49 protein-coding genes, 2 tRNA genes, 1 other RNA gene and 1 riboswitch are annotated in these 57671 nt (G+C 67.9%); of the genes, 36 read left to right on the top strand and 16 right to left on the bottom strand.

Going from position 1 to position 57671, the window contains the following annotated elements:
• Positions 1–210: 210 nt before the first annotated feature.
• Positions 211–2316: a murein biosynthesis integral membrane protein MurJ gene (locus HCH03_RS15095; protein ID WP_221690146.1), complete on the bottom strand. Its 2106-nt coding sequence runs from the start codon at positions 2314–2316 to the stop codon at positions 211–213.
• 66 nt (positions 2317–2382) lie between these two features.
• On the opposite strand from HCH03_RS15095, the gene HCH03_RS15090 reads away from it, so the two are divergent.
• From HCH03_RS15090 to HCH03_RS15075, 4 genes are all read left to right on the top strand, one after another.
• Positions 2383–3387 (top strand): NAD(+)/NADH kinase, encoded by a 1005-nt coding sequence (locus HCH03_RS15090; protein WP_221690145.1) that lies wholly within the window; start codon positions 2383–2385, stop codon positions 3385–3387.
• A gap of 391 nt (positions 3388–3778) precedes the next feature.
• Entirely contained in the window at positions 3779–4306 is a 528-nt protein-coding gene (locus tag HCH03_RS15085; protein WP_246600071.1) for a flagellar protein FliS, read from the top strand.
• Positions 4307–4375: 69 nt separating this feature from the next.
• The gene (locus HCH03_RS15080) at positions 4376–4966 is read left to right on the top strand and encodes a hypothetical protein (protein ID WP_221690143.1); all 591 of its coding nucleotides are present in this window, start codon (positions 4376–4378) and stop codon (positions 4964–4966) included.
• Positions 4967–5232: 266 nt separating this feature from the next.
• Positions 5233–6423 (top strand): hypothetical protein, encoded by a 1191-nt coding sequence (locus HCH03_RS15075; protein ID WP_368042462.1) that lies wholly within the window; start codon positions 5233–5235, stop codon positions 6421–6423.
• A 699-nt stretch (positions 6424–7122) separates the two neighbouring features.
• On the opposite strand, the gene HCH03_RS15070 is transcribed toward HCH03_RS15075, so the two are convergent.
• Positions 7123–8604 carry a DUF1846 domain-containing protein gene (locus HCH03_RS15070; RefSeq protein WP_080145062.1) on the bottom strand — a complete coding sequence of 494 codons (1482 nt, stop codon included), beginning with the start codon at positions 8602–8604 and terminating at the stop codon, positions 7123–7125.
• A 173-nt stretch (positions 8605–8777) separates the two neighbouring features.
• On the opposite strand from HCH03_RS15070, the gene HCH03_RS15065 reads away from it, so the two are divergent.
• From HCH03_RS15065 to HCH03_RS14995, 15 genes are all read left to right on the top strand, one after another.
• Positions 8778–10379 carry a CTP synthase gene (locus HCH03_RS15065; protein ID WP_080145063.1) on the top strand — a complete coding sequence of 534 codons (1602 nt, stop codon included), beginning with the start codon at positions 8778–8780 and terminating at the stop codon, positions 10377–10379.
• Between the two features lie 16 nt (positions 10380–10395).
• Complete coding sequence (xerD, locus tag HCH03_RS15060) at positions 10396–11295, top strand: site-specific tyrosine recombinase XerD (RefSeq protein ID WP_221690141.1); 900 nt, start codon at positions 10396–10398, stop codon at positions 11293–11295.
• Positions 11296–12047: 752 nt separating this feature from the next.
• Positions 12048–12524: a division/cell wall cluster transcriptional repressor MraZ gene (locus tag HCH03_RS15055; protein ID WP_080145064.1), complete on the top strand. Its 477-nt coding sequence runs from the start codon at positions 12048–12050 to the stop codon at positions 12522–12524.
• 18 nt (positions 12525–12542) lie between these two features.
• Positions 12543–13499 carry a 16S rRNA (cytosine(1402)-N(4))-methyltransferase RsmH gene (gene rsmH / locus HCH03_RS15050; RefSeq protein WP_185904978.1) on the top strand — a complete coding sequence of 319 codons (957 nt, stop codon included), beginning with the start codon at positions 12543–12545 and terminating at the stop codon, positions 13497–13499.
• A 94-nt stretch (positions 13500–13593) separates the two neighbouring features.
• Positions 13594–14058 carry a cell division protein FtsL gene (locus HCH03_RS15045; RefSeq protein WP_221690140.1) on the top strand — a complete coding sequence of 155 codons (465 nt, stop codon included), beginning with the start codon at positions 13594–13596 and terminating at the stop codon, positions 14056–14058.
• 4 nt (positions 14059–14062) lie between these two features.
• Positions 14063–15823, top strand: coding sequence for a peptidoglycan D,D-transpeptidase FtsI family protein (locus tag HCH03_RS15040; protein WP_368042461.1), 1761 nt, complete (start codon positions 14063–14065; stop codon positions 15821–15823).
• Between the two features lie 9 nt (positions 15824–15832).
• Positions 15833–17380, top strand: coding sequence for a UDP-N-acetylmuramoyl-L-alanyl-D-glutamate--2,6-diaminopimelate ligase (locus HCH03_RS15035; RefSeq protein WP_221690139.1), 1548 nt, complete (start codon positions 15833–15835; stop codon positions 17378–17380).
• Positions 17381–18877 carry a UDP-N-acetylmuramoyl-tripeptide--D-alanyl-D-alanine ligase gene (locus HCH03_RS15030; RefSeq protein ID WP_185904728.1) on the top strand — a complete coding sequence of 499 codons (1497 nt, stop codon included), beginning with the start codon at positions 17381–17383 and terminating at the stop codon, positions 18875–18877.
• A 1-nt stretch (position 18878) separates the two neighbouring features.
• Positions 18879–19925, top strand: a complete 1047-nt coding sequence (gene mraY, locus HCH03_RS15025; RefSeq protein WP_080145070.1) for a phospho-N-acetylmuramoyl-pentapeptide-transferase — start codon at positions 18879–18881, stop codon at positions 19923–19925.
• Positions 19926–19944: 19 nt separating this feature from the next.
• A complete protein-coding gene (gene murD / locus HCH03_RS15020) occupies positions 19945–21489 on the top strand; it encodes a UDP-N-acetylmuramoyl-L-alanine--D-glutamate ligase (RefSeq protein ID WP_246600070.1) in 1545 nt (514 codons plus the stop codon).
• Between the two features lie 8 nt (positions 21490–21497).
• Positions 21498–22898: an FtsW/RodA/SpoVE family cell cycle protein gene (locus tag HCH03_RS15015; RefSeq protein ID WP_368041324.1), complete on the top strand. Its 1401-nt coding sequence runs from the start codon at positions 21498–21500 to the stop codon at positions 22896–22898.
• Positions 22899–22902: 4 nt separating this feature from the next.
• Entirely contained in the window at positions 22903–24003 is a 1101-nt protein-coding gene (murG, locus tag HCH03_RS15010) for an undecaprenyldiphospho-muramoylpentapeptide beta-N-acetylglucosaminyltransferase (protein ID WP_221690137.1), read from the top strand.
• Between the two features lie 54 nt (positions 24004–24057).
• Entirely contained in the window at positions 24058–25506 is a 1449-nt protein-coding gene (gene murC / locus HCH03_RS15005) for a UDP-N-acetylmuramate--L-alanine ligase (RefSeq protein WP_221690136.1), read from the top strand.
• An 8-nt stretch (positions 25507–25514) separates the two neighbouring features.
• The gene (gene murB / locus HCH03_RS15000) at positions 25515–26441 is read left to right on the top strand and encodes a UDP-N-acetylmuramate dehydrogenase (RefSeq protein ID WP_080145351.1); all 927 of its coding nucleotides are present in this window, start codon (positions 25515–25517) and stop codon (positions 26439–26441) included.
• Entirely contained in the window at positions 26395–27450 is a 1056-nt protein-coding gene (locus tag HCH03_RS14995) for a cell division protein FtsQ/DivIB (protein WP_221690135.1), read from the top strand. The genes murB and HCH03_RS14995 overlap by 47 nt, the downstream gene beginning before the upstream one ends.
• Positions 27451–27759: 309 nt before the next feature.
• On the opposite strand, the gene HCH03_RS14990 is transcribed toward HCH03_RS14995, so the two are convergent.
• Genes HCH03_RS14990 through HCH03_RS14970 form a run of 5 tightly spaced genes read right to left on the bottom strand, consistent with a single transcriptional unit; the run spans position 27760 to position 33288 of the window.
• Positions 27760–29067, bottom strand: a complete 1308-nt coding sequence (locus tag HCH03_RS14990; RefSeq protein ID WP_368042460.1) for an aminotransferase class V-fold PLP-dependent enzyme — start codon at positions 29065–29067, stop codon at positions 27760–27762.
• Positions 29061–29579 (bottom strand): hypothetical protein, encoded by a 519-nt coding sequence (locus tag HCH03_RS14985; protein ID WP_246600073.1) that lies wholly within the window; start codon positions 29577–29579, stop codon positions 29061–29063. Before HCH03_RS14985 ends, HCH03_RS14990 begins: the two co-directional genes overlap by 7 nt.
• A 5-nt stretch (positions 29580–29584) precedes the next feature.
• Positions 29585–31630 carry an aldehyde ferredoxin oxidoreductase N-terminal domain-containing protein gene (locus tag HCH03_RS14980; protein WP_221690133.1) on the bottom strand — a complete coding sequence of 682 codons (2046 nt, stop codon included), beginning with the start codon at positions 31628–31630 and terminating at the stop codon, positions 29585–29587.
• Between the two features lie 9 nt (positions 31631–31639).
• On the bottom strand, positions 31640–32425 hold the full coding sequence (locus tag HCH03_RS14975) for a 4Fe-4S dicluster domain-containing protein (RefSeq protein ID WP_221690132.1): 786 nt from the start codon (positions 32423–32425) through the stop codon (positions 31640–31642).
• Positions 32426–32430: 5 nt separating this feature from the next.
• Positions 32431–33288, bottom strand: coding sequence for a cytochrome b/b6 domain-containing protein (locus HCH03_RS14970; protein ID WP_221690131.1), 858 nt, complete (start codon positions 33286–33288; stop codon positions 32431–32433).
• 553 nt (positions 33289–33841) lie between these two features.
• Here HCH03_RS14970 and ftsZ point away from each other — a divergent pair.
• The 12 genes from ftsZ (at position 33842) to HCH03_RS14910 (ending at position 44926) form a co-directional block, all read left to right on the top strand.
• A complete protein-coding gene (gene ftsZ, locus HCH03_RS14965; RefSeq protein WP_080145078.1) occupies positions 33842–34978 on the top strand; it encodes a cell division protein FtsZ in 1137 nt (378 codons plus the stop codon).
• A gap of 13 nt (positions 34979–34991) precedes the next feature.
• Positions 34992–35849 (top strand): polyphenol oxidase family protein, encoded by an 858-nt coding sequence (locus tag HCH03_RS14960; protein WP_221690130.1) that lies wholly within the window; start codon positions 34992–34994, stop codon positions 35847–35849.
• 6 nt (positions 35850–35855) lie between these two features.
• Complete coding sequence (locus tag HCH03_RS14955) at positions 35856–36575, top strand: YggS family pyridoxal phosphate-dependent enzyme (RefSeq protein ID WP_185906289.1); 720 nt, start codon at positions 35856–35858, stop codon at positions 36573–36575.
• 112 nt (positions 36576–36687) lie between these two features.
• The gene (locus HCH03_RS14950; protein ID WP_221690129.1) at positions 36688–37659 is read left to right on the top strand and encodes a cell division protein SepF; all 972 of its coding nucleotides are present in this window, start codon (positions 36688–36690) and stop codon (positions 37657–37659) included.
• Between the two features lie 48 nt (positions 37660–37707).
• A complete protein-coding gene (locus HCH03_RS14945) occupies positions 37708–37968 on the top strand; it encodes a YggT family protein (RefSeq protein ID WP_080145081.1) in 261 nt (86 codons plus the stop codon).
• A 45-nt stretch (positions 37969–38013) separates the two neighbouring features.
• Positions 38014–38826: a DivIVA domain-containing protein gene (locus HCH03_RS14940; RefSeq protein WP_185906287.1), complete on the top strand. Its 813-nt coding sequence runs from the start codon at positions 38014–38016 to the stop codon at positions 38824–38826.
• A gap of 297 nt (positions 38827–39123) precedes the next feature.
• Positions 39124–39420, top strand: coding sequence for a DUF167 domain-containing protein (locus HCH03_RS14935; protein WP_221690128.1), 297 nt, complete (start codon positions 39124–39126; stop codon positions 39418–39420).
• A gap of 277 nt (positions 39421–39697) precedes the next feature.
• Positions 39698–40465, top strand: a complete 768-nt coding sequence (locus HCH03_RS14930; RefSeq protein ID WP_221690127.1) for a MerR family transcriptional regulator — start codon at positions 39698–39700, stop codon at positions 40463–40465.
• A 150-nt stretch (positions 40466–40615) separates the two neighbouring features.
• Positions 40616–41620 (top strand): putative heme d1 biosynthesis radical SAM protein NirJ2, encoded by a 1005-nt coding sequence (gene nirJ2 / locus HCH03_RS14925; protein WP_221690126.1) that lies wholly within the window; start codon positions 40616–40618, stop codon positions 41618–41620.
• A gap of 242 nt (positions 41621–41862) precedes the next feature.
• The gene (locus HCH03_RS14920; RefSeq protein ID WP_221690125.1) at positions 41863–42870 is read left to right on the top strand and encodes an ABC transporter substrate-binding protein; all 1008 of its coding nucleotides are present in this window, start codon (positions 41863–41865) and stop codon (positions 42868–42870) included.
• Between the two features lie 15 nt (positions 42871–42885).
• On the top strand, positions 42886–43917 hold the full coding sequence (locus HCH03_RS14915) for a FecCD family ABC transporter permease (protein ID WP_368042459.1): 1032 nt from the start codon (positions 42886–42888) through the stop codon (positions 43915–43917).
• The gene (locus HCH03_RS14910) at positions 43910–44926 is read left to right on the top strand and encodes an ABC transporter ATP-binding protein (protein WP_246600069.1); all 1017 of its coding nucleotides are present in this window, start codon (positions 43910–43912) and stop codon (positions 44924–44926) included. Before HCH03_RS14915 ends, HCH03_RS14910 begins: the two co-directional genes overlap by 8 nt.
• Positions 44927–44987: 61 nt before the next feature.
• Here the strand turns inward: HCH03_RS14910 and HCH03_RS14905 are convergent, their stop codons facing one another.
• Together HCH03_RS14905 and rnpB are read right to left on the bottom strand one after the other, a co-directional pair.
• On the bottom strand, positions 44988–45683 hold the full coding sequence (locus HCH03_RS14905; protein WP_221690124.1) for an aspartate/glutamate racemase family protein: 696 nt from the start codon (positions 45681–45683) through the stop codon (positions 44988–44990).
• Between the two features lie 30 nt (positions 45684–45713).
• An RNA gene (gene rnpB / locus HCH03_RS14900) (RNase P RNA component class A) lies at positions 45714–46054 on the bottom strand.
• A 169-nt stretch (positions 46055–46223) separates the two neighbouring features.
• Between rnpB and HCH03_RS14895 the strand changes: the two genes are divergently transcribed.
• Both HCH03_RS14895 and HCH03_RS14890 read left to right on the top strand, forming a co-directional pair.
• Positions 46224–46778 carry a GNAT family N-acetyltransferase gene (locus HCH03_RS14895; RefSeq protein ID WP_080145088.1) on the top strand — a complete coding sequence of 185 codons (555 nt, stop codon included), beginning with the start codon at positions 46224–46226 and terminating at the stop codon, positions 46776–46778.
• The gene (locus HCH03_RS14890; protein ID WP_221690123.1) at positions 46779–47411 is read left to right on the top strand and encodes a thiamine diphosphokinase; all 633 of its coding nucleotides are present in this window, start codon (positions 46779–46781) and stop codon (positions 47409–47411) included.
• A gap of 380 nt (positions 47412–47791) precedes the next feature.
• Here the strand turns inward: HCH03_RS14890 and HCH03_RS14885 are convergent, their stop codons facing one another.
• Positions 47792–48136 carry a GIY-YIG nuclease family protein gene (locus HCH03_RS14885; protein ID WP_221690122.1) on the bottom strand — a complete coding sequence of 115 codons (345 nt, stop codon included), beginning with the start codon at positions 48134–48136 and terminating at the stop codon, positions 47792–47794.
• Positions 48137–48306: 170 nt separating this feature from the next.
• Positions 48307–48432, top strand: a riboswitch (TPP riboswitch).
• Between HCH03_RS14885 and thiC the strand changes: the two genes are divergently transcribed.
• From thiC to thiD, 3 genes are all read left to right on the top strand, one after another.
• The gene (thiC, locus tag HCH03_RS14880; RefSeq protein ID WP_221690121.1) at positions 48421–49761 is read left to right on the top strand and encodes a phosphomethylpyrimidine synthase ThiC; all 1341 of its coding nucleotides are present in this window, start codon (positions 48421–48423) and stop codon (positions 49759–49761) included. (Overlaps the previous riboswitch by 12 nt.)
• Before the next feature lie 329 nt (positions 49762–50090).
• Entirely contained in the window at positions 50091–50693 is a 603-nt protein-coding gene (locus HCH03_RS14875) for a cysteine hydrolase family protein (RefSeq protein ID WP_221690120.1), read from the top strand.
• Positions 50694–50695: 2 nt separating this feature from the next.
• Entirely contained in the window at positions 50696–51481 is a 786-nt protein-coding gene (gene thiD, locus HCH03_RS14870; RefSeq protein ID WP_221690119.1) for a bifunctional hydroxymethylpyrimidine kinase/phosphomethylpyrimidine kinase, read from the top strand.
• 302 nt (positions 51482–51783) lie between these two features.
• Here the strand turns inward: thiD and HCH03_RS14865 are convergent, their stop codons facing one another.
• From HCH03_RS14865 to HCH03_RS14840, 6 genes are all read right to left on the bottom strand, one after another.
• Positions 51784–53427 carry an amidohydrolase gene (locus HCH03_RS14865; RefSeq protein WP_221690118.1) on the bottom strand — a complete coding sequence of 548 codons (1644 nt, stop codon included), beginning with the start codon at positions 53425–53427 and terminating at the stop codon, positions 51784–51786.
• A 101-nt stretch (positions 53428–53528) separates the two neighbouring features.
• A complete protein-coding gene (locus tag HCH03_RS14860) occupies positions 53529–54662 on the bottom strand; it encodes an MBL fold metallo-hydrolase (RefSeq protein WP_246600068.1) in 1134 nt (377 codons plus the stop codon).
• 67 nt (positions 54663–54729) lie between these two features.
• Positions 54730–54806 (bottom strand) — tRNA-Glu (locus tag HCH03_RS14855).
• 31 nt (positions 54807–54837) lie between these two features.
• A tRNA-Gln gene (locus HCH03_RS14850) sits at positions 54838–54911 on the bottom strand.
• A gap of 246 nt (positions 54912–55157) precedes the next feature.
• On the bottom strand, positions 55158–55925 hold the full coding sequence (locus tag HCH03_RS14845; protein ID WP_221690117.1) for a CDGSH iron-sulfur domain-containing protein: 768 nt from the start codon (positions 55923–55925) through the stop codon (positions 55158–55160).
• A gap of 117 nt (positions 55926–56042) precedes the next feature.
• On the bottom strand, positions 56043–57452 hold the full coding sequence (locus tag HCH03_RS14840; RefSeq protein ID WP_246600067.1) for a CCA tRNA nucleotidyltransferase: 1410 nt from the start codon (positions 57450–57452) through the stop codon (positions 56043–56045).
• Positions 57453–57671: the final 219 nt, after the last annotated feature.

The following is a 57671-nucleotide window of genomic DNA, read 5'->3' as shown; positions in this document are numbered from 1 at the left end:
GGTACAGCTTGGCGAACGCATTGCGATCGCCCAATCCCTTTAATGCGCCGCTTTTAACCTCGATAGCGGTGCGCGTGGTGCCATAGGCTTTCTATCGAAAATGCTCAACGACTGAACAAAAATGTTCAGTCGTTGAGCGTAATGCCGTCAAGCATATGGTGAATGTGCTGTGCAGGCGTCCCTTCCGCCCCGCGTTCCTTCCGCCCCGCGTTACGCCCGCCCACGTCCCAGCTTCCCGGCGACCTTGCCGGCGATGGAGCTCACGAACGCGGCCTCGGGCACGTGCAGCTTCATGGCCAGGCCGAACGTCGCGACGAGCGACACCACGCCACCGGCCGCCACGTAGGCCAGCGCCTGCGGGATGGAGCCCGACAGGGGCGCCACGAACGTGGTCAGGGCGTACAGCACGCCGCCGCCCAGCGCCGCGCCCAACCCGCCCAGCAAAAGCGCCACAACGAACGCCTTCGCCGTCGAGCGCAGCCCGAACGGCCCCAGGCGGCGGCGCAGGTACGCGAACAGGCACACGTCGGCCACCACGTAGAACAGCACCTCGCCCACGGCGATGATCTCGATGGGGAAACTCTCCGCGTGCGACGCGCCGAACATCGTGAGAGCGATCTGCGCCGCGCCGGCCACAAAGTTGAACGCCGCGAACACGCCCATCTTCCGCAGGCTCGAGAATATCTTCTGCAGGTACGTGTTCACGCCGTACACCGGCAGCGCGAACGCCAGCACGCTCATGTACGAGGCGATGGACGCCACGTTCTCCGCAGTGAACGCGCCGGCGCGGAACACCGTGATGAGCGGCAGCGAGAACACCATGAGGTACAGCGCGAAGGGGATCATAAAGAACAGTATCTGGTTCGTGCCGCTCACGATGCCGCGCTTCACGCCCTCGGCGTTGCCCTCGGCCTGCATGTCGGCCAGCTCGGTGAACATGGCCGTGGTGATGGGCACGGCCAAAAACGAGTAGGGCAGCGTGAACCACTGGCGCGCGTACAGCAGGATGGACGGCCCGTTGTCGGCGAAGCTGTACGCCGCCGCGTTCTGCACCGACACCACCACGAACGAGCACACCATGACGAACAGGGCCGGCACGCCCAGCGAGAGCGTCTCGCGCAGCGCCGGGTCGCGGAAGTTGATGCGCGGCCGCAGCCGGATGCCGTTGCGCTTGAGCGCGGGCAGCTGGATGGCCAGCGCCACGAACACGCCCAGCGGGTTTCCGATGGCTATGACGTAGAGCGCCGCATCGGGGTTCTGCGGCGCCATGAACGCGTACAGCAAAAACGACGCGATGACCACGACGCTTTGGGCCGCGGGCGCAATGGAGGACCACAGGTAGTCGCGGTTCGCGTTGAGCAGGCCCGATATGATGGCGGTGGCGCCCGAGAACACGATCTGGATGGCGAAGAACTGGAAGAAGAACACCGATTGCGCCATCTCGCGCTGGTCGGAGTAGAAGCTTTGCGTGTAGATGAAGAACGCCGGGAACGCGATGCAGAGCGCGGCCACCACGCCCAGCAGCACCACGACGATGGTGAGCAGGCTGGAGGCGTACTCGTTGCCCGCCCGCTGGCCCAGCTTCTTCTTCACCGACAGGTACACCGGCAGAAACGCCGTCACCAGGATGCCGCCTATCACCAGCTCGTAGAGCTGGGAGGGCAGGTTGTTGGCCACCTGGTAGGAGCTGGAGAGCAGCGTGGAGCCCAGCGCGAAGGCCATCGTCCACGTGCGCACGAAGCCCAGCACGCGCGACACCATGGTGCACACGCTGATGAGCGCGGCGGACGAGCCCACGGCGGCGGCATCGCCTTGCTCGGCGTCGGCCGTGCGCGCGAGCGCCGTCTTGTCCACGCCGGCGTGCTTGCTGACGATGGGAAGCTCGGAGGTCGAGCCGGGGAAGGCCGCCCGCTCAGCGCGACGGCTCGCCACGGCAGAGGCTTCGCGCGCGGTGCGCGGGTCGGGCGTCTGCGGCTCGAAGGGGTCGCGCGGGGGAGTGGTGCGGTCGACGCCGGCGTGGCTTCCGCCTATGCGGATCTCGGACGTCTCGCCCGGAGCGGCGGCTCGCAGGCGGGCCTTCGCGCTGGCAGGGTCGAGCCGGGGCTCGGGGCGCGGCACCACCTGCTGCGCCACGGCGGCCGCGATGACCGTGCGGTCCAAGCCCGCGTGCCGCCCGCCCACGCGGATCTCCGACGTGGAGCCGGGATCGGCCGCGCGCGCATGCGAGGGCGCGAGGCGCTTCTCGGAAGATGGCGTGTGGGCTGGTGTCGGCTCGGCAACGCGCGTATGTTGAGCTCGTGCGAGCTTGTCGGACATGGACGGACGCTTTCCGGTGCATCGGATATAATGGCCCATCATAGCAAACCGGGAAAGAAGACCTTCATGCACATCCTCATCGTACGCAATAATTCCAACTCGAAGGCCGTGGACGCGTCGCTGCTGCTGGCCACGTACCTGGCCACGCAGGGTGCGGACTACACGCTGGTCAACTCGTCGGAGCTGTCGTGCCAGGGCGGTCATGAGGAGCTGAACGCGGCGCTGGCCTCCGAGGTGGAGATGGCCGTGGTGCTGGGCGGCGACGGCACCATCCTGCGCACCGCGCAGCAGATAGGCACGTCGGGCGTGCCTATCTTGGGGATGAACTTCGGCCGCTTGGGCTTTCTGGCGAACACGAGCGAGGAGGGCGTGGTGTCGGCGGTGGCCGCGGCCCTCGCCGGCGACGTAGTGGCCGAGCAGCGCACGAACCTGCAGATCGACGTAGTATGCGAAGGCGAACCCGACCCCTGGGGCGACGATGGCGACTGTCATCCTGAGCGCGGTGCAGACCCCTCCTGTCATCCCGCGCATGACGACCCCCTCTGTCATCCTGAGCGGAGCGCGCAGCGCGGAGTCGAAGGATCCCCCGCGGCGCCAGCCGACCCCGCCCCGGCCACCCCGCTCCGCACGTTCTTCGCCCTCAACGAGCTGGCCGTCACCCGCGGCGCGCATGGGCGCATCATCGACTTCGGCCTGGGCGTGTCGGGCGCGCACATCGCCGACATGCGCGGCGACGGCCTGGTGGTGGCCACGGCCACGGGCTCGACGGCCTACGCGCTCTCGGCCGGCGGACCGCTCGTCTCGCCGGGCTTCACGGGCCTCGTGGTGGTGCCGCTCGCGCCGCATACGCTGCATTCGCGCGCCATCGTCACGGCGTCCAACGACGTGGTGGAGATGGACCTGTCCCGCAACGCCGAGACGCGCGAGGCCACGCTGTTCGTCGACGGCGAGCTCCTGGTTTTCGACCGCACCGTGCGACGCGTCTACATCCGGCGGGGAGACGCCCCCACGGTGCTGCTGCGCTATCAGCGAGAAGGCTTCTACGAGCACGCCGCGCGCGTGTTCTTCTAAAGTGCATAAAATCGCTAAATACGCGCGTTTTACTGGGAATTTGTTACCGCATCTATGCCAAAAATAGAATAATCTGTATAGCTGATTTCGGTTGACTTTCCCCACCCCCATGGCGTATCTTAGCTTACTAAGTTCTCCCGTTTCGGCTGGTGAGCTTAGATTCTAGGAGTTATTACGTATGAGCGAGCAAGACAGTCAGAGCATGCAGAGCCTTCCAGTAGACGACACCGAACCGAATGTTTCTTCGCATCAAGCGGACGGCGAAAACGCCGTCGATGATGCCACGCGGAACCAGGGTTCGAGTGCTTCTTCTGATTCGGCATCTGTCGAACAGACCTCCGCAACCGGAGCTTCTGATACTCATTCAGCCAATGCGAATACCGCGGCCGAGGTGGCCAAGAAAACCGGCAAGATACTCGGCATGTCCAAGCACGCCTTCGCCGCCCTCGTGGCCGTGGTGGCCGTGGCCGGAGCTGTGGTTGCCGGCGTCGTTTTGACGCAGCAGCCCGCTGTGGAGGACTGGTTCGACTCGAACGCCGCGCAAGGCCAGTTCGAGGGCAAGTCCAAAGAGGAGATCCAGGCCGCCCTGAACGAGGAAGTGGCGAAGGGCATGATGAACATCTCCATCGCCGCCGTTATCGTGTTCCCCGACGGCGCGTCCGAGGGCGAGGCCCGCATCGAGAACATCGCCGCGAACCCGATGGACCAGAAGGTCACCATCGCGCTGAAGGACACCGAAGAAACGGTTTACGAGTCCGGCGCCATCGCACCCGACCAGCACATCCAAAACATCAAGCTGACGAAGGACCTCGCCCCTGGCGACTACGCCGCCGTGGCGACCTTCACCGGCTACGATAGGGAAACCCACAAGCAGACCGGCCAGGCGGCCGCAGAAATCACGTTGCGTATCGAAGGCTAAGGGGCCTTCGACGAGAGATACGAGAGCATGTCAGACAACGTAATGGCACATCATGAAAGGAAAAGGATCATGGAGAAGACGAGTCGGTTCAATTGCATCAAAAAGGGAATCGTAGGCGTGTGCGCAGCAACGATGCTGACGGGACTTTGCGCGGGTGCGGCGTTTGCGGATGCCACGGCAACCGAACCGAGCCAATGGGATGCTGTAGGCACAAACAATCAGGGCGTAACCAAGGTCAATGCTAACGTTGATGCTCAGGTTCAAGCGACGGTTCCGACCTCCTTCACGGCGGCGGTGAAGGCGAACGGAGATTTCCTGCTGCCGAACAACATTGAGTTGAGGAATACAAGCACCTTAGCAAAAGCTCATGTTTCCGCCATCAGCGTAACGCAGGGTGACGGCAAGCTCGTTGGCAGCGTGACCGATGCTGCCGATCCGAACAGCGTGGAGATGACCGTCAATGGTTTTGACCTGTCAACGGCGGCTTCGTTTGCCGCGACAACAGCCGGTTGGGAAATGCCGATTGCGACTGATGCGAGCACTCCCGGAGTACTTTCGCTGAACTTTGCTGGAAAGATCGCCAATCCGTCCGCCACGGGCGCGATTCATCTGTTCGATATCACGTGGACGGTTGGCTTCGGCGGTACGCCGACGGCCTAAGGCGCTTGCATGGTCAGATGGCTGGTTGGGTCAAATACCACACGTTTACCCATAAGGCCGCGCTGAACTTTAGTGCGGCCTTGGCCCTTTGCTTGCTACTGGTCTTCGGCGTGCTGTGCCGCGTTCCATATTCTTTTGCTGCTTCGGAAGCGGTTTCCAGCGAAACTCATCCTTCGGCAGAAATCACTCCTGAAGCTACGTCCGGTACGACGAAGCTCGCCGAGCATTCTGTCACTACGACCCCTTCTGTCAATGACTCGGCCAATGTGATCGTCGCAACCCCCACGATTGAGCCTGTGGCACCAACCGCCCCGGTCGAGCCCCCCACGACTCCTTCCGTTCCCGAGTACGGGAACGCTTGGCCCATCGGGCTCAACGAGGCTGCGGCGGTCGTTGCCGAGTTGTGGGACGATGGGACGTTCGTCGTGGACGGTGCGGGGGATGCCCTCGCGTTTGAGAGCGCCGACGAGGTGCCGTGGCTTGCGGACGGCGTGGCTAACGATATCAAACGCGTCGTGTTCGCCGATGCGGTGGAGCCGACAAGCTTGGCCCATTGGTTCGAGGGCTGCGCGAACCTCGAAGAGGTCGCGAACGTGCCTGCCGGGGCCAAGGATCTCACGCGCCTGTTTTTCGACTGTCCGAAGCTCATGGAGCTTCCGGACGATTTTGCCATTGCGGACGATACTAAGGTCGATGAGCTGTTCGGCTTCAAGGAGGCTCCTGCCGAGCCGATCGAAACCGTCTATCGCGGAACCGACGAGAACGTGCTCGCCTACAATTGGGATGCCGACGCCCGTATCCTCGTGAACCCCGATGCTCCGGCGTCCGACCCTGAGGACGACCCCTCTGCGGTCGACCCCGACGCCGATACGATCGAACCCGACCCTGCAGACGACGAGCAAGCTCCCGCCAGCGACGAAACCGAGGACGTTGCGGGCAGTCTCGATGGCGATGATTCCACGCTTGGAGCCGATCCCGATGCCGAGTCCGCCAAAGATGCTTCCACCGAGCCCGACGATGCAGCGAATTCGGTCGACGAACAGGCCGACGCGCAGGTCAACATCACCATTCCTTCGTCGGTGTCCATGATGCTGGGGCAGGACGACCCCAACAGCGCTACCATCCCCGTCATGGTGGCCAACCGCTCCGAGCGCGCCGTGGCCGTAACCGGCGCACGGCTCAAGCGCGCCGACATGGACTTGCCGGGAGGCTCGTGGTCGCTCACCACCGAGGGCGGCGCCACCACGTTCGTGAGCGACGCCCGTTTCACGCCGCTGGGCTTGGAGGTGGCGTTCGACCGTCCAGTCATCTTGGCCGCCGGCGACACGGGCACCCAGCTCACCTGGCACGGCACCTTCACCGACTACGGCATGAAGACCCTGCTGAACGCTGTCCTCGCCGCCGGCGACGCCGGCTTCACCTACGGCTCCATGATCTGGATAGTGTCTGCAGCTTAACCCCGCAAAAGGCCCCCTGCTGTCATCCTGAGCGGAGCGCCGCAGGCGCGAGTCGAAGGATCTTCGGCTAAGGGAGTCTTCCGTTCTTGAAGATCCTTCGACTCCGGCCTTCGGCCTCTGCCCAGGATGACAGCAAGGGAAGCTGACAATGGGGTCGACGGCGATGCAAACAGCGAGTTCATGCCTCTTGCTTTTCGCAACGCGCGCTCGCTATAATACGAATCACCGGCGGTGCCCAGGACGGCGAGTTTAAGGGACTTTACCATCCAGCTCGGGCGGCGCAGGTATTCGGGAGGCCGGGATTATTTCCCGGCCTTTGCTTATCTCAGCTTCTCCTTGGACCCCTCCCTGCTTCGTCCGCGTCTCTTATGTTCCGTCCACAGATCGCGGAGAAAGCTCGCTATCGTGGCCACCGCTGCGTAGGCGTAAAGGATTTCCAGAACTACGTTCATAGGCATCGCCCCTTCGAAAGAAGCGCCACCCGAGTGCGGACACCGCCGGCACTGGTATTCTACGCCGAATACCAGTGCTTGAGAAGATACTGTTATCCCAGATCATATGCATAAAACTGCAAGAACCGCGCAAGGTTCCAGCAAGATCCGTGCAAGCTTTCTGCAAGGTTCAACCGGCTTCCGCACAACGGTTTCCGCATCAAAAAAGGCCCCTCGTTGAGGGGCCTTTCCGCACGCGTCGCGCGCCTTACTTGTGGTAGTACCGATGCTGCTCGTACTTGGGCTCGCAGCACACGTTGATGCCCAGCGTGCGGTAGAGCTTCTCGTCGGTGGACGAGATGATGACCGAGAAGAACGCGTCGCAGCCGCGCAGATCGTCGATGTGGTCCACGAGCTTGGCGGCCAAGGGGTCGGTGGCCGAGCTGATGGACAGCGCGATAAGCGTCTCGTCTGAGTGCAGGCGCGGGTTGCGGCTGTGCAGCTGGTCGGTCTTCAGGCGACAGATGGGCTCGATGACCTCGTCGCTGATGACGTCGATCTCGTCGTCGACGCCCGCCACGCCCTTCAGCGCGTTCATCAGCAGCGACGATGCCGCTCCCAAAAGCGACGAGGTCTTGCCCGTCACCACGGTGCCGTCCGGCAGCGTCATGGCGCCCACGGGGCCGCCGGTGGTCTCCTCCTTCAGCAGCGCCGCCGAGCGCGCCGGCGAGAAGCTCGCGTTGATGCCGGCCTGGTTCATCAGCAGCTCCAGCTTCTCCACGTGCTCCTGGCCCACGCCGGTGCGGCGCGTTTCCACAGCAGCTTGGAAGTAGCGGCGCACGATCTCCATCTTCGCGGCCTCGCGCACGGCCTCGTCGTCCACGATGGCGTTGCCGGCCATGTTCACGCCCATGTCGGTGGGCGACTGGTACGGGCTCGTCTCGGAGATGCGCTCCATCATGGCCTTCAGCACGGGGAATATCTCCACGTCGCGGTTGTAGTTCACCGTGGTCTCGCCGTAGGCTTCCAAGTGGAAGGGGTCGATGGTGTTCGCGTCGTCCAAGTCCACGGTGGCGGCCTCGTAGGCTATGTTCACCGGGTGCTTCAGCGGCAGGTTCCAAATGGGGAACGTCTCGTACTTCGCGTAGCCGGCCGCCACGCCGCGCTGGTGCTCGTGGTAGAGCTGCGAAAGGCACGTGGCCATCTTGCCGCTGCCGGGGCCGGGGGCCGTCACCACCACCAGGGGGCGCGTGGTCTCCACGTACTCGTTCTTGCCGTAGCCCTCGTCGCTCACGATGCGGTCGATGTCGTAGGGGTAGCCGGCGATGGGGTAGTGCAGGTAGCTGCGGATGCCCAGGCTCTCCAGGCGCTTGCGGAACGCCTCGGCCGAGGGCTGGTTCGTGTAGTGGGTGATGACCACGCCCGTGGTGGCGAAGCCCATGCCGCGGAAGATGTCCATGAGGCGCAGCACGTCCTCGTCGTAGGTGATGCCCAAGTCGCCGCGCACCTTGCTCTTCTCGATGTCGTTCGCGTTGATGGCGATGATGATCTCCGCGTCGTCCACCAGGCTCTTCAGCATGCGTATCTTGGAGTCGGGCTCGAAACCGGGCAGCACGCGGGCGGCATGGTAGTCGTCGAAGAGCTTGCCGCCGAACTCCAGGTAGAGCTTGCCGCCGAACTGGTCGATGCGGTTGCGGATGTGCTCTGCCTGCAGTGCGATGTACTGGTCGTTGTCGAATCCGATGCGCATGGGCTTTCGGGCTCCTTCCGTGCACGGTGTTTCCGGTGTGTTAATTAGCGTGCCGCATGAGCGCAGCGCCAAAAGTCTATTGTAGAATAGACAAGCGTTTGGGAAGCGACAAAGTTCGGCTCCTCGAGCGCTTTTTTATTGCACCGGTTCGAACAAGACGGTAAGGGGCGGGCATGGCGAAGCATATTTTCGTGACCGGAGGCGTGGTTTCGTCGCTGGGCAAGGGCATCACCGCCGCGTCGCTCGGCCACCTGCTGAAGGCGCGCGGGTACAAGGTGACCATGCAGAAGATGGACCCGTACCTGAACGTGGACCCCGGCACCATGAGCCCGTTCCAGCACGGCGAGGTGTTCGTGACCGACGACGGCCACGAGGGCGACCTCGACCTGGGGCACTACGAGCGCTTCATCGACGAGAACCTGTCGCGCGAGTCCAACTTCACGCAGGGCTCCATCTACCAGACCCTCATCGCGCGCGAGCGCCGCGGCGACTTTCTGGGCGGCACCGTGCAGGTCATCCCGCACGTCACCGAGGCCATCAAGGAGCGTTTGCGCCGCATAGCCGAGCAATCGAGCGCCGACATCGTCATCTCCGAGATAGGCGGCACCATCGGCGACATCGAGTCGCTGCCGTTCATCGAGGCCGCGCGCCAGTTCAAGAAGGAGAAGCCCCTGGGCGACGTGCTGTTCGTGCACGTGACCCTGGTGCCCTACATCGCCGCCGCCCACGAGGTGAAGACGAAGCCCACGCAGCACTCGGTGAAGGAGCTGCGCTCCATCGGCGTGCAGCCCGACTTCATCGTGTGCCGCAGCGACCACGAGATAACCGACAAGGTGCGCGAGAAGATAGCGCTGTTCTGCGACGTGCGCACCGAAGAGGTGCTGGCCTGCACCGACGCGCCTTCCATCTACGAGGTGCCCATCGGGCTGTACGACCAGGGCTTCGACGTGAAGGTGCTCGACCGGCTGGGGCTCGCGGAGCGCGAGATCGACCTGTCGCCCATGCGCGCGTTCCTGGAGGCCACGCACCGTTGCGACGGGCAGGTGGACGTGGCCGTGGTGGGCAAGTACGTGAGCCTGCCCGACGCCTACCTGTCGGTCATCGAGGCGCTGGGGCACGCGGGCGTGCACCACGGCTGCCATGTGGAGGTCCACCTCATCGACGGCGAGGAGATCACCGACGCCAACGCGGCGGACGTGCTGGGCGGCATGGACGGCGTGCTCGTGCCGGGCGGGTTCGGGCAGCGCGCCTTCGAGGGCAAGATAGCCGCCGCCCGCTACGCGCGCGAGAACGACGTGCCCTACCTGGGCATCTGCCTGGGGCTGCAGGCCGCGGTGTGCGAGTTCGCCCGCCATGTGGCGGGCCTCGAAGGCGCGACGTCGGCCGAGTTCGACGAGGAGGCGGCCTATCCGGTGATCGACCTCATGCCCGAGCAGGAGGACGTGGAGGACAAGGGCGGCACCATGCGCCTGGGGGCCTACCCCTGCAAGGTGGCGCGCGACACCAAGGCCTTCGCCGCGTACGGAGAAGAGGTGGTCTACGAGCGGCATCGCCACCGCTACGAGGTGAACAACGCCTACCGCGACCGCCTGGTGGAGGCGGGGCTCGCGATATCCGGCATCTCGCCGAACGGCCGGCTGGTGGAGATGGTGGAGCTGCCCGACCATCCGTGGTTCGTGGCCAGCCAGGGGCACCCCGAGTTCAAGAGCCGCCCCACGCGCCCGCACCCGCTGTTCAGCGATTTCGTCGCCGCCGCCGTCCGGCGCAAGGGCTGACGGGAGGCGCGCGGGCATGGACGCCGTGCGAGCGCTCATGGGGGAGTACCTCTCGCACCTGCGCGTTGAGCGGGGGTCGTCGCCGCTCACCGTGTCGGCGTACGCCACGGACCTGCGCGACTACGCCGCGTTTCTGGAGGAGCGGGGCGTGCAAGAGGTGGAGGACATCGACCGCGCCACCGTGGTCGACTTCGAGGCCAGCCTAGTGGATCGCCAGTACGCCACGTCGAGCGTGGATCGGCGCGTGTCGGTGATCAAGGGCTTTCACCGCTTCCTCGTGCGGGAGGGCTACGCGCGCCGCAACCCCACCGACACGCTGCAGCTGCCGAAGCCCCCCGAGCGCCTGCCCGACGTGCTGTCGGCGAAGCAGGTGGACGACATGCTGTCGGCCTGCACGGGCCGCGAGCCGCTGGAGCTGCGCAACCGCGCCATACTGGAGGTGCTGTACGGCTGCGGGCTGCGCGTGAGCGAGTGCACGGGGCTCGATCTGGGCGACTGCATCCTCGACGAGGGCTACCTGCGCATCGTGGGCAAGGGGAACAAGGAGCGCATCGCCCCCATCTCGGGCGCCGCGCTCGAGGCGATAGGCGACTATCTGGAGCATGCGCGCCCCGAGCTCGTGAAACCCTACGCCAAGCCCACGGCGGCCGTGTTCCTGAACGCGCGCGGCGGACGCCTCACGCGCCAGAGCGTGCACGCCATCGTGGCCGAGGTGGGGCACCTTATCGGCATGGACAACCTCCACCCCCACATGCTGCGCCACTCGTTCGCCACCCACATGCTGGAAGGCGGCGCCGACCTGCGCGTCATCCAGGAGATACTGGGGCATTCCGACATATCGACGACGCAGATATACACCCACGTCAACCGCACCCACATCCGCGAGGAATACCTGAACGCCCACCCGCGCGCGTAAGTATTCTTATTTGGGAATAATCAAAGCCGAATAATTAAACCAGAACGAAAAAACGAATCGTGCATGGCGACGCGAACGCGCCCGTGCCGCCGCATCGCCATGCCGGCGGACGCGTTGTTGCGCGAATCGGGCACCGTGCGGCGATGGTCGTCCCCGTAGGGGCGCTCTCCAGAGCGCCCGCTCGCGCGCAGCGCGAGAACCCGGCCCGCGGTTGCTTTTCCGGCTTCGCCGGAACGGGCGCTCTGGAGAGCGCCCCTACAAGGATGCGGCGGCGTCGAGGCGGTTTCTGTTCCGCCATCCGCCTTCGATGCGGAATGTTTCACGTGAAACATTCGTTCGTTTTTGTGATCGCCGTTCGGTGCTTGCGCGGAGTCGTTCGTTGCCTTTCCGGCTTTGCCGGAACGGGCGCTCTGGAGAGCGCCCCTGCGAGGGGAGGGGGCGGCTGAACGAACGGTTGAGGGGACGGTTCCGAGGGGTCGGCGGTGGGACGGGGTGGGAGGGCGTCACAAATTCTCCCACTTCGCCCCCCGGCGTTTTCCCGAACCACATGTTGTGGGCGCATCGCCCATGTTGCCCACATATGGCACCCCCGTTTTCCCGTGTGACGGAAATCACTTAACGGGACGGTAACGGGTGGGCTTCACCACGCCGAAAAGGGGGCGGAATACCCCAAAAATGTTGCGAAGTGGGGCGAAGTGGGATAGAATGCCAAACATCGAAAGGGCCGAGTGGGCCGAATGCGAAAGGGTGGCATGGCGGACGTCGTCGACACAGCGGAGAGCACGAAGGCGGCGACGGAAGTCGTCGACCTCAACGGCGAGTTCCGTTTCAAGGTCGATGCCAAGGGCCGTATGTCCCTGCCCGCGAAGTTCCGCAAGGTGCTTTCGAACGATCTGGTGGTAACCCGCAATCCGAAGGACGAGTGCCTCTACGTCTTCGAGCCCCGTGGCTTCAACGCCTGGGTCGCGGAGGTGTTCGAGGACAAGTTCGGCAAGTACGACTCTTCCAACGACCTGCACGTGCGCCTGCGCCGCAAGCTCAAGGCACGCGCGAAGGACGTCGAGGTGGACGGCTCGGGACGCATCATGCTCCCGTCGGAGGCGCGCGAGGCGACGGACATCGACAAGGACGTCGTCGTCGTGGGCAACACGGGCTATTTCGAGATCTGGGACGCGAAGCGTTACGAGGTGCAGGACGACGACACCGACCTCGGTGTTCTGTTCGGCTGATCGTAAGACGTGAGCGAAGTGACAAGCGAATATCGGCATACACCGGTTCTGCTCGCCGAGTGCCTCGAACAATCGAACCTCAAACCACAGCAAACGTTCGTGGACGCAACACTCGGCGGTGCAGGGCATTCCCTCGAAGCGGCCAAGCTCGTAGGCCCCGGGGGCACGCTCGTCGGCATCGACCAGGACGAGGTGGCGCTCGCCGCCGCCCGCGCCCGGCTCGAAGCACTGCCCGACGACACGCGCCCCAACCTGGAGCTTCTGCGCGGCAACTTCGGGGATATGGACGACCTGCTCGTCAGCGCCGAGATACCCGGGGTCGATGCGTTCCTTTTCGACCTGGGCGTGTCCTCGGTGCAGATCGACACACCGTCTCGCGGCTTCTCCTTCAAGGAGAACGGCCCCCTTGATATGCGGATGGATCCGGGGAAAACCACCCTAACCGCAGCAGAGATCATCAACACCTACAACACAGCAGATCTCACTCGGATCATCCGTATGTACTCTGACGAGAAGTGGGCAAGCCGCATTGCGGAGTTCGTCGTGCGAGCGCGGGAGAACGGCCGGATAGAAACGAGCGAGCAGCTCGTCGACATCATCAAAGCCGCCATTCCGGCCTCGGCGCGTCGCGCCGGGGGCCATCCGGCGAAACGGACGTTCCAGGCGCTTCGGATAGAAGTCAACTCGGAGCTGGACGTGCTGCGTCGAGGACTCGACGCAGCAGTCCGCTGGCTCAATCCGGGCGGGCGCCTCGTGGTCATCAGCTACCATTCGCTCGAGGACCGCATTGTGAAGGAGACGTTCAACTCGTTCGCGAACCGGTGCACCTGTCCGCCGGACCTCCCGGTGTGCATGTGCGGAAAGAAGCCGATACTCGACCTGGTCACGCGCAAACCGCTTCTGCCCACGGCAGGGGAGATCGAGCGCAATCCCCGGGCCCGCAGCGCCAAGCTGCGCGTGGCCCAAAAGCGCTGAAACCGACATAGCCGGCCGGAGCCCTGCTCCGGCCGTCCCATAAGCAGCATCGCGACCACCTAAACACCGCAGAAACGAAGAAAGGGGGTTGGTCATGGCAGGAGCAGCTCCGGCGTTTTCCTACAACTATCCTGAACGCATGCCCGAGCGCCCCGCGCGTCCGCGCGTCCGCGTCGTGCCGGGTCAGGGCACGGGTACCCAGACCATTCCCTCCAGCGTCGTCTTCCTGGCGAAGACGGTGGCCGTCGTGCTCGTGGTGGCCGCGCTCCTGAGCTTCGCGCGCATCGCCATCGCCTCGGCGACGGTCGCCACGTCGATGCAGTCGCAGCAGCTCTCGAACCAGATAGACGACGCCCGCTCCAGCGGCAGCAACCTCGAGGTGCAGCAGAGCTCGCTTTCCAACCCCACGAGCGTGAAGACGAAGGCGACCGGCCTGAAGATGGCCGCGCCCGAGACGGTGGGCGTCATCGACCTGGGCACCGACGTCGTCGCGACCGACGACGCCGGCAACCTGTCGCTTTCCAAGAGCGTGCAGATCGCCGCCGGCGCCGCGGAGTAGCGGCGTGGCGGGACGGCCCCATACGCCGCGCGGCGGACGCTCGTCCGGCGCGGCGCCGCGGCAGCCGCGCGCGGCGGGCGGCGTGCTCCCGGTCGATTCGGGCCGCGCGTTCATACCCATCCTCCTGTTCGCCGTCGTCGCGGCGCTTTTTTTGGTAAGGCTCGTGTACCTGCAGGTCGTCATGGCCCCCACGTACTCGGCGCAGGCCGAGGAGGCGCGCACCGTGGGATTCGACATCGAGCCTCGGCGCGGCACCATCTACGACCGCAACGGCACCGTGCTCGCCGTGAGCGTGGACGCCACCACCATCTACGCGAACCCCTCCGAGGTGGAGGACATCCGCGGCACGGCGTCGGCGCTGGCCGGCGCGCTGGGCGGCGAGGCGGCCGATTACGAGAGCACGCTCGCGGCCAACAACACCACGTTCGCGTTCATCAAGCGCAAGGTCGACACCGCCGTGGCCGACCAAGTGCGCGCGCTCGAGCTCAAGGGCATCTACTTCATCGGCGAGTCGCGCCGCGAGTACCCCAACGGGCGGGTGGGCGCGCAGGTCATCGGCCTGACCGACATCGACGGCGAGGGCCTGACCGGGCTCGAGTACTACTACGACGACATCCTTTCCGGCACAGCCGGTCGCTACGAGGCCGAGCGCGGCCGCGACGGCACGCCCATCCCCGGCGGCGTGCACGAGGAGACGCCCGCCGTGGACGGCGAGGACATCATGATATCGCTGGACATAGAGCTGCAGCAGTCCGTGGAGGACCGCCTGCTGGCCGACGAGAAGGGCCTCACCTCGAACGGGGGCAGCGCCGTGGTCATGGACGGCGAGTCGGGCGAGATCTACGCCGCCGCGTCGCTGCCGCTGCTCGACCCGAACGACCGCGAGAACATCAAGGCGGGTGCGACGGAGCTCAAAACGGTCACGGACCTGTTCGAGCCGGGATCCATCTTCAAATCGGTCTCGGCCATGGCCATCTTGGAAACGGGCAGCATGGCCCCCGACACCGAGCTGTTCTGCCCGAGCGAGATCGAGGCCGACGGCTACACCATCACCGACGCCCACGACCGCGGCGACGCCACCTACACATTGCAACAGATCATGGACCAGTCGTCCAACATCGGCATATCGCTGGCCACGGAGAACATGGGCTTCGACAAGTTCTACGAGCACATATTGAAGTACAACCTGCACGAGAAGACGGGCGTGGACTACCCCGGCGAGGGCGAGGAGGGCACCGACATCCTGGGCTACATGGTGCCTTTCGGCAATCTGGGCAAGGCGACCGCCTACAACATGTCCTTCGGCCAGGGCATATCGGTGACGCCCATGCAGATGACGCGCTTCTACGGCGCCCTGACCAACGGCGGCGTGGAGTGCGTGCCGCACTTCCTCATGAGCAAGCCCCAAACCGGTGAGACGATGGAGTACGCCACCGAGAAGGTCATCGACGACCAGAAGGCCATCGACCAGATGACCGGCATGCTGAAGACCGTCGTCACCGAGGGCACGGGCAAAGACGCCGCCATCGAGGGCTACAACGTGGCGGGCAAGACGTCCACGGCGGAGATATACGACGACGTGAACGGAGGCTACCGCAAAGGCGTGTACAACATGGCGTTCACCGGCTTCATCGCCGACTCGACGGGCCCTCAATTGGTTTGTTTTGTGGGTGCCAACGAGACCGAATACGGTTCCATCGTCACGCCGGTGTTTAAGGATATAATGTCAACTGCCATAGACCGTTTCAAGATTTCACCCAAGTGAGGATGCGATATGGGGAAGACCTGCACCGACTTGTTCGCGGGAATAGACTGCACCGTTATTGGAAACGCTGACGAGGAGGTGGGCGGGATCGCCTACCGCAGCGACCGCGTGCAGCCGGGCGACGCGTTCTTCTGCATCGTGGGCCTGACGGCCGACGGCCACTCGTTCGCGCAGGACGCCATCGACCGAGGGGCCAAGGTGCTCGTGGTCGAGCGCAAAGTGTACCTGGCCGATGCCACCGACGTCACCGAGGTGGTGGTGGCCGACACGCGCAAGGCCATGGCCGCCGCATCGGCGAACTTCTACGACCATCCCTCGAAGGACTTCTCGCTCGTGGGCATAACCGGCACGAACGGCAAGACCACCACCACCTACCTGGTGGAGCACATCGCGCACGTGGCCGGCAAGCGCACGGGCGTCATCGGCACGGTGGGCGTGCGCATCGGCGGCGCGGCCGAGAAGACGGCGCACACGACGCCGGAGTCGCCCGACCTGCAGCAGCTGCTCGCACGCATGCGCGACGAGCGCTGCGACGTGGTGGCCATGGAGGTGAGCTCGCACGCGCTCGATTTGGAGCGCACGTGGGGCACGACGTTCGCCGTGACTGCGTTCTCCAACCTCACGCAGGACCACTTGGACTACCACCACACGTTCGAGGCATACTTCGAGGCCAAGGCGCGCCTGTTCTCGAAGGACTACCCGGCCAAGCGCGTCATCTGCATCGACGACAAGTGGGGCAAAGAGCTTTTGCGCCGCTGCTCCACGAACGAGGACAGCATCGTCACCACGGGCTTCGACACCTCGGCGCAGATACATCCCGTGGACGTGCAGTACGCGCCCACCCACACCACCGTGGAGCTGGACGTGCGCGGCAGCCGCTACCGCTTCGACTACCCGCTCGTGGGCCGGTTCAACGTGGAGAACGTCATGTGCGCGTTCGGCATCGGGCTGCAGCTGGGCTTTTCGCCGAGCGTGATCGTGGAGGCGCTGGAAGAGGCCCCGCAGATCCCGGGGCGCTTGGAGCGCGTGAGCGTGCCGTGCGACGGCGGCGTGAGCGTGTTCGTTGACTACGCGCACACCCCCGACGCGTTGGAGAAGGCGCTCGCATCCATCATGGCGCTCACGCGCGGCCGCACCATCTGCGTGTTCGGCTGCGGCGGCGACCGCGACGCGTCGAAGCGCTCCATCATGGGCAAGGCGGCCCTCGCGGCCGACTTCGCCGTGGTGACGAGCGACAACCCGCGCCACGAGGACCCGCTGGCCATCATCGACGACATCGTGGGCGGCATGGGAGCGGGCCAGGGCCGCTTCGCCGTGGAGCCCGACCGCCGCGCCGCCATCGCGCTGGCGCTGGCGCACGCGAAGCCGGACGACTCCGTGCTCATCGCGGGCAAGGGCCACGAGGACTACCAGCTGGTGGGCGACGAGGTTCTAAGCTTCGACGACCGTGTTGTTGCGGCCGAGGAGCTGAACCGCGCGTTCGGCGGCCTGCTGGACGATGCCGACGCTGCGGTAACCCTCGCTGACCCTTATGGACAAGCGAGCGGGGAGAACTAAATGCGCCTGAACGCGAAGCAGATTGCGGCGTACACGGGCGGCTCGTTCGCCGTGGAGCCGCTCGACCCCCGCGCGCTCATGTGCGGCGTGACCTGGGATTCCCGCGACGTGAAACCGGGTGATCTGTACGTGGCGCTGCCGGGCGAGCGCGTGGACGGGCACGACTTCGTGGCCGCGGCGCTGCGGGCGGGCGCACTGGGCGCGCTGGTCATGCAGCCGCTGGCCGAGGACGTGCGGGCGCTGGCGCGCGAGCTGGGCGCCGCCGTCATCGACGTGCCCGACACGGCGGGAGCCGTGTCCGACCTGGCCCGCGAGTGGCGCTCTCATCTGCAAGGGCGCGTGATCGCCCTCACGGGCTCCACGGGCAAGACCACCACGAAGAACCTCGTGCGCGACGTGCTGGCCGCCGCCGGAAGCGTGACGGCCACCGCCGGCAACCAGAACAACGAGCTGGGCGTTCCCAAGACGCTGCTTGCGGCCGAGCCGGAGTGCGACGCCGTGGTGGTGGAGATGGGCATGCGCGGGCCGGGGCAGATCGCCGAGCTGTGCTCCATCGTGCGCCCCGACTGGGGCCTGGTGGTGAACGTGGGCGAGAGCCACATCGAGCTTCTGGGCAGCCGCGAGAACATCGCGCGCGCCAAGGCGGAGCTTCTGCGGGAGCTGCCGGAGGGCTCGGGGCTCGCGTTCGTGAACGCCGCCGACGACTTCGCCGACTTCATGCGCGAGGACGCCCGCCTGGACGCCCGCCGCGTGCCGTGCGTGCTGTTCGACGGCACGGAGGACGCGGCCGCCCGCCGCGTGGCCGCGAGCGCGGCCGACGCCGTCCGTCCGGCCGTGTGGGCCGAGCAAGTGGAGCTGGACGAGCAGGGCCGTGCGCGCTTCGTGCTGCACGCCTGCGGGTTCGACGACGCGGCCGCCGCCGCGCCCCACGTCGAGACGGCCCCGTGCGCGCTCAACCTGCGCGGGCTGCACAACGTGTCGAACGCCTGCGCCGCCGCGGCCGTGGGCCGCGCGTCGGGCATGTCGCTCGCCGCCGTGGCCGACGCGCTCGCGCACGCCGAGCCCGAGGCCGGGCGCCAGGAAGTGCTGCGCGCCCGCGGCGGTTTCACCGTGGTGAACGACGCCTACAACGCCAACCCCGACTCCATGCGCGCCTCGCTCAACACGTTCTGCGCGCTCGAGGTTCCCGGACGTCGCGTGGCGGTGCTGGGCGACATGGCCGAGCTGGGCGACTTCGCCCGGGCCTGCCATGCGGGCATCGGCGAGCTGGCGGCGCGCCTGCCGCTCGACCGCCTGGTGTGCGTGGGCGAGCTGGCGGCCTGCATCGCCGACGCCGCCGAGAAGGCGGGCATGGACGCCGGGCGCATCGTGCGCGCGGCAACGATTTCCGACGTGCTCGGAGAACTGGATACGTGCATCGAGCCGGGCGACGCCGTGTTGGTGAAGGCGTCGCACTGCATGGGCCTCGAGCGCGTGGTCGAAGGACTGGTCAACTGATATGTTTGCGATATTCTCCCAATACCCGACGTTCCTCGTGTTCCTGGCCATCGTGGCCGCCATCGTCATCACCATGGTGCTCATGCCCATGTGGATCAAGTTCCTGAAATCGAGCCATATCGGCCAGCAGGTGCGCGCCGACGGCCCGGAGAGCCATTTGGTGAAGCAGGGCACGCCCACCATGGGCGGCGTGGTCATGCTCGTGGCCGTGATCGCCACGGCGCTTGTCATCGGCATGCCCACGCCCGAGACGTTCCTGCTGCTGGGCGCCACGGTGCTCACGGGGCTGTTGGGCCTGGTGGACGACGCCTCGAAAGTGGTGAAGGAGCGCTCGCTCGGCCTCACGCCGAAGGCCAAGCTCGTCGGCCAGTTCCTCATAGCCTCCGTGTTCACGATCGTGGCGGTGAACTGGATGAACGTGCCTCCCACGGTGGAGATACCCTTCGTGTACACGTTCGATCTGGGAATCCTCACCACGGTGGTGCCCGTGGGCGACGGCATCGCCATCCCGTGGCTCTACCTCATCTTCGCGAACATCCTTCTGGTGGGCATGTGCAACGCCGTGAACCTCACCGACGGCCTGGACGGCCTGGCGGCGGGCACGGTCATGATCGTCATGATCGTCATGGCCGCCATCGCGTACCGCTCCGACTTGCTGGAGCCGGCCATCTTCGCCGCCGCGCTCTCGGGCGCGTGCATCGGCTTTCTGTGGTTCAACTCGTTTCCGGCCGACATCTTCATGGGCGACACGGGCTCGCTCGCGCTCGGCATGGCGCTCGGCTGCTTGGCCGTGGTCACGAAGACCGAGTTCGTGTCCATCATCATCGGCGGCCTGTTCGTGGCCGAGGCCCTGTCGGTCATGATCCAGGTGCTCTACTTCAAGAAAACGCGCAAGCGCATCTTCCTCATGGCGCCCCTGCACCACCACTTCGAGAAGAAGGGGTGGAGCGAGACGAAGGTGGTCGTGCGTTTCTGGATCGTGTCGGGCGTGCTGGCGGCCTGCGGTTTCTCGCTGTACTTCGCCGAGACGCTCATGGCGGTGGCCTAAGCCTATGGGACGCGTCGCCATGATAGCGGGAAGGAAGCACGCGCCGCAGCATCTCGGGCGCGTGCTCGTTTTGGGCCTGGGCAAGAGCGGCCGGGCGGCCGTGGAGTACCTGCTGCCGCTTCTGGGCGGGCGCGTGGACGCGCTGGCCGTGGCGGCGGGCGCGCGCACGGAGGAGTCCGAGGCGTTCGCCGAGGCGGCCGTCGCACGCGGGGCGCTCGTGGCGTTCGGCGACGACGCCGTGGCCGAGCTGGCCGCGCAGGCGGGCTCGGCGGGCGATGGCGGCGGCGCGACGCGGGCCGCGGACGCGCCGGCGTTCGAGCTGGGCGTGCCGAGCCCCGGCATACCGCCGTTCTCGCCGCTCTACGTGGCGGCGGCCGCCGCGTGCGCCGAACTGGCGAGCGAGGTGGAGCTCGCCTGGCGCGAGAGCGCGGCGGACAGCCGCTGGGCGGCCGTGACGGGCACGAACGGCAAGACCACCGTGGTGTCGTGCGCCGCGCACCTGCTGCGCGAGGCCGGCCTGCGCGCCCACGCCGTGGGCAACATAGGCGACCCCTGCATCGCCGCCGTGGCGGCGGGCGCGACCGACGTCTACGTGGCCGAGGTGTCGTCCTACCAGCTGGCGTCCACGAGCGCGTTCGCGCCCGACGTGGCCGTGCTGCTGAACATCACGCCCGACCACCTGCATTGGCACGGCACGTTCGAAGCCTACCGCGACGCGAAGCTCAAGGTCCTGGCGAACCTGGCGGACGCGCCCAGGGGCGTGGCCGTGCTCGACGCGTCGAACGACGTGGTGCGCGCCGAGGTGCGCCGCCTGCGCGCGCTCGACGCCGCCGAGCGCGGCTTCGCCTACGTGCCGATGGGCACGGCCGACGGCATGGGCGGAGACATGCGCGCAAGGTGCGGCAGCGACAACGCCGCGTTCATCGCCGACGACGGCTCGCTCGTCGTGGCGCTCGACGGGCGCGAGCGCGTGCTCGCGCGCGCGGACGAGCTGGGGGTGCGGGGCGCGCACAACGCGGGCAACGCGCTCGCCGCCGCCGCCGCAGCGCTCGCGCTCGGCGCCGACGAGGCGCGCGTGGCGGGCGGGCTGCGCACGTTCCGGCCGCTCGAGCACCGCATAGAGCCGTGCGGCAGCGTGCGCGGCGCGGCCTGCTACAACGACTCGAAAGCCACGAACGTGGACGCGACGCTCACCGCGCTGGCCGCCTTCCCCGACGCGCGCCCCATCGTGCTGCTGGGCGGCGACGACAAAGGCACCGACCTGGCCCCCCTGGTGGAGGCCGCGCACGCCCATGCCCGCGCCGCCGTGTGCTTCGGCGCTGCAGGCCCCAGGTTCGCAGCGGCGTTCGAAGAGGATGCGCTCGCGGCCCCCGTCGGTTTCGCGCTCGAGCGCGCCGAGCACCTGGAGGACGCGTTCGATGCGGCGCTCTCGCTTGCGGGCGAGGGCGACGTGGTGCTGCTGTCGCCGGCGTGCGCGTCGTTCGACGAGTTCGGCTCGTACGAGGAACGCGGCCGCGCGTTCAAGGCGCTCGTGGCGGACCGCGCCGCGCGCGCGGAATCGTAAGGGTTTCCGTGGCACGCGCCGGCGTCGACAAGCGGGGGGTTCCCGCGCATATCATGGGGCCGCGGCTCATCCTGCTGCTGTCCGTGCTCGCGCTCACGCTCCTGGGCTTCGTCATGATCTACTCCACCTCGTCGGTGATCGCGCTGGCGCAGGCCGAGTCGCCCGCGGCCGTCGACCCGATGGCCGACACGCTCAACCAGATCAAGTTCGCCGTCGTGGGCATCGTGGTGGCCTTCGTCGTGTGGAAGTTCCTTCCCTGCTCCGTTTGGCGGAGCAACCTCGTATGGGTCGTGTGGGGCCTCGCGTTCGTGCTGCTGGTGGCCACCATGTTCTCGGGCGCGGGCGAGGACGAATGGGGCGCGCAGCGCTGGCTCGTCATCGGGCCCATGAACCTGCAGCCCTCGGAGTTCGCCAAGATCGCGCTCGTGCTGGTGGCCGCGCGCCTCTTCTCGGACTTCCGCGAGGGCGCCTACACCGTGCCGGTGTTCTTCGCGCTGGTGTTCCTGCTCGTTTTGGCGCCCATCCTCATCATCCTCGGCCCGCAATCCGACCTGGGCACCGCCATGATCTGCGTGGTGGGCGTGTTCGCCGTGATGTGGCTCGGCGAGGTGCCCCTGCGCACCCTGCTCGCGGTGGCCGCCGTGGTCGTGGTGCTGGGCCTGGTGGGCGTCTTCGGCGAGGACTACCGCCGCGCGCGCCTGCTGGTGTTCATGAACCCGTGGGATGACGGCGAGGGCGGCTACGGCACCGGCTACCAGATCATCCACTCGCTCTACGCGCTGTCCAGCGGCGGCCTGTTCGGAGTGGGGCTGGGGAACTCCCACGAGAAGTACCTGTACCTCACGCAGTCCGACACCGACTTCATCTTCGCCATCATCGGCGAGGAGCTGGGGCTGGTGGGGGCGCTCGGCGTGGTCGTGCTGTTCCTGCTGCTGCTGTACGCGGGCATGCGCATCGCGCGCACGGCGCCCGACAACTTCGGCGCCATGGTGGCCGGCGGCTGCACCATCATGATCGTGTTCCAGGCGTTCCTCAACATCGCCATGGTCATCGGGTGGTTCCCCGTCGTGGGCAAGCCGCTGCCGTTCATCTCGTCGGGCGGGTCGTCGCTCATCGCCACGTTCATCATGGTGGCCCTCATCCTGTCGGTGTCCCAGGACGCCGTGGACGACTCGCTCGCGCCCGCCCGGCGCCGCGCCGACCTGCGGGTCGTGCGGGCCGAGCCGGAGCCTCCGCGCTCGTCCGGGCGCGCGGGCTCGCAGACGGGCTCGTCCCGGTCGGGCGGGCGCAAGAGCGCGTCGCCGGGGTCTTCGGGCGGCATCGGATGGGACGCGGTGAGCTCGCGTTCCCGGAGCCGCGGCGACGCGGGCGGGGACCGGTCGGGGTCGTCGCGGAAAGGCAGGAGGTAGCAACATGCTGGTCGTACTCTCCGGCGGCGGAACCGCCGGCCACATAAACCCGGCGCTCGCGCTGGCCGACGAGCTTCGCGCCCGCGGCTGCGACGTGCGCTTCGCCGGCACGCCCCAGGGCGTGGAGGCGCGGCTCGTGCGCGAGGCGGGCATCCCGTTCACGCCGTTCGAGGCGGCCGGGTTCAACCGCAACCACCCGCTCACGCTGCCGAAGGGCGTGGCGAAGATACAGAAGAGCACGGGCAAGGCGAAGAAATGGCTCGCCGAGCTGGGCGCCGACGCAGTGGTGGGCTTCGGCGGCTACGTGTGCATCCCCGTGGGGCGCGCGGCCGAGAAGCTGGGCGTGCCCGTGGTGGTTCACGAGCAGAACTCGGTCATGGGCATGGCGAACAAGTACCTGGCGAAGCGGGCCGCCGCCGTGTGCCTGACCTACGACCACGCCGCCGCGGCGCTCGACGAGGCCGCGCGCTCGCGCGTCGTCGTCACGGGCAACCCCGTGCGCGCAAGCGTGTTCGCCGCCACGCGGGCCGAGGGGCGTGCGCTCTTCAGCGTGCCCGAGGACGCGCGCATGCTGCTGGTCACGGGCGGCAGCCTGGGCGCGCGGCACCTCAACCAGGCCGTCTGCGCGCTCAAGGACGAGCTTCTGGCCTACGGCGACGTGCACGTGGTGCAGGTCACGGGCCCGAAGGAGCTCGACGCCGTGACCGAGCAGCTGGCGCTCGCGCCCGACGAGGCCGCGCGGTGGCACCTGTTCGGCTACCTGGACCGCATGGGCGAGGCCATGGCCGCCGCCGACGCCATCGTGTCGCGCGCAGGCGCCACGTCGCTCGCGGAGATATCGGCGCGAGCGATCCCCGCGCTGCTCGTGCCGTTCCCGTTCGCGACCGAGGACCACCAGACCACGAACGCCCGCGCCTACGTGGAGGCGGGTTGCGCGTACATGCTGGCCGACGCCGACGTGGAAGGGCCCGAGTTCGAGCGCCTGCTGCGCTCGCTTCTGGAGGACGCGGACGTGCGGGCGCGCATGAGCGCCGCCGCCCGCGCGCAGAAAACGGCCGACGCGGCCGCCAAGTTGGCAGATGTTGTGATGGGGGCGGCGCGGTAGCCCTGCTTTGGGCTACCATGGAAGCGCAGACGAGGGAAGGGCAGTAAGGACACCATGGACACGAAGCGCATAGAATCGGTTCACTTCATAGGCGTGGGCGGCGTCGGCATGAGCGGCATCGCGCGCGTTGCGTTCGACCAGGGCATGCGCGTGAGCGGGTCGGACCTCAAGGAGAGCCGCTACACCAAGCAGCTGAAGGCCGCCGGCATCGACGTGCGCATCGGCCACGATCCGGCGAACCTGCCGGGCGGCCCCGGGCGCGACGACGCCGCGCCCGACGTGGTGGTGGTGTCCACGGCCATCCTGGACAACAACCCCGAGCTCATCGCCGCCAAGGAGCGGGGCCTTGCCATCTGGCACCGCGCGCAGATGCTCGCGCACCTGGGCCGCGACTTGGAGACGCTTGCCGTGGCGGGCACCCACGGCAAGACCACGACGTCGTCCATGCTGGCCAGCGTGCTGGACGCCATGGGCGAGGACCCCACGTTCCTCATCGGCGGCATCGTGCGCTCCTACGGCACGAACGCGCATTCCGGCAAGGGACGTCACTACGTGGTGGAGGCCGACGAGAGCGACAAGTCGTTCACGTACCTCTCGCCGCGCGCCGTGCTGGTCACGAACATCGAGGCCGATCACCTGGACCACTATCGCGACCTCGACGAGATCTACGAGAAGTTCAGTGCGTTCATCGGCTCGGTTCCCGCCGAGGACGGCGTGGTGGTGGCCTGCGGCGAGGACGAGGCGCTCGTGCGCGTGGCGCGCGAGACGGGCCGTGCGGTCGTCACGTACGGCTTCGGCGAAGGCTGCGACGCGCGCATCGAATCGTGGGAGGCCCAGGGCGTGGGCAGCGACTTCGCGCTCGTCCTGCCCGACGGACGCCGCATTTCCGCGCACGTCAAGCAGAACCCCGGCCGCCACAACGTGCTGAACGCCGCCGGCGTCATCGTGCTCGCGGACGCGCTCGGCATGGACGCCGAGGCCGTCGCGGCCGCCATGGCCGGGTTCGCCGGCGTGCGCCGCCGCTTCGACCTCGTGGGCGAGGCCGCCGGCGTCACCGTGGTCGACGACTACGCGCACCATCCCACCGAGATAGCGGCCACCATCGAGGCGGCGTCGCATCTGGGCTACCGCCACGTGCACGTGCTGTTCCAGCCGCACCGCTACTCGCGGGTGTCGCTGTTCACGGAGGTGCTGAAAGACGAGTTCGGCAGCGCGTTCGACGCGGCCGACACCGTCACGTTCATGGACGTGTATCCGGCGGGCGAGGCGCCCGTGCCCGGCGTGAGCGGCAAGACGTTCTTGAACGTGGTGCTCGACCACGCGGGCCACCCCGAGGCGGCCTACGTGCCGCGCCGCGTGGAGGTCGTGCCCTACCTGGCGGCCAAGGCGGGCGAGGGCGACCTCGTCATCACCATGGGCGCGGGCGACGTGACGGCCATCGGGCCGCAGCTCGTCGACGCGCTCTCGGCCGGCATGCCCGCAGACGCTTCCGCCCGGAGGTGAGGCGCGCCGTGTCGGCACGACATACGTCCGAGCTGGAGGCGCTGCTCGTGGACGACCGCTTCGACGGCGATGTCTACCCGTCCGAGCCCATGGCGCGCCACACCATGTACCGCATCGGCGGCCCGGCGCGCTTCTACGTGCAGGTGGCTTCCGTGGGCGCGCTCGCGCGGCTCGTGGAGGTGTGCGAGCGCACGGGCGTGCCCTGGACCGTGGTGGGGCGGGGCAGCAACCTGCTCGTGGCCGACGAGGGCTTTCCCGGCGTGGTGGTCACGCTCGGGCGCGACTTCCGCACCTGCCGCTACGACGAGGGCTCGCAGCGGTTCTGCGTGGGCGCCGGCGTGCCGCTGTCGTCGGTGGTGCAGGAGGCGTTCCGCCGCTCGCTCGCGGGGCTGGAGTTCGCCGTGGGCACGCCGGGCACCGTGGGCGGGGCCCTGCGCATGAACGCCGGCTCGCGCGACGAGTGGATCGGCGCGCGCGTGGCGTCCGTGACCACGTTCTCGCCCGGAGCGGGCCTCGCGCGCCGCTCGGGAGACGAGATCGCCTGGGGCTATCGCACGAGCTCGTTTCTGCCCGACGAGGTCATCGTCGAATGCGAACTTTCCGTAGAGCCGGCCGATCCGTTCTTCATTCGCGGTAAGATGGAGGCGTCGCTGGCCCGGCGCAAGAAGACGCAGCCGCTCACGGACCCCTCGTGCGGCAGCGTGTTCCGCAACCCGGAGGGGGAGTCGGCCGGCTCGCTCGTGGAGCGCGCGGGCCTCAAGGGGGCGCGCCTCGGCGGGGCCCAGGTGTCGGAGCTGCACGCGAACTTCATCGTGAACACGGGCGACGCCACGGCGCGCGACGTGAAGGACCTCATCGAACTCGTACAGGCGAAGGTAAGCGAAACGTATGGCATCGAATTACAACCGGAAGTCCGCTTCCTCGGGTTCGCGTAAGGCGCGCGGGGCGGCTCCGTCCGGCCGCGTCCGTTCGTCGGCTCCCGCGTCCCGCGCCTCCGGCCGCGGCTCGGGCCGCACGCCGGCAAGATCCTCGTCTCGATCGTCCCAACCGGGAACCTACCGCGCCATGCCCGGCGGGCGCTATCCCGCCGCGAGCGCCCGCCCGCAGCAGCGGCTCACCTCGGTGCGCGTGGGCGACCTCGACCGCGCCGAGCGCAGCGCCCGCGCGCAGGGCACCTACCGCCGCCACGTCGTGCGCATCGTGGTGGTGCTGGTTCTGGTGGCCGCGCTCGCCATCGGCGCCGCCGTGGCCTACAACTCCAACCTGTTCGCCGTGGAGAACGTCACCGTGAGCGGCGTCGAGCACCTCACGACCGACGACATGACGGCCATGGCGAACGTGCCTGCGAACACCACCCTTTTGCGCGTGGATGCCGCCGGCATCCGCGAGCGCCTGCTCAAGAACGCCTGGGTGGCCGATGCCGAGGTGAAGCGCATCTTCCCGAACACGCTCGAGCTCGCCGTGACCGAGCGCACCATCGCGGCCGTGGTGGCGGTGCCCACCGAGGACGCCAAGTCGGTAAAGCGGTGGGCCATCGCGTCGGACCACATGTGGCTCATGCCCATTCCCGACCAGGACTCCGAGGCGGGGAAGAGGACGAGCCCCAAGGTCTACGAGGACGCCGCCGCCGTGCTGTCCATCACCGACGTGCCCTACGGCACCTCGGCCGAGATCGGCGCCTACTGCACCGACAGCAACGTGAACAACGCGCTCGACATCGTGTCGAGCATGACCACCGACCTGTCCGGCCGCGTGACGAAGGTGTCGGCCACCGACGCCGAGGGCACCACGCTCACGCTGGACAACAACGTGGAGATCGCGTTCGGCAAGGCGGAGAACATCCGCGACAAGGAACGCGTGGTGCTGAAGATCATGGAGGACAACCCCACGGTCGTCTACATCAACGTACGCGTGGTCGACCGGCCCACCTGGAGGGCTCTCTAGCAACCTGCGGGCCGGGCGCGAGGAGGGGTCGGGGCGGGCCGCCGCTCGAGCAGATGCAGGTTTGGAGGGGCTTGTCCGCGACGCCGCCGGCGGGGGCACGGCGCTCGGACAGTCCTGAGCTCGCACGAAACGCCCGCTGGGCGTTTCGGCTCGTGCGGAATCTCGCGGCGCGCCCCCGCCGACGCCGCCGCTGCGTTTCTTCAACCTACGGGGCCTCGCGGCGGCCCGCCCCGACCCTCGCGCCCTAGACGAGGTTGCGCTCGCTTGAGGGGTTCTACCTGCGAGAGAGATGTTGTCGAGAGTGCTTTCCTATAGCATGGTCGACGTCATGAGGGCCACGGCTTCTCGTTGGGCGTTTTCCACGGCTTCGAGGAAGCGGTCGATGTCGCCTTCGTCGTTGTAGACGCCGATGCTCGCGCGGCACACGGCGTCCGTGCCCAGGTGGCGCAGCAGGGGCTGGGCGCAGTGCGTGCCCGCGCGCACGGCCACGCCGCGGCGGTCGAGCACCTGCGCCGCGACGGCGGCGTCCACGCCGCGCACGTTGAACGCCGCGATGCCGTGGCGCTCGTCCCGGTCGTCGGGGCCGGGACCGTAGAGCTTCACCGAGGGCAGGGAGGCAAGGCCCTCCACCATGCGGCGCGTGAGCGCGCGCTCGTGGGCGCGCACGGCGTCGAACCCGATGCGGGACAGGAAGCGCGCGGCCTCGGCCATCCCCACGGCGCCCGCCACGTTCTGCGTACCCGCTTCCAGCCCGCCCGGCGCCTCGTCGAACGTGGCGGTGCGTTCGAACACCCGGTCCACCATGCCGCCGCCGCGCAGAAGGGGCGCGGTGCGCTCCAGCAGCTCGCGGTGCCCGTACAGCACGCCCGTGCCCATGGGCCCGTACATCTTGTGGCCGGAGAACGCGGCGAAGTCCACGTCCAGGGCGCGCACGTCGAGCGGCTCGTGGGCCACGCTCTGGGCGCAGTCCAGCACGACGACGGCCCCGCAGGCGTGCGCGGCGCTCGCGATGCGCACCACGGGAGGCGCGCAGCCCAGCACGTTCGACGTGCCCGTCACGGCCACGATGCGCGTGCGCGGGCCGATCGCCCGGTCCACCTCGGCGTCGGAGACGCGCCCGGCGCGGTCGGGCACGAGGGGCACGAGCTTCGCCCCCGTGCGCCTGGCCGCCTCCTGCCACGGCACCAGGTTGCTGTGATGCTCCAAAAGCGATACGACGACCTCGTCGCCCGGCTTCAGCACGGCGGCGCCGTAACCGAGCGCCGCCAGGTTGAGGGCGTGCGTGGCCCCGCTCGTCAGCACGATCTCGTCCGCGTCGGCCCCCGCGAAGCGCGCCAGCTCGGCGCGGGCCGATTCGAAAGCCTCGGTCGCCGAGCGCGCCAGACGGTGGTTCGAGCGGTGGGGGTTGGCGCAGCCGGTGCGGTAGAACGCGTCCACGGCGTCCAGCACGCAGGCGGGCTTCTGCGTCGTGGCGGCGTTGTCGAGGTAGGCAAGCCCCTCGCCGCGCGCATCGCATGCCGCCAGCAGCGGAAACGCCGCCCGCAGCGGAGTGCCGGGCGCGAACGACCCCGCCGCGCCCGGCACTCCGGCATCCTCTTGCCGCGAGGGCGTCACCACAACCCTCCGTACTGCACCATGCGCAGGTCGATCAGGCGCTGGACGGCCTGCAGCCGGTCGTGGTAGGGGTCGTCGGGCGGGCAGTCCTCGTCCATGGCGTCGGCCAAGGGTCCGTCGCCCACCACGTCGCGCACCCAGCTCACGAACCCGTCCACGTCGATGAGCTTGATCTCCTGGTCGGACCCTTTGCCGATGTGCGCGCGGTCGCCGTCCAGAAGGAAGAGCGCCGCGCTGCGCAGGCTGTACAGGTACAGGTCCGTGCCGCCCTTGGACGGGAACATCCGGCTGGCCACGAACTGCTCGCCCCAGGAAAGCTCGCGCAGGGCATGGGCGGCCTCCTCCTCGGTGGGCATCGGGAACCGCCGGCACGCCTCGGCCATGCCGGGGACCTCGTCCTCCGCCCCGGCATCGTCCACGGGGACGTTCTCGGCAGGCGCCGCCCCTTCGGATGCGTCGCCTTCGGCCTCCTCGCGCAGGGGAAGCCCTTCCGCTCGCTCCTCTTCGGCGATCATCGCGCTCACGCCCCCAGCTTGCCGGCGGCCTCGAGCGCGTCGGCGGCGAAGCCCAGGCCCAAGGTTTCCAAACAGCCGCGCGTCGGACGGCCCGTGGACTCCTCGAAGCCCTCGTGCACGTAGAAGCGCGATTTGAAGTCCTCGAACTTGTCGCGGTCGAGCGTGCGGCCCTGGCACAGCGAGTAGCTCCACTTCCCGTCCTCGTGCACCACGAGGGGGAAGGGCTTGGTGGTCTTCACGTCGTACACGTAGTTCGTGAACACCTCCTGCTCGCGGTGGCGGCCCTCAAGCGCCCAGATGGCGCGGTCGAGCACCCAGAACTTGTGGCCCAGCTGTATGCTCTCCTCGTAGGACAGGTCGCGCCCGGTCACCGCTTTGAAGAACTTCACCTCGTATTCGGGCGTGGCGCCGTAGGTGCTGCCCGTTTCCAGCGTGTGCTTGCGGCTGACGAAGTTCGGCCACACCCAGTCGCACATGCCGAGCGACTGCAGCCAGAAGCGCCCGTAGGCGCGGTTCCAGTGGATCTCGCGCACGCGCGCGTCGGAGTAGATGCCCTCCTCGCTCCAGTTGAAGCACTCGGGATCGTCCAAGCCCGACTGGTCGGCCAGCTGCTTGGCCATGTCCTCGGCCGCCACCGGCGGCTCGGCGCCGGTGAGCACCGCCATGATGGAGGTGTTGTACACCGCGTTGTGCACGCCGTGCTCGTTGATGTCGCGCTCGCTGAAGATGCTGCCGTAGCTCCACTCGACCTCGGCGCGGGGCTCGTTGTGCTCGCAATAGCCCCAGTTCGGGCGGGCGAGCAGGCCGGAGGAGGTGTCCTCGTCCCAGCGGCCCCACTTCTGCGCGGCGCGCGCGATGCCCTCGGCCAGATCGTCGCCGATCTCCTCGCGGTAGGCGATGCGGTGCAGAAGGTCCTCCATGAACTCGACGGTGTTGAACTTCTCGAAGGGCAGGTCGGTGTCGATCTCCTTGCCCTTGCCCATGACGCCCATCTTGTACAGGTTGTTCAGGTACACCGGCATGTCCACCTCGTAGCCGTTCAAACCGTACTTCGACAGCAGGCTGTACACCTCCAGCGTGTCGTCGATCTTGCCGCTGCCGGTGAAGTAGGTGCCCGCCGAGCAGGTGAGCTCGTTGCCCACGCCGCCGGGGAAGAGGTTGCGGCAGTTCTTGAAGCAGCCGCGGCATCCTTCGGCGCGCGCGACGGTCGGGCTCGTGTCGAGCACCGTCGAAGCCGCGCCGGGGCTTCCGGGCGCGCCGGGCACCTTGCCCTCGTCGATGTTGTAGCCGAACTTCTCCTGCACCTCCATGCGCAGACGCACGAGCGCCGCCGGGTCGGCTATGGGGATGCTCTTCGACCCGATGAAGCTCATGGCTTTGAGGTTCTTGGAGCCGAACACCGCGCCGAAGCCGCTCTGGCCCGTCACGTGGCCCGCATCGTGCACGACGCACGACACGCGCGCCAGGTTCTCGCCGGCGGGCCCGATGCACATGACCGACGGGCGTTGCGTCGTGCGCCCCCCGTCGCGGCTGCCCGACAGCTCGTACCACGATCCCTCCGGCGTGCCGTGCGTGACCTCGTTCCAGATGCGCTCCTGGGTTTCGAAGGTGTCGAGACCCCATAGATCCGTCGCGTCGTTGAACTCCACCCGGTCGTTCACCACGTTGATCCACACCGGCGAGGCGGCCTTGCCCCTGATGACGACGGCGTCGTAGCCGGCTTCCTTCATCATGCCGGCCAGGCGCCCGCCCATGCTGGAGCGGTTGTACCACTCGGGCACCGAGAAGGGCCCGATGCCCGTGAACTCGCAGCGCGCCGACGCGGCGGGCACGATGGCGCCGGAGAAGGGCGTGGTGGCGCACACGATGACGTTTTTGGGATCGGTCGACTCGACGGTCTTGTCCTCGCAGTAATCCCAGAACAGCTTCGAGGCCATGCCGTGCCCGCCAACCCATTCGATGTAAGGATCGGTGTCTATGGTCTCGGTTTTCTGCGCGGTCAGGTCCACGATGAGTATCTTGCCGGCGTAGCCGTATTTCGGTTCGGACATGGATTCCCCCTAGCCTTTGTTCTCGTTTGATGCCGCCTGCGCCGCGGTGCCGCCGGCGCTGTAGCCGCGCTCCTTGGGCGAGATCCGCGCCTCGTCGTCGCTCGGCAGGCCTATCTCCAAATAATGGTTGTTGCGCAGGTTCGCCGTGTAGCCCTCGTCGGTCTGCACGGGCAGCTCGTTGGTGAACGTGATGGCCTTCATGGGGCACACCTCCACGCAGAGCTGCTTTCCGAAGGCGCCGCCCTCCTCGTCCCAGTAGGGCGTGTTCTGGCACAGGTCGCACTTCTGCGCGTGCTTGTCCTCGAAGTTCCACTGCACGCGCGACGGCGTGAACGGGCATGCCTCCACGCAGCGCTCGCAGCCGATGCACTTGCCCTCGTCCACCAGGCGCACGCCCGTGGTCGGGTCGGCGTGCATGGCGCCCACGGGGCAGGCCTCCACGCAGGAGGGGTAGGGGCACTGGCGGCACTGGTTCTGCGTGACGTCGTCGGTGGGGAAGCTGCCCAGCGGGTTCTTCATCACCTGGATGCGGGAAAGCGACGTGTTGATGCGTCCCAGATGCGCGAGCGAGCACGAGATGACGCACGTCTCGCAGCCGGCGCACTTCTTGGTGTCGACGAGCAGGTAGCCCTGGCTCGCCTCGAGGGCGTACACGTCGTCGGGCAGAAGCAGCGCCGTTATGCCGCCGCCCAGCACCACGCCGATGCCCAACCCGCCTATGCCGGCGATGAATTGGCGCCGCGACAGGCCGCCCTTCTCCTGCGCGCCGGCCGCGCTCTTGTTCGTCTCAGTCATCTCGCTCATCTCCCTTGCGCGCCGGGCGCTCCGCCTGCGGGCGCCACGGTCCTCGTCGGTTCGTCTGCGGCCGTCTTCGCGGCCCCCTCAAGCGCGCGCTCGTCCTCGCCGCGCTCGTCGTGCTCGGCCTGCAGCCGCTCGAGCCACCCCCGGTGCTCCTTCTCGGCCTCGCCGAGCGGCATCCAACCGGTGAACATGGACGGGAACGTCTTCCACGAGAACGGCGCGATGACGGCGAAGAACACGTGCGCCACCAGGAACACCAGCATGAGCGCGGCGGCTATGTCGTGAATCCAGAACATGACGTTCATCAGCCCGTCCGGCAGGGCGAGGAACACATGCGCCGCCGCCTTGAACAGGCCCGAAACCACCAGCAGCACGGCGGTGACCACGGCCATGACGTAGGCTGCCTTCTCGCTTTCGAAGTACTTGTCCTCGGGGGGCATGGTGAACTTCTTGATGCCGATGAGCAGGCTGTAGTGCCGGATGGTGTAGGACACCACGTTTTTCGTGGGCAGGTGCTCGCGCAGCCGCCAGTGCGACACGATCGTGTTGCCCAGGTAGTAGAACGTCCCGAACAGGAACACGACGGCGGCCACGAAGTGCGCGTTCTGCCAGAGCACGGCCGCGGGGCCGTCGTCGACGAACGCGGGCGTGAACCGTAGGCCCAGGATGATGCCGGACACGAGGCAAACGGTCGTGCCCACCGCATGGGCCCAGTGGGATATTCGTGCGGGGGCGTCGTGGCGGTACACCCGGTCGCCGGCCAGGAAGGGGTCTTTCCGCTTCGTGAACGCGGAGAGGAACAGACCCAAGAACGGTGCCAGAGCGACGAGCCACGGCGCTTGGTCGAACCAAGGCATAAGGCTTCCTTTCGACGTGCTTCGCCGAACCCTCGAGGGGCGCGGGCGAAGCTCGATGCTGTTCGAAGATAAGGGTGCGCGTTCAGAAGGCGCGCGAGGCGTCTATACCTTGAAAGAGGTGAGCACGAGCGGAGCCATAGGAGGGACTCCCTTCTGATCGCGGGCTATACGTTGCCAGCTGGCGATGCACGATACCGTGGCTTCACGATACCGTTGAAACCCCGTCGCTTGCGAGGGGGTCGGCGACGAACGGCAGAGCGTGAACTTGCGAGCGGGAGGGGCCCGGCAGCCAGCGGCTGCGGCCGGGCGGTGAGCGGAGGGCAGCAAGGGCATGACCTGCGCCCATTGCGCGCGCCGAAGCGCCGCGGCCTTCCCGCGGGCGCGTCGACGGGAGGGTCGCGGCGCCTCTTCCGCTATATCTGTGAACGCGTATGTAACAATGTCAAGGTGTAATTTGCAAAAGGTTGAGCTTCGTGTACAATAACCCCACGTGAACTGTACCCACGTTGGGGCAAACGCAGCATAAAGAAACGCAGCAGGTGTGGAGGACACAATGCCAAACAAAATTGGTTCCGAGCATTTGGCGGTTATCAAGGTCGTCGGTGTCGGCGGCGGCGGTACGAATGCCGTGAACCGTATGGTCGAGGCGGGGGTGAAGGGCGTCGAGTTCATCGCCGTCAACACCGATCGCCAGGCACTGCTCATGTCGGACGCGGACAAGACGATCCACATCGGCGAGGAGCTCACGCGGGGCCTCGGTGCCGGCGCGAACCCCGAGGTGGGATGCCAGGCGGCCGAAGAGAGCCGCGCGGAGATCCGCGAAGCGCTCGCCGAGGCCGACATGGTGTTCGTCACCGCCGGCGAAGGCGGCGGCACGGGCACGGGGGCGGCGCCCATCATCGCCGAGATCGCCCGCGAGGAGATCGGCGCGCTGACGGTCGGCGTGGTCACCAAGCCGTTCTCGTTCGAGGGGCGCACACGCCGCAACCAGGCCGACCAAGGCGTCGACCTGCTGTCCCAGAAAGTCGACACGCTCATCGTCATCCCGAACGACCGCTTGCTGGAGATCGTGGACAAGAAGACCAGCATGCTCGACGCGTTCCGCATCGCCGACGACACCCTGCGCCAGGGCATCCAAGGCGTCACGGACCTCATCACCATCCCCGGCCTCATCAACCTCGACTTCGCCGACATCCGCACCGTCATGAAGGACGCGGGCACGGCCATGATGGGCATCGGCATCGCTTCCGGCGAGAACCGCGCCCTCGACGCCGCCCAGCAGGCCACGAACTCGAACCTGCTCGAAACGTCCATCGCGGGCGCCTCGCGCGTGCTGTTCTCCATCGCCGGCGGCCCCGACCTCACGCTCACCGAGGTCGACGCGGCGGCCCGCACGGTGGAGGCCTGCGCCGACGACAACGCCAACATCATCTACGGCCAGATCGTGGACGAGGGCATGGGCGACCAGGTGCGCATCACCGTCATCGCCACCGGCTTCAAGGCGGGCAGCCAGCAGCAGTCCTCCATGGACTTCTCGCGCAAGGACCTGTTCGCGTCCACCGCGCCCGAGCCGAGCGTGCCGTCCATTCCGCAGCAGTCCGCGCCTCCGGTGTCGTTCTCCACGTCGTCGAACAACGGCCGCTTCGCGGACGAGGACTACATCCCCGATTTCCTGAAACGTCAGCGCTAAAGGAGCCGCTTGCATGGCATCGGCCGTGGAACTTCCAGAACCGCATCTCGACGCGCGCCTCTTCGGCGCGCGTCGCATATCGGCGCTCACCGACGAGGCCCTGTTCGAGCGCACGGGCGTGCGCGTCGCGTTCACCGGTCGCGCAGGAGGCGAAAGCATGGGCCCCTTCGCCGAGCTCAACCTGGGCGCGCACGTGGGCGACGACCCCGCGATCGTCGCGTACAACCGGGAGCTGCTGCTGGAGGCGCTGGGCGCCGCCGACGCGGCCCTCGTGACGGCGAACCAGGTGCACGGCGACGATATCGTGGAGGTGGGCTCCGCCGACGCCCGGACGCTGGAGAAGGCGCGCGCCCGCGCGCTCAGGGGGGCCGACGGCATCCTCGTGGACGCACCGCAGGTGGCGGCGCTGCTGTGCTTCGCCGATTGCGTGCCCGTGGTGATCGTGTCGCCCACGGGGCGCTTCGCCGTCGCGCACGCCGGGTGGCGGGGCGCGGTGGCGGGCATCGCCGGCAAGACCGCGCGCCTCGTTGCCGCCCGCAACGCCGAGGCGCTCGGCTGCACGGCGGCCGAGGCCGCCGCCGCATGCAACGCCTATCTCGGCCCGCACATTCACGCGGAGTGCTTCGAAACGGACGAGGACGTGCGCACGTGGTTCTCCGCGCGCTTCGGCGGCGACGTCGCTCCCGACGAGCGCCATGTGGACCTGTCCCGCGCCGTCTCGCGCGACCTTGTCCTGGCCGGCTTGGACCCGGCCCGCGTCGTCGACGCGGGCGTGTGCACGGTCTGCCAATCGGACGAGTACTTCTCCTACCGCGCGTCGGGCGGCACCTGCGGCCGCCACGGCGCCATCGCCGTGTTGCAGAAAGGTTGACGGATCATGGGTATCGAAGAGCGCTACGCGAACGTCGCGGCCGAGGTGGCCGCCGTCTGCCGCGAGGCCGGACGCGACCCGCGCGAGGTGACGGTCGTCGCCGTGTCGAAGACCGTGGGCCCGGCCCAGGTGGGAAGCGCCGTTGCGGCCGGCGCGCGCGACTTCGGCGAGAACCGCCCCGACGGGCTCGTGGAGAAGGCCGCTGCGTATCCGCAGGCCAACTGGCATTTCATCGGCAACATCCAATCGCGCCGCATACCCGACATCGTGGGGTCGGCCGCGCTCGTGCATTCGCTTGTCGAGGAGCGCCATGCGCGCAAGATCGACGAGGCGGCCGCGGCGGCGGGCAAGGTGCAGGACGTGCTGCTCGAGGTGAACGTGTCGGGAGAGCAGAGCAAGGGCGGCCTGGCCCCGGGCGACGTGGCCGCGCTGCTCGATGCGTGCGGCGGATTGGCGCACGTGCGCGTGCGCGGGCTCATGACCATGGCGCCGCAGGGCGACCTGGACGCGGCGCGCGCGACGTTCGAAGGGCTGGCGCGGTTGCACGCCGAGCTGCGCGCCGACCTCGACCCCAGCCGGGCCGCTCTGTTCGATGGGCTTTCTATGGGCATGAGCGAAGACTGGCGCGAGGCCGTGCACGCGGGCGCTACCATAGTGCGCATCGGGAGAGCCGTGTTCGACGACGCCTTCGAGGCCAGCGGCCCGGGCGCAGGGAATCTCGCATGAGCGGCAGAGCCGTCGTGCGGCGACGCGGCGTCGCGCAAGGACAGGTGCAAACGCAGCAGGGTGAACGCAGCGGCGGTCAGGCCGCCGGAACCAAACGAAGCAGGTGGTGAACATGGAGCTGCCCAAGATCAAGAAATCCGAGCACGGCGGAATGTTCGACGGCATCAAGTCGAAGCTCGGCTTCGCCGACTCGGCCGGCAACGCCGCCGGATACGACGACGCGTACCTCGACGACTACGGGGACGACTTCGGCGATTACGACGACGAGTTCGGCGACTACGGTCCCGGCTACGAAGACGACGCGCCCGCGTCGCGCTACGACCCGTACGCGCCCGTGACCACGCGGCCCGCGCGCGGAGGGAGCCGCAGCGCGCGCTCCTCGTCCGACGCCGATTTCCCCAAGCTCGTGTCCATCGACGACGTGCGCGCCCATACCCAGGTGCCCGACAGCCTGCGTCGCGACCCGCTGCCGGCGCGCCGCGTGACGACGCCGTCCGCATCGACCTCGAGCTACCGGGGCGAGCGCACGGTGGTGGACGCCACCATGCCCGCGCCCTCGTCGCCGGCCCACACGGCCGCCCGGCGCGAGCGCTCCGAGAGCCTGAACGCGCTGTTCGAGCCGAGCTCGACCGAAGTCGAACCCGCCAAGGCCTCTTCGGGCGCGGCCCCGGCAGGGTCGGGCTTCGTCGCCGCGTCGTCCTCGGCTGCCGTTTCCGTCGCAACCGCCACCGCCCAGGCGCCCGCATCCGCGGCCGCCACCGGCTCGTTCGACCCGTACGAGGCCTACGCGGGCTCGGGCGCGCCCGCGCACAACCCGTCGCGCGCCATCTCGGTGCTCAAGCCCGCGAGCTACGGCGAGGTCGAGCGCGTGGCCAAGATACTGAAGGCGGGCGACGTCGTGGTGCTCGCGTTGCGCAACACGCCCGACCAGCTGGCCAAGCGCATCCTGGACTTCTCGTTCGGCGTGTCGAGCGCGCTCGACGCCAGCGTGGAGGCCGTGGCCGACAAGGTGTTCGCCATCACGCGCGGCGCCTCGCTCACCGAGGCCGAGCGCCTCGCCCTGCGCAACCAAGGCGTGCTGTAGCCGACGGCGAACGGCGCCGTCCGACCCTGGAAAGAAGGAGCTGGGCTCTTGCTGAGCTTGAAATACCTCATCGTGTCGATCGCCGACGTGTACAGCATGGTGCTGTTCGTGTACGTGCTCATGTCGTGGCTCCCCACGGACCGCGGCCTGCTCGCCGACATCTACCGAGTGCTGGGACGCGTGTGCGATCCGTATCTCAACATCTTCAAAAAACTGATCCCGCCGCTTGGAGGTATGGTGGACGTTACCCCCATCATTGCCCTGCTTGTACTACAATTCGGGGTACGTTTGATAGTGAACTTGTTTTAGCTGCGCATAAACCGCGTTCGCGCGGACAGGACGAAGGGACCGATTATGGCAATCACCTCGGCTGAGATCCACAACCAGAGCTTCTCAATCGACCGCAAGGGCTACGACGTCGACGAAGTGGACGTGTTCCTCGAGCACGTCGCCGACGAGATCGATGCGATGACCGCGCAGATCGACCAGCTGGAGAGCCAGCTCGACGACACGTCGTTCGCCGGGTTCGACACGCCCGCCCGCATCGAGGACGCCCCCGTTCCCGCAGCTGCCGCGAGCAGCGAGGAGCTGGCCGCCAAGGACGCGCGCATCGCCGAGCTCGAGCGCCAGCTGGAGGCCAAGAAGGCCGACGACAACGCCATCGCCCAGGCGCTCATCATCGCCCAGCGCTCCGCCGACGAGATCATCTCGAACGCGAACGCCACGGCTGCCGGCACCATCAACGACGCCGAGGAAGAGGCCAAGCGCATCGTCGACAAGGCCGAGGCCGAGAAGCAGAAGGTGCTCGACGCCATCAAGAAGCTCGAGGACGACCGCGAGGACGCCCGCGAGGACTACCAGGAGCTGCTCACCGACTTCATCGCCGACGCCACCCGCAAGCTGGCCGAGATCGGCGGCGACGCCCCGGTTTCCACCCTACCTGCGAGCGCCCACGCCCGTGCGACGGACGTCGTCGAGACAACCGGTCGCGTGATAGGCTCGCCGGCCCAGGCCCCCATCAGCAAGGACGGCTCGGCCGCCTACGCCATGCCCCAGACGGGCGCCGTGTCCGTCGCGCCTGCCACTCCCACGCCCTCCCGCGTGGAGAAGGACCTCTCCGGCTTCGGCGACGCCGACGACGCCTTCGAGTTCGAGGAGATCGACTAACCGTTCCGCCGGCCTGGGGCCGGCGGAACCGCTTCATGCACCTAAGACCGGCTGAAAGTCACGAAAATCACCGCTGTGAAGCGTTTCACGTGCCTGCACGGAGGCTCTCGCGCCTGTCTCGAAATCGCTTTCATGTTCGACCAGGTACTATGCCGAGCGTTTTTACGGAAGCAGGGGCGAAAGGCTTCACAGCGGTGATTTTCGTGGCTTTCAGAGCGGTTTTTATGCATGATCGCCCCGTTTGGGCGGCCTGCAGGCCGCTCCTATGAAACCGCTAGGGAAGAGCCGACACGATCGATGCCCGAAAAGCCCATTGCCATAGCCGTTCACGTCACGCCCCGGTCGGGGCGTGACGAGGTTACGGGGGTGCGCGCCGACGCCGCAGGCGCCGACGAGGTGTGCGTGCGCGTGACGGCTCCGCCCGACGGAGGAAAGGCGAACAAGGCCGTGTGCAAGCTCATGGCCGGGGCGCTCGGCGTGCCGAAGTCGCGTGTGGAGGTGGCGAGCGGCCATACCGCGCGCCGCAAGCGCTTGGCCATCGACGCCCCTGCCGAACGCGTGGACGCTTGGATCGCGTCTTTGCCGCGCTGTTAGACCGGCCCCGTGCGGTGCCGGGCGCTTGACCGCATGCGCGTTTTCGATCTCCTGGCCTCCATCGCGTCCACCCGGCGATCGCACCGGACGCCGTGTGCCCTTCGCGGCGCGGGGTTTACCCGCATTTTTGTTGCGAGTTTTTGAAACACGGGGATTTCCCGTTGACGGCGACGTAGCGTCATCGCATATGCTCGGTTTCGGTCGGACGGGGGCGTTCGGCCGAGGACGAGGAAGCGGCCGTGCCGAACAGGCGCGGATCCGCATGAGGAGCAGCCGCATGACCGATCAACGATACCTGACCGTGGGAGAGTTGGCACGACGCGTCGGGGTGACGGTGCGCACGATCCAATACTACGACCAGCAGGGCCTGTTGTCGCCGTCGGCGAAAGGCCCTCAGAACCAGCGCCTGTACACGGACGCCAACGTGAAAGACCTGTATCGTATTCTGACCTTGAAGTACCTGGGGCTCTCGCTGGCCCAGATCAAATCCGATGCGGCTCTTTTCGACGAGCCCGCTGCCCTGCAGGAGCTGGCCGGCGAGCAGATGGACGCCATCGAAGAGCAGTTCCAAGCGCTGTTCAAGCGCATGACCACGCTGCGCTCGCTGCACGACGAGGCCGGCGAGGGGCTGCCCGATTGGGAGGCGCTCGCCTCCACCGTGGAGCGCTGCCAGGGGGAGAGCCAGTTCTTCTGGCGCCTGACGTGCATCCGCGACGACGCGCCCGCCGTCGAGACGGCCGCCGAGGATCTCGTCGCGCGCGGCGAGTCCGTGTCGAAGTGGCACGAGCTCATCGCCGACACCATCCGCCTCATGCCGGCGGGCGAACCCGTCGACAGCCCGCGCAACCGCGATTTGGCCAAGCGGTACCTGGCCCTTGACGCGTCGCAGGACGCCGCCGCGACCGAGCGGAATTTCATCCTCATGGAGAACATCGCTCCGCACGGCGGTGACGACGGCTCGTTCGACGAGCTGCGCCAAACCGTGTTCGACCATCTGGAGGCCGTGGTCGCCGCCTATGGCGACCGGCCCGACCCGGCCGACTAGCCCACCCGGCGCCGGTCGGGTTCCGCACCAGATCCCTCCTACCTCCCGATGCCGAACCCGCCCGGCGCATCCCAAAACCTATTGTCGCGTTTCTGCCGCTGCCGCTTCGCGCGCCGTCTGCCGGCGCGCCCGGATGAAAGGAATACGCCCATGCTCGTGTCGTGGATGACGACGAACAAGTGCAACCTCAAATGCGTCCACTGCTATCAGGACGCCGAGGAGGCCAGCGCCTTGGAGCTCTCCTGCGAGGAGGGCAAGAAGCTGATCGACGAGATAGCCTGCGCGGGCTTCAAGGTGATGATCTTCTCGGGCGGCGAGCCGCTCATGCGCCCCGATATCTACGAGCTCGTGGCGCACGCCGCCTCGCGTGGGCTGCGTCCCGTGTTCGGCTCGAACGGCACGCTCATCACGTCCGAGGTCGCCGTGCGGCTGAAGGAGGCCGGAGCCTGCGCCATGGGCATCTCGGTGGACAGCCTCGATGCCGCCAAGCACGACAGGTTTCGCGGCTTAGCAGGCGCCCACGACCTCACCATGGCGGGCATCGAGGCCTGCAAGCAGGCGGACCTTCCGTTCCAGCTGCACACCACCGTGGTGGATTGGAACCGCGACGAGGTGTGCGCCGTCACCGACTTCGCCGTGGAGATCGGCGCCATCGCGCACTACGTGTTCTTCCTCATTCCGGTGGGTCGCGGGAAGTTCATTCAAGAGACCTCGCTCGAGGTGCTGGAGAACGAGCGGCTGCTGGGCGACATCATGCGCAAAGCCGCCGAGGTGCCCATCGACGTGAAGCCCACGTGCGCGCCCCAGTTCACGCGCGTGGCGAAGCAGCTGGGTGTGGAGACGCGCTTCAGCCGCGGATGCCTGACCGGCCTCACGTACTGCGTCGTCGGCAGCGAGGGCATCGTGCGTCCCTGCGCCTACATGACCGAGGAGGCGGGCGACGTGCGCGAGCGGCCCTTCGACGAGATATGGAGGACGAGCCCCGTGTTCGAGCGCCTGCGCACGCAGGCATACTCCGGCTCGTGCGGCACCTGCGACTACCGCGACGGTTGCGGCGGTTGCCGAGCGCGCGCCGCGTACTACCACGACGGCGACATCCTCGCCCAAGACGACTACTGCGCCCACGGCAACGCCCTGGTTGCGACCGCCGTCTAGCGCGAGGGCCGAAAGGCACCTTTGCCCCTGTCATCTTGGAGCGCCATCGGGACTGGCGGTATGTCATCCTGAGCGGAGGCGGCGAAGCCGCCGTAGTCGAAGGATCCCGTGCGGCGTCAGCAGGAAGCCTTACGGCTGACGCCGCACGGGATCCTTCGACTCCGCGCTGCGCGCTCCGCTCAGGATGACAGCTTGGCGCTCTGCTTGTCCAGCTTACGTATCAAACGAAAGGACCCCCATCCATGACCATCATCTCCCAACGCATCGTTCCTACTGCCGTCGCCGCTTCGTTCGCCGCGACGATGTTGCTCGCCGGCTGCTCGACCGCCCAGCCCGAAGCCGGAGCCGACGCGGGCGCCCCGAAGGCGGAAGCCCAAAGCGCCCCGCAAGCCGGCGCGGTCACGTTCACCGACGACACGGGCACCGAGGTCGCGGTCGACAACCCGCAGCGCGTGGTGGCGTGCATGGGCAGCTTCGCGAGCATGTGGGAGCTGGCAGGCGGCACGCTCGTAGGCGCGTCGGACGACGCGTTCACGCTGTCCGACTACGATCTCAAGTCCGAAAACGTGCAGAAGGTAGGCGATTTCGCGAACCTGAACCTGGAGTCCATCATCGCGCTCGAGCCCGACTTCGTCATCATGACGAGCGGTTCCGGCGGTCGCGGCGGCGATTCGAACCAAGCGGACCTCAAGGCGGCGCTCGTCGCATCGAACATCCCGGTGGCATGCTTCCAGGTGACGACGTTCGACGACTACCTGCGCATGCTGCGCACCTGCTGCGACGTCACGGGCCGCGACGATCTGTACGAGCAGAACGGCCAGGCCGTGTCCGACCGCATCGAGGCGGTCAAAGCCAAGGTGCCCGCAGGCGAGGAGCCTTCGGCGCTCGTGCTGACCACGTATTCGGGCGGCACCCGCGTGCAGGCGTCCTCCACGATGACGGGCGCCATGCTGGCCGACCTGGGCGTCAAGAACCTGGCCGACGAGAACCCCAGCCTGCTCAAGGACTTCAGCCTGGAGTCGATCATCGAGATGGATCCCGATTTCATCTTCGTGGTGCCCATGGGCAACGACGACGCGGCGGCCATGAAGGCGCTCGAAGACCAGACGGCGGCGAATCCCGCCTGGTCCACGCTCTCGGCGGTGCGGGACGGCCGCTACGTCGCGCTCGATCCGCACCTGTTCCAGTACAAGCCGAACGAGCGCTGGGACCAGAGCTACCAGGTGCTCTTCGACGCGCTGTACGCGTAGGGCGAAGGGCGTCCCGTGTCTGAGCTCGAAGGCGAAAAGGCCGTGCGGCGAAGCGGCTCTTTGAAAGCGCCGTTTGTCGCGGTCGCTTCCGTCGCCGTTCTGGCGGCGGTGACGGCGGCGGGTTTCCTCGCAGGTTCGTCCTCGGTGAGCTGGGGGGACCTCGTCGCCTGGGCGACCGGCGGCGACGTGAGCGCGGCGGCGAAGAGCATTCTCGTGAACGTGCGCCTGCCGCGCGTGCTGGCGGCGCTTCTGGCGGGAGGGGCGCTGGCCGTGGCGGGCGCCATCATCCAGGCCGTGCTGGACAACCCGCTTGCCAGCCCCAACATCATCGGCATCAACTCGGGCGCCGGGCTGTTCGTGCTCGTTGCGGCCAGCGTGTTTCCTCAGGTGCTGTGGCTGCCGCCGCTCGCGGCCTTCCTGGGTGCGCTCGTCACGGCGCTCGTCATCTTCGGCATCTCGCTCGGCGCCAACACGTCGAGGCTCACCGTGGTGCTGGCGGGCATCGCCATCACCACGGTGTTCGGCGCGGGCATGAACACCATCCTCATCGTGAACCCCGACGCCTACATAGGCTCGTCGACCTTCCTCGTGGGAGGTCTGGCCGGCGTGCTCATGGACGACCTGCTGTGGCCGGCGGTCTACATCGCGGCCGGGCTTGCCGCAGCGCTGTTCGCGGCGGGCAAGCTCAACATCATGGCGCTCGGCGACGACACGGCCCACGCGCTCGGCATGAACGTGGGCGCGTGCCGGCTGGCCATGCTGGGACTCGCCGCCGTGCTGGCGGGCGCGGCCGTGAGCTTCGCCGGCCTGCTGGGGTTCGCGGGGCTCATCATCCCGCATCTCGTGCGGTTCTTCGTGGGCCACGACAACCGCATGGTGCTGCCGCTGTCGGCCGTGGCGGGCGCGGCGTTCGTCGTCGTGTGCGACCTTCTGGCGCGCGTGCTGTTCGTACCGTACGAGGTGCCGGTGGGCATCCTCATGGCGTTCTTGGGCGGTCCCTTCTTCATCTACCTCATCTTGAAGAACAGGAGGGGGAGCCTTGAGTAGCCCCGTCATCCCGAGCGAATGCGCCGCACGACTCTCCGTCACTTTGGACGAGCGCACCGCGCCGCCCTCCACCGTCTCGGGAGTGCAGCAGTCCCGTGGACTGTTGCATGTCCGGGCGCGCGAAGCGAGCGCAGGGGGACCTCGCAATGCGGCGACGCGCGCCGCGCCGTCTCCTGTCATCCTGAGTGGAGCGCGCGGCGCGGAGTCGAAGGATCCCGCGCGGCGCCAGCGCGATCAAGTCCCCGCCATCGAACTGCGCGACGTGTCGTTCTCTTACGGAAAGGAGCCCTTCATCGAGGGCCTTTCGGCGACGTTTCCCCACGGTGCCGTGACCAGCATCGTCGGCCCGAACGGCTGCGGGAAGTCCACGATGGTCAAGCTGGTCGACGGCCTCTTGCGCCCGCAGGCAGGGGAGGTGCGCATCGACGGCGTGCCCACGCTGTCGATGAAGGCGAAGGAGCGGGCCCGCCGCGTGGCCGTGCTGGCCCAGGCTGCCCGCCCGCCGGCCATGACGGTGGAGGAGCTCGTGGCATGCGGGCGCTACCCGTATCAGGCGCGCCAGGGAAGGCTCTCGCGCGAGGATCGCGAGCAGGTGGAGCGCGCCCTCGAGCTGGCGGGCATCGCGGCGTTCCGCACGCACGAGCTGCGGCGGCTGTCGGGCGGCGAGCGCCAGCGCGCGTTCATCGCCATGACGCTGGCGCAGGACACCGGCCTCATCGTGCTCGACGAGCCCACCACCTATTTGGACATCCGCGCTTGCCATGAGACCATGGAGCTGGTGCGTCGTCTGAACGAGGAGGCCGGCAAGACCGTCGTCATGGTCATCCACGACCTCGACCTGGCGCTACGCTACTCCGATCGTCTTTTGGTCATGGAGCGCGGGCGCGCCACGGCGGCGGGAAGCGTGGGCGAAGTGCTGGGCACGGGTGCTATCGAGCGCGCCTTCGGGGTGGCCGTTCGGCCGCACGAAGCGGCAGAGGGGCGAGCGTACGCGCTGTTTCCAGCATGACGCGAGCCTGGCGGCATGCTTTGCCGAAGCGGAAAGGGGCGCCGCCGTCCTCCGCCTTCGACTAGTCCTCGAGCATCCGGTCGACGATGCCGTCGAGGTGCAGCTGCATGGTGTCGAAGGCGGGAACGGGAAGCTCGGCGTGCGCGTACATCAGGGGAAGCTCGGTGCAGCCCAACACGACGCCTTGGGCGTCCTCGTCGTCAACGAGTCGTTCGATCACGCGATCGACGAAGGCTTTCGACTCGTCCTTCACCACGCCGAATTCCAGCTCGTGGGCGATGATGCCGTCGACGGCTTTTCGTTCGCCGGCGTCGGGCGCGATCGCGTCGATGCCGTGCGCGGCGAACACGGTCTTGAAGTAAGGCTGCTCCATCGTGAAACCCGTGCCCAGAAGGGCTACGCGCCGCAGCCCTTGTTTTGCGATTTCGCGGCAGGTGGGTTCGAGGATGCTCAGCATGGGGACGTGCGCCCGCTTCTGCAGCCGATCGAACACGACATGGGGCACATTCGCCGTCAGGACGATGAAGTCCGTCCGCGCCGCTTCCAGGTTGCGCACGGCTTCCATCAGATAGGCTTCCAGCCGATCGAAGTCCCCGCTTCGACAATAGCCCAACATCTCGTACATGTTCACGGTGTCGATGGCGAGTTCGGGAAAGGCCCCTTCGGGGTGGCGCTTCTGGTAGCGGGATGCTATCTCGCGGTAGTAGAGCACCGTCGACTCAGGGCCGGTGCCGCCGACCATGCCGAGTTTCGCCATGCGGCCTCCTCGCGTTCGTTGCGACAGGTAGATGCGAGCGGGCCGATAAGCCGGGTTCTGTCGTTGGACGACCATTTATCTCGAACGTGCGTCGCCGCACGCCTCAAGCACGCAACCCGAACGTACGGCGGGCCACCGTGTCGCGTTCCTATTTGCGCTTGCTCCGGATGGGGTTTTCCAAGCCGCGCCGTTGCCGACGCGCTGGTGCGCTCTTACCGCACCGTTTCAGCTTTTCTCCCAGACGAGCCGGGGGAGTTTTCTTTTCTGTGGCACTTTCCGTCGGGTCGCCCCGCCCAGCCGTTAGCTGGCATCCTGCCCTGCGGAGCCCGGACTTTCCTCACACCGAGGTGCGCGATCGTCTGGCCCGCTCGCATATGGTATTCTAGCAAACCGAACGCAGCGCGCGCCCGCGAAACGCGAAGCAGCGCGAAAAACCGGAACGGCCCGCATGCGGCTGGTTGGACGGGCAGGCTGCCGCAGGCGCGAAACGCGACGGCGGTTGCAACCGAAACCCGCATCTGCGGGAAGGCAAGGAGCACCATGAACGAAGAACTCACCATACGCTTCGCTGAGCGCGAGGATGCGGCCGACCTGCTGAGGTTGACGAAGGCGCTGGCAGCCGATATGGGCCGGGAGGGCGAAGTGGCCGCCACGGCCGAGGATATCGAGCGGGGCATGTTCGACAAGGGGGCGGGCGAGGCTCTGGTCGCCGTGCATCCGGACCGCGGCGTGGTGGGGTGCGCTGTTTTCTGCCGTACGTTCTCCACCTGGAAGGGCGCCTGCGGCGTGTATTTGGAAGACCTGTTCGTGGAGGAGGCGTACCGGGGCGGCGGCACGGGCCGCGCGCTCATGGCTCGGCTGGCCGCGCTTTGCGAGGAGCGGGGCTACGAGCGCCTCTCGTGGCACTGCCGCGACACGAACGAGGGGGGCCTCGCGTTCTACGAACGCCTCGGCGCGGCGCGGGTGGACCCCTTGGTCCTCCATCGGCTAGAGGGCGAAGCGCTCTCCGCGCTCGCCGCGCAGGCGCCGGCGGATGCGGGCGGATCGAGGGCCGGTGTGGTCGCGGCCGCCGACGGAGCGGAAGGGGCGAGGTAGATGGCGACGTGCGCGCTCGTGGGGGCATCGCCCGAATTCAACGCCGAGGATTTCAAGGCCCGCTACGACGCGGGCATGTTCGAGTTCGTGATCGCCGTCGACGCCGGCTTCGCCTACTTGGAGGAGCTCGACGTGAAGCCCGACATGGCGGTGGGCGACTTCGACTCGCTCGGCTACCAGCCGAAATGCCGGCGCGTGTCGCGCTTTCCCGTGAAGAAGGACAAAAGCGACATGGAGCTGGCGCTGGAAAAGGCGGTGGCCTGGGACTACGACGATTTGGTGGTGTACGCCGCCCTGGGCGGGCGGCTCGACCACACCGTCGCGAACCTCCAGCTGTTCGCCAAGTTCTCCGAGCAGGACTACTATGTGACCGCCGTGGGAGTCGATAGCGCGCTGCGCCTGCTCACAGGCCCCGACGTGCTCGATCTGCCCGTTATGGAGTCGGGCACCGTGTCGGTGTTCTCGGCCAACGATCGCGCGCGCGGCGTGATAGAGACGGGCATGTTGTACTCCCTCGACGACGAGGACCTCTCCAACCGCACGTCCCGCGGCGTCTCCAACGAGCTCATCGGCCGTCCGGCGCGCATCGCGGTGGAAGAGGGCACGCTGTACGTCTTTTATCCTTTGCCCTGACGGGCAAAGGATAGGCTCGACGCTGCGAAGGGCCGTGGCACCGAATCTCGCGGCGCTGACGGAAGCTCGCGTACCGAAGTACGCTTCGCTTCCGCCATCCCCACGATCTTCGGCACCACGGCCCTTCTCGCTGACTTACTAGCGCCAACCTGGACGGCTGTTTTCGCGCTGGCGCGCGAAGCGCGGGCCGCTTCGCTTCCGCGCGGTCTGATCCAGCGCGCTGTTGCTTTGGTCGCGATGCAGGCGTTTTCAAGCTTCCATGTGCGAACATCCTGCTTGGCAGGTAGATCCCGTAGGGGCGCTCTCCAGAGCGCCCGTTCGCGCGCCAGCGCGAAAACGCGACCTCCCTGCTCCTCCCTCGGCTTTGCCGCCCGCGCTCCTCAACGCCAGACGCGCGCCGTCCCGGGGTGCTCCTCCAGGTACAACTCCAGCAATTCCCGTAGCTCCTCCGCGTAGTCCTCGCGCGCGTCGTCGTGCTCCAGCTCCTCGACCAGCTCGAACGAGAACCCTTCGCGTCCGTGCTCGTTCCAGAGCGCCTGCAGGCGCTTGTTGGGGTGGCTGCCGCCGTCGAAGCGCGCGATCAGGCCGTTCTCGGTCGCGTGCAGGTCGTTCGTGGCTATGAGGAAGCTCTCGCCGGTCGCTCGGCAGCGCATCTCCATCACGCCCATGAGGGGCTTGCGCTCGCTGTACTCCTGCTTGAGCTGCTTTTTCCGTTGCGGGTCCATGGCTCGTCCTTGCCGTCGCGTCCGTTTTCCTCCATTGTCGGCGATTCCGTTTCCGCGCGCAATCGACGGTTCGTAGAGCGCGCTGGCGGATTCGGCCCGCTCGTCGCAGGGCGGGGCGGTATAATCGCCCGATACGGCACCGCATGCGTGCCGCGCCGCCCATCCGGGCGGTCCACATACCGGGGAGCTTGCAGCCGCGTCGCGACCGGGCAGGCTGAGAGGAAGCGCCGATCACGCTTCGACCCGAGGAACCTGACATGGGTAATGCCAACGAAGGGAGTTCCATGACGCAGATCAGCGCCGCGCCGCAAGGCCAACCTGAACCCGTCACGCAAATCGACTGCGCACGCGCCGGCATCGTCACGCCGGCCATGCGCGCCGTCGCGAACAAGGAGGGCCGCGACCCCGAGTCCGTGCGCGAGGGGGTGGCCGCCGGGCGCATCGCCATTCCCGCGAACGTCCACCACGAAAGTCTCTCGCCCGAGGGCGTGGGCGGAGGACTGAGCACGAAGGTCAACGTGAACCTGGGGATATCGGGCGACCTCGCCGACGAGGCCGAGGAGTGGAAGAAGGTGGACGTGGCGCTCGAGCTGGCCGCGCACGCTATCATGGACCTGTCGAACAGCGGCAAGACGCGGGCCTTCCGCACGCGCCTTATCGAGAAATCGCCGGTCATGATCGGCACCGTGCCCATGTACGACGCCATCGGCTATTTGGAGAAGGCCCTGGTGGACATCACGGCGGAGGACTTCCTCGACGTCGTGCGCGCGCACGCCGAGGACGGCGTGGACTTCGTCACCATCCACGCCGGCATGAACCGGCGCACCATCGAGTCGTTCCGCGAGACGGGCCGCCTCACGAACATCGTGAGCCGCGGCGGCTCGCTTCTGTTCGCGTGGATGGAGGCCACCGGCAACGAGAACCCGTTCTACGAGTTCTACGACGACGTGCTGGCCATCCTGCACGAGCACGACGTCACCATCAGCATCGGCGACGCCATGCGCCCCGGCTCCACCTACGACGCCTCCGACGCGGGGCAGATCGCCGAGCTCATCGAGATCGGCAAGCTCACGCGCCGCGCGTGGGACGCGGGCGTGCAGGTGATGGTGGAGGGTCCCGGCCACATGGCGCTCGACGAGATCGCCGCCAACATGAAGCTGGAGAAGCGCTTGTGCCACGACGCGCCGTTCTATGTGCTGGGGCCGCTCGTCACCGACATCGCGCCGGGCTACGACCACATCACGGCCGCCATTGGCGGGGCGATCGCGGCGTCGTCGGGCGCTGACTTCCTGTGCTACGTCACGCCGGCCGAGCACCTGCGCCTGCCCGACGCCGACGATGTGCGCGAGGGCCTCGTGGCCACGCTCATCGCGGCGCACGCGGCCGACATCGCCAAGGGCGTGCCCGGTGCGCGCGACCGCGACAACCGCATGAGCGACGCGCGGCGCCGCGTGGACTGGGAGGGCATGTTCGCCGAGGCGCTCGATCCTGTCAAAGCTCGCCGCTACTTCGACAGCGCCCCGCCGTCGAACGACGGCACGTGCACCATGTGCGGCAAGATGTGCGCCATGCGCACCGTCAATCGCATCATGGACGGGTTGACGGTGGACCTCAACCTGCAGTAAACCTGTCCGGCGGCGAGCGCGGGGGCGTCCAGTCGCTCGGCAGTCCTGGCTCGCACAAACGCCCCGCAGGGGGCGTTTGGCTCGTGCGGAACTCGCTTGGTGGACGCCCCCGCGCCCGCCGCCTGCGTTATTCCGGTTGAGAAGAGCTCAACCGGGGAGTGATGTGCTTGGTCGGGCTTGGTGAGAGGAAGGGCGGCCGTCTGCGGGAATGCGGCGGTTGCGTTGCTTGGGCGTGCTTTTGGCGGTTGGGGGCGGTTTCCGGTATGATCGACGGGACAGTCGGATGCCGGGGTCTGCAAAGGGCCTCGGGCTACGGTGAAGGAGACACGATGCTTGGAGACGAACTGAACAAGAACGCGTTCGAGCTGGCCGACCTCGACAAGGGGCGTTGCGCCTTGCTCGTCATCGACGTCTTGGGCGATCCGACCGCGCTGCCGTCGCCCCTGCGCGAGGCCATGCTCCCCGTGGTGGAGAACGCGGCGCGCCTGTGCGATGCGGCGCGCGGCGCGGGCGTGCCGGTGGTGTTCACGAACGACGCCCACATTCTGGGGCTCGATCGCGAGCTCGAGCTGTGGGGCGAGCACGGTTTGGCGGGCACGCCGCAGGCCCAGCCGTCACCGCAGCTCAAGTGCGGCGAGGGCGACTACGTGGTGGACAAGCGCCGCTACAGCGGCTTCTTCCAAACGGGCCTGCGCCTGCTGCTCGACGAGCTGGGCGTCGACACCCTGTTGTGCATCGGGATGGACACGAACATCTGCGTGCGCCACACGGTGGCCGACGCGTACTTCAACAACTTCCGCATCGTGGTGGCGGGCGATGCCACGCTCACGTTCCTCGTGGGCGATCAGGACGAGGGCCTCGCCTACATGGAGACGTGCTATGCCGCGAAAGTCGTGCCAACGCGCGAAGCCGTCGCGTTTTTGGAGGGGTAGCCATGGAGGCTGTGCTGAGCATCGCGGGCTCGGATTCCAGCGGCGGCGCGGGCATCCAGGCCGACATCAAGACCATCGCCGCGCATCGTCTGTTCGCCGAAACCGCCGTCACGGCCCTCACGGCGCAGAACACCACGGGCGTGTTCGGCGTGCTCGACGTCGACCCGGCGTTCGTGACGGCGCAGATCGACGCCGTGTTCGACGACATCCGCCCCGCAGCGGTGAAGGTGGGTATGGTGTCGTCGGCGGCCATCATCGAGGCGGTGGCCGACGCGCTCGAAAGGCACGAGGCGCGCAACGTCGTGGTCGATCCCGTCATGGTGGCCACGAGCGGGGCGCGGCTCATCGACGAGGACGCGGTCGAGGCGCTCGTGCGGCGCCTGCTGCCGCTCGCGGACGTGGCCACGCCGAACATGCCCGAGGCCGAGGTGCTCTGCGGGTTCGCGGTCGAGGACGACGCCTCGATGGAGCGCGCGGCGCGGCGGCTGGCCGTCCAGGTGCGCGGCGCGGCGCTCGTGAAGGGCGGCCACGGCACCGAGCGGGCCGACGACGTGCTCGCGGCGGACGCCGAGGCGTCGGCGCTCTGGCTGCGCGCCCCGCGCATCGACACGCGGAACACGCACGGCACGGGCTGCTCGCTCTCCTCGGCCATCGCCTGCGGTCTCGCGCGCGGCTGGTCGGTGGAGCAGGCCGTGCGCAGCGCCAAGGACTACGTGCGCGGCGCCCTGGCCTCGGGATTGGACCTGGGGAAGGGCAGCGGGCCCTTAGATCACATGTGGGAATACTAGGTTCCGTCGACCTGTCGGCCGCCGGAACCCCTCGACGCTGCGGCCGTCCGTGGCACCCGACCTCGCGGCGATGCCGGAGGCTCGCGTACCGAAGTACGCTTCGCCCCCGCCATCCCCACGATCTCGGGCACCACAGCCGCCCTCGCTGGCTTACTAGCGCCAACCTGGGCGGCAGTTTTCGCGCTTGCGCGCGAAGCGCGGTTCGCTCCGCTTCCGCGCGGCCGACCTGCGCGTTCGTTATGCGGCCTGCGGCCGCATGGCAAGCGGCGTTTCGCTCGCCTGCCTCTCAACCTGCTCGAGCCCTACCGCTCGAACACGCACCGTCCGCCCGTGAAGGTGGCCAGCACGCGTGTCTTCTGGATGTCCTCGGGCGCGCACGCCAGCAGGTCGCGGTCGAGCACGGTCACGTCGGCCAACATGCCCGCCTCCAGCGTGCCCAGCTCGCGCCGCCTTCCGGCCGCGGCCGCGCTGCCCTGCGTGTAGGCGCGCAGGGCCTCCGCCATCCCGATACGCTCCTTTGGCAGCCAGCCGCCGGCCGGCTCGTGCGTCGCGGGGTCCTGCCGGGTCACGGCACTGTACAGCACGTCCATCGAGTTCACGCCCACCACGGGCGAGTCGGTGCCGAAGGCCAGCACGGCGTTGTGGTCGAGCAGGGTGCGGAAGGGCCACATGAACGGCACGCGCTCGGGCCCCAGGTCGCGCTCGGGGCCGCCGGGGTCGAGCGTCATGTGCGGCGGCTGCACGGCCGCCACCACCTGCAGCGCGCTCAGGCGCTCCAGATCCTCCGGCAGGAAGTTCTCCAGGTGCTCCAAGCAGTTGCGCCGCCCCTCGGGCAGCGCCCCGTAGGTCGCGCGGGCCTCCTCGAAGATGTCGAGCGCGGCGTGGATGGCCGCGTCGCCGATGGTGTGGATGCGCACGGGGTAGCCCTTCGCGGCCGCCGCCAGCACGAGGGAGCGCATGGCCTCCGGATCCACCGTGGGCCGCCCGCAGTCGCCCGCCGCGCGGGCGTTCGCGTAGGGCTCGGTCACCCAGGCCGTGTGCTGGCTCGACACGCCGTCGAAGAACTGCTTGAACCCGGGCGCCTGCAAAAGCGGCCCGGTGTAGCGCTCCCGCATGCCCTCGAACCTGCCCATGTCCTCCAGCAGGGTGGGGAACAGGTGCACGCGCGCCGTCAGCTCGCCGGACGCGAGCAGCGCCGCGTGCACGTCGTCGCGGATGAAGTCGAGTCCGGGATGGGCCATGAGCGACAGGTCGCACACGCTCGTCACGCCGTTCTCGGCCAGCTGCGCCAGAAAACCCCGGTACGCGCTCGTCACCTCGGCGTCCGTGAAAGCCCCCATGATCTTCGGCATGAGCTCCATGGCGGCCGCCTCGCGCACGATGCCCGTGAGCTCGCCGTGCTCGTCGCGGTCGTAGGAGCCGCCGGCGGGCGGCACGCTGTCGCGGGCAAGCCCCAATTCGCGCAGGGCGCACGAGTTCAGCCACAGCGTGTGCGCGTCGCCCGAGTACAGCGCCACGGGACGCTCGGGGAACGCCTCGTCGAGCGAGCGCTTCGACGGCAGCAGGGGAGGGTCCCAGCGGTACTCGCGCCACCCCTGCGCCAGCAGCCAGCCGTCCGCGCGGCCGGCGGCGAACGCGCGCATGCGCGCCACGCAGTCCGTTTCGCTCTCGCCCAGGAACATGGCGGCCAAGGGGGAGGAGTACACCGCCGAGTGGAAGAAGTGCAGGTGCGAGTCGTGGAAGCCCGGCACCACGAGCGCGTCGCCGAAGTCGCGCACTTCGGGCGCCGCACTGCCGTCGCGGGCCTCGCGCGCCAGCGCCCGCACGTCGTCGCGCGGCCCGACGGCCGCGATCCGGTCGCCGGAGACGGCCACGGCGCCGGGGCCCGCCGTCCCGCCCGTTCCCGTGAACACGCGCTCGCTTTCGATGATCAGGTCGATATGCATGGATACGCTCCTTTTCCCTCGGCCCGCCTTCGCCGGACGGGCGAGAAGCCCGTCCGGCCGCCTGTGCGCCCGGCTCCCGTTCCGCGCTCGAGCCCGCTCGGCTACGGCAGTTCGAAGCGGTACTCGTCGCCGCAGATGGTCTGCTTCAGCTTACCTTCGCAGACCAGGTATATCAGATGGGCCATCGTCTCGCCCATCGAGAAGAACTTCTGGTCGAGCGGCCATTCGCGCCAGTTGTCGTAGCGCCATTTCGCGTGGGACGAGATGGACACGATGTCGTCGTGCCCTTGGGCCACCAGGTCGTAGATCTCCTGCAAACGGTCCTCGTGGTGCCCGATGAGCTGCATGACGCGCCCGCGCAGGTCGCCGAACATGGCGCCGTGAGCGGGCAGCACGCGCGCGACGTCCAGGTCGCGCACCTTGCCCAAACTCGCCAGGAACTCCTCGAGCGCGTTGTAGGCGGGAAACCACGAGGCGATGGACGGCGTGATGCGCTCCAGCACGTGGTCGCCCGCGATCAGCGCCTTGAGGGAGGGCTCGTACAGGCAGATGTGCCACGGGTCGTGCCCCGGCGTCTCCAGCACCTCGAACGCGTAGGGGCCGGCGCGGTGCACGTCGCCCTCGCGCAAGAACGTCACGGCCGGCTGGTTCTTCAGCGGCAGCAGCTCGGCGGACACGTGCAGGGTGGGCTTGCCCTTCTCGAAGCACAGGCCGCTTTGATGCGGCGTGGCCGCCTTCAGCAGCAGGGGATCGAACACGTGCGCCTCCATGTCCTGCAGGTTCTCCACCTCTTGGAACGAGTGGAGGTTCGCGAGCACGGCCATGCCGTCGCGGTAGATGCGGTCGAGGTTGCCCGTGTGGTCGGGGTGCGAGTGCGTCAGCACGATCTCCACGCCGTCCCAGGTGCGACCGAGCGCGGCAAGCGCCCGGTCGAGCGCCTCCTCGCAGGCGGGGTGGTTGAAGCCCACGTCGACGATCGTGGTGCGGTCGTCGGAGAGCACCAGGTAGGAGTTGAGCGCCTTCAGGGGGTTGTGCGGCAGCGGGACGCGCACCAGGTACAGGTCGGGGAACAGCTCCACCGGCACGCCGAAGGGGGCCGCCAGGCACGCCCGGGTCGTCGTCGCGTCGATGCCGGGAAGCGCTTCTTCGGCCGCCCCTCCCATCTCTTCGACCACGTCGTCGAAAAATCCCGTGCCCGCGGCTGCTTCGGTGCCGTTCGCGTTCGTTCGATCCATGCGGCCTCCGTCTCTTCGGGGTGAAATAGCAAAAAGGCCGGGGCATCAGCCCCGGCCTGCAAGTTCTTGGTAGCTCCGACCGGATTCGAACCGGCGACCTCCGCCTTGAGAGGGCGGCGTCCTAAACCGCTAGACGACGGAGCCACATCGTGCGCTGTGCAGTATACCGTAAAAATGGCTGGGGTGGAAGGAGTCGAACCCTCACATACGGTACCAGAAACCGCTGTCCTGCCATTAGACGACACCCCATCGGCTTACCGATGCACATCCCGGGGTGTTGACCGCGAGACGCAAGCGCGAGTGCATATATTACGGGGAGCGTTGCCCTTCGTCAAGACCCCAAAGCACACTTTTTTGGAAAATCTCGAAGTCGCGATCCTGCGCGGCGTTCGCGCACCGCGCGGTACAGGTTGAGGGCGGCGCCGCGAAGCGGCGAGCCGAAGGCCGCAGTCGAAGGATCTCTGCAACCGAGGACGATCCTCGCCCGAGCCCCGCCTAGTCGAGTCCGTCCAAGAACCTCACGTTCACGTGCATGGCGTCGCAGAAAGGCTTGTTGCGCGACGCGCCGCAGCGGCAGAGCGCGTAGCGGTTCCTCATCTCGTAGGCGGTGCCGTCCGCCCCGACGAGCGGAACGCCCCCGCGCACGAACAGCGGCCCGCTCACGTCTTTCTCGGGGTCTTCCAGCAGCGAGATCGCGGGGTTGTGCGGCGGTTCGCGAACCGTGCCGTCGTCGGTGTCGTAGTGCACCAGGCGTCCCGCCGGGCAGTCCGACGACGCCTTGACGGCCTCGCGCTCCAGCCGCTCGTCGCCCGAGAGCTCGGTGAGGGTCCACACGTCGCCGTCCTCGCGATGGCAGAACCGGGCGAAGGCGCACCGGTTGTCGTCGAGCAGCGTGACGCCCTCGCCGGGATACACGTCGGCGCGCTCCTCGAACGGCGCGCGGCTGGCCGTCTCGGCGCCCGAGAACCCTGCGGCCGCATGGGAGCCGTCGCAGAACGGAGGCGTCGTCGTGCGCCCGCAGCGGCAGAGCGCGTACGTTTGCGCAGCGGGGAACGCGCGGCGCACGCGGTACTCGTAGTGCCCGTCGACCGGCGTGATGACCTCTTCCAGCAGCGGCACGGAGCCCTTCACCACGTAGGGGCCGTCCTCCGTCACGGTGATGCTCATCGACGGTGCGGCGTCGGGGTTCGGCTGGGGGCTCGTTTCCGGCTGCGCCTCGCGGCTCGTCTCGCGCTGGGTGCGTTCCTGGGTCATCGTTGCCATGGCGCCTCGCTTCCTTCTCGGGCTTGCGGATTTCTCCAGAAGTATAGGGAAAGAGCGCCCCGGTTCGGCGCCTTCGCGAGCGGTCGTTGCGCGCGGGAAGGCAAGCTGTCAGGCAATCTACACGTTTTCAGCGCAATCCGCGGCCAGCCCAGCGCGCCACGCGTCCAGGAACGCGAGCAGGGCGCCGCGCTCGTTCGGCACGCGCTCGTCGATCACGGCGTCGAGCGCCGCCGCGAGCGCCGCGCCCACGTCCGGCCCTTGCGGGATCCCCGCCGCCATGGCGTCGCGCCCGTCGACGCCCAGCTTCTTCAGGGTGAACGCCTCGTCCGCTTCCAGCACGCCGTCGAGCACCGCGTCCAGCTCGTCGGCCAACGCCACCCGTCCCGCGCACTGCGGCGCCTGGGCGAGCGCGTCGCCGCGCTTCAGGTCGCAGAGCGCGCGGAACAGCTCCACGTCGCCGCCGAGGCGGGCAAGCGCCCGCTTCACCGATTTCGAGGTCGGCTCGACGACGTCGTCGTGATACCTCACGAGCGTCAGCACCCGCCCGACGAAGGCCGGCGAGAGCGCGAGCCTTCCCATGGCGCATTGGGCGAGCCGCACGCTGATCTTCGCGTGGCCGTAGAAGTGCCCCGTGCCCTCGGGGTCTTGGAAGAACGCGGCCGGCTTGCCCGTGTCGTGGAAGAGCGCGGCCCAGCGCACGAGCGGGTAGGGCGGCGTGCCCTGCACGACGCGCGCCGTGTGCTCGAGCACGTCGTATATATGGTACGGCGTGCGCTGCTCGAACCCCTTGCACGCCACCAGCTCCGGCAGCACCGCCGCCAGCACGTCGACCGTTCCCATGAGCGCCTCGCGCACGTGCTCGCCCAGCAGCAGGCACTCCAGCTCGTGCGTCACGCGCTCCGCCGAGATGCGCAGAAGCTGGTTCTTGTTCGCCATCATGCCGGCATAGGTGTCCGCGTCTATGCCGAACCCCAGTTGGGAGGCGAACCGGCACGCGCGCAGGATGCGCAGGGCGTCTTCGGAGAAGCGCTTGGCGGGGTCGCCCACGGCGCGTATCGTGCGCGCCTCCAGATCCGCCCTGCCCCCGTACGGGTCGAGGATCCCGCGTGCAGTGTGGTAGGCCAGCGCGTTCACGGTGAAGTCGCGGCGGGCCAGGTCCTCCTCGATGGTGCGCACGAACGAGACGGCTTCGGGGTGTCGCGCATCCGTGTAGGCGCCGTCGGCGCGGTAGGTGGTTATCTCCAGGGCCTCGCCTTCGTCGACGACGGTGAGCGTGCCGTGGGCCGTTCCCGTCTCGTGCGTGCGCCAGCCCGCTGCCTCGAAGGCGCGCTGCACGTCGCGCCACGGGGCGTCGGTCGCGATGTCCACGTCGGCGCATGGGCGCCCGAGCAGCGCGTCGCGCACGAACCCGCCCACGCACCATGCCTCGTAGCCGGCCTCCTCGAGCACGGAAAGGGCGCGCGCCGCATGCGGGGGCAGCGCTATCGCGTCGATCAGCTCGTCGCTTCGTTGCATGCGTCCCTCCATGCCGCCGCCTTTCCGCTGCGCCGTCCTTCCGTCGGGCGGACCCTGCCGTTTCCTTTTGCACTATATAGTATAGGGGAATCGGCTCCGGTTGGTTCCCCCGTGTCGGCGGGGTAGGGGTTTCGTTGCGCGATCGAAGGCCGACCCGACCCGACCCGACCCGACCCGACCCGACCCGACCCGACCCGACCCGACCCGACCCGACCCGACCCGACCCGACCC

It is taken from the genome of Gordonibacter massiliensis (ex Traore et al. 2017), assembly GCF_019731765.1.
Lineage (GTDB): Bacteria > Actinomycetota > Coriobacteriia > Coriobacteriales > Eggerthellaceae > Gordonibacter > Gordonibacter massiliensis.
This window is presented reverse-complemented; position numbering and strand designations above follow the sequence as displayed.

Coding starts and splice junctions, on each gene's coding strand:
- HCH03_RS15095 (WP_221690146.1), bottom strand. CDS start 2,316: ATGTCCGACAAGCTCGCACGAGCTCAACATACGCGCGTTGCCGAGCCG.
- HCH03_RS15090 (WP_221690145.1), top strand. CDS start 2,383: ATGCACATCCTCATCGTACGCAATAATTCCAACTCGAAGGCCGTGGAC.
- HCH03_RS15080 (WP_221690143.1), top strand. CDS start 4,376: ATGGAGAAGACGAGTCGGTTCAATTGCATCAAAAAGGGAATCGTAGGC.
- HCH03_RS15070 (WP_080145062.1), bottom strand. CDS start 8,604: ATGCGCATCGGATTCGACAACGACCAGTACATCGCACTGCAGGCAGAG.
- HCH03_RS15065 (WP_080145063.1), top strand. CDS start 8,778: ATGGCGAAGCATATTTTCGTGACCGGAGGCGTGGTTTCGTCGCTGGGC.
- xerD (WP_221690141.1), top strand. CDS start 10,396: ATGGACGCCGTGCGAGCGCTCATGGGGGAGTACCTCTCGCACCTGCGC.
- HCH03_RS15055 (WP_080145064.1), top strand. CDS start 12,048: ATGGCGGACGTCGTCGACACAGCGGAGAGCACGAAGGCGGCGACGGAA.
- HCH03_RS15045 (WP_221690140.1), top strand. CDS start 13,594: ATGGCAGGAGCAGCTCCGGCGTTTTCCTACAACTATCCTGAACGCATG.
- HCH03_RS15035 (WP_221690139.1), top strand. CDS start 15,833: ATGGGGAAGACCTGCACCGACTTGTTCGCGGGAATAGACTGCACCGTT.
- HCH03_RS15030 (WP_185904728.1), top strand. CDS start 17,381: ATGCGCCTGAACGCGAAGCAGATTGCGGCGTACACGGGCGGCTCGTTC.
- mraY (WP_080145070.1), top strand. CDS start 18,879: ATGTTTGCGATATTCTCCCAATACCCGACGTTCCTCGTGTTCCTGGCC.
- murD (WP_246600070.1), top strand. CDS start 19,945: ATGATAGCGGGAAGGAAGCACGCGCCGCAGCATCTCGGGCGCGTGCTC.
- murG (WP_221690137.1), top strand. CDS start 22,903: ATGCTGGTCGTACTCTCCGGCGGCGGAACCGCCGGCCACATAAACCCG.
- murC (WP_221690136.1), top strand. CDS start 24,058: ATGGACACGAAGCGCATAGAATCGGTTCACTTCATAGGCGTGGGCGGC.
- HCH03_RS14995 (WP_221690135.1), top strand. CDS start 26,395: ATGGCATCGAATTACAACCGGAAGTCCGCTTCCTCGGGTTCGCGTAAG.
- HCH03_RS14985 (WP_246600073.1), bottom strand. CDS start 29,579: ATGATCGCCGAAGAGGAGCGAGCGGAAGGGCTTCCCCTGCGCGAGGAG.
- HCH03_RS14980 (WP_221690133.1), bottom strand. CDS start 31,630: ATGTCCGAACCGAAATACGGCTACGCCGGCAAGATACTCATCGTGGAC.
- HCH03_RS14975 (WP_221690132.1), bottom strand. CDS start 32,425: ATGACTGAGACGAACAAGAGCGCGGCCGGCGCGCAGGAGAAGGGCGGC.
- HCH03_RS14970 (WP_221690131.1), bottom strand. CDS start 33,288: ATGCCTTGGTTCGACCAAGCGCCGTGGCTCGTCGCTCTGGCACCGTTC.
- ftsZ (WP_080145078.1), top strand. CDS start 33,842: ATGCCAAACAAAATTGGTTCCGAGCATTTGGCGGTTATCAAGGTCGTC.
- HCH03_RS14960 (WP_221690130.1), top strand. CDS start 34,992: ATGGCATCGGCCGTGGAACTTCCAGAACCGCATCTCGACGCGCGCCTC.
- HCH03_RS14955 (WP_185906289.1), top strand. CDS start 35,856: ATGGGTATCGAAGAGCGCTACGCGAACGTCGCGGCCGAGGTGGCCGCC.
- HCH03_RS14950 (WP_221690129.1), top strand. CDS start 36,688: ATGGAGCTGCCCAAGATCAAGAAATCCGAGCACGGCGGAATGTTCGAC.
- HCH03_RS14940 (WP_185906287.1), top strand. CDS start 38,014: ATGGCAATCACCTCGGCTGAGATCCACAACCAGAGCTTCTCAATCGAC.
- HCH03_RS14935 (WP_221690128.1), top strand. CDS start 39,124: ATGCCCGAAAAGCCCATTGCCATAGCCGTTCACGTCACGCCCCGGTCG.
- HCH03_RS14930 (WP_221690127.1), top strand. CDS start 39,698: ATGACCGATCAACGATACCTGACCGTGGGAGAGTTGGCACGACGCGTC.
- nirJ2 (WP_221690126.1), top strand. CDS start 40,616: ATGCTCGTGTCGTGGATGACGACGAACAAGTGCAACCTCAAATGCGTC.
- HCH03_RS14920 (WP_221690125.1), top strand. CDS start 41,863: ATGACCATCATCTCCCAACGCATCGTTCCTACTGCCGTCGCCGCTTCG.
- HCH03_RS14905 (WP_221690124.1), bottom strand. CDS start 45,683: ATGGCGAAACTCGGCATGGTCGGCGGCACCGGCCCTGAGTCGACGGTG.
- HCH03_RS14895 (WP_080145088.1), top strand. CDS start 46,224: ATGAACGAAGAACTCACCATACGCTTCGCTGAGCGCGAGGATGCGGCC.
- HCH03_RS14890 (WP_221690123.1), top strand. CDS start 46,779: ATGGCGACGTGCGCGCTCGTGGGGGCATCGCCCGAATTCAACGCCGAG.
- HCH03_RS14885 (WP_221690122.1), bottom strand. CDS start 48,136: ATGGACCCGCAACGGAAAAAGCAGCTCAAGCAGGAGTACAGCGAGCGC.
- thiC (WP_221690121.1), top strand. CDS start 48,421: ATGACGCAGATCAGCGCCGCGCCGCAAGGCCAACCTGAACCCGTCACG.
- HCH03_RS14875 (WP_221690120.1), top strand. CDS start 50,091: ATGCTTGGAGACGAACTGAACAAGAACGCGTTCGAGCTGGCCGACCTC.
- thiD (WP_221690119.1), top strand. CDS start 50,696: ATGGAGGCTGTGCTGAGCATCGCGGGCTCGGATTCCAGCGGCGGCGCG.
- HCH03_RS14865 (WP_221690118.1), bottom strand. CDS start 53,427: ATGCATATCGACCTGATCATCGAAAGCGAGCGCGTGTTCACGGGAACG.
- HCH03_RS14860 (WP_246600068.1), bottom strand. CDS start 54,662: ATGGATCGAACGAACGCGAACGGCACCGAAGCAGCCGCGGGCACGGGA.
- HCH03_RS14845 (WP_221690117.1), bottom strand. CDS start 55,925: ATGGCAACGATGACCCAGGAACGCACCCAGCGCGAGACGAGCCGCGAG.
- HCH03_RS14840 (WP_246600067.1), bottom strand. CDS start 57,452: ATGGAGGGACGCATGCAACGAAGCGACGAGCTGATCGACGCGATAGCG.